The sequence below is a fragment of the Glycomyces mayteni genome (assembly GCF_042428885.1).
Classification (GTDB): Bacteria; Actinomycetota; Actinomycetes; order Mycobacteriales; family Micromonosporaceae; genus Glycomyces; species Glycomyces mayteni.
This window is the reverse complement of record NZ_JBHMBP010000006.1, coordinates 1-56,171: the sequence shown is the minus strand read 5'-3', so window position 1 is coordinate 56,171 and position 56,171 is coordinate 1. Positions and strand designations below refer to the sequence as shown.

Annotated in this window: 51 protein-coding genes, 2 tRNA genes and 2 pseudogenes (1 of these 55 running past the window's edge); 26 read left to right on the top strand and 29 right to left on the bottom strand. The window is 67.1% G+C overall.

Annotated elements, in window-relative coordinates; genetic code table 11:
* A protein-coding gene (locus ACFFXY_RS24595) for a hypothetical protein (protein ID WP_382356839.1) crosses the window boundary here: on the bottom strand, window positions 1-219 show its 5' portion. 240 nt of this gene lie to the left of the window's left edge; the window shows 219 of its 459 coding nt (coding positions 1-219); its start codon is at window positions 217-219; its stop codon lies off the left edge, out of view.
* 289 nt (window positions 220-508) lie between these two features.
* Here ACFFXY_RS24595 and ACFFXY_RS24590 point away from each other — a divergent pair, with 289 nt between their 5' ends.
* Window positions 509-1,375 carry a hypothetical protein gene (locus tag ACFFXY_RS24590; protein ID WP_382356837.1) on the top strand — a complete coding sequence of 289 codons (867 nt, stop codon included), beginning with the start codon at window positions 509-511 and terminating at the stop codon, window positions 1,373-1,375.
* Window positions 1,376-1,464: 89 nt separating this feature from the next.
* Window positions 1,465-1,890: an ADP-ribosylation/crystallin J1 gene (locus ACFFXY_RS24585; RefSeq protein ID WP_382356835.1), complete on the top strand. Its 426-nt coding sequence runs from the start codon at window positions 1,465-1,467 to the stop codon at window positions 1,888-1,890.
* A 104-nt stretch (window positions 1,891-1,994) separates the two neighbouring features.
* Here ACFFXY_RS24585 and ACFFXY_RS24580 read toward each other — a convergent pair whose 3' ends face one another.
* Entirely contained in the window at window positions 1,995-2,963 is a 969-nt protein-coding gene (locus ACFFXY_RS24580; RefSeq protein ID WP_382356833.1) for a DUF4268 domain-containing protein, read from the bottom strand.
* A 201-nt stretch (window positions 2,964-3,164) separates the two neighbouring features.
* Between ACFFXY_RS24580 and ACFFXY_RS24575 the strand changes: the two genes are divergently transcribed.
* A complete protein-coding gene (locus ACFFXY_RS24575) occupies window positions 3,165-7,979 on the top strand; it encodes a DEAD/DEAH box helicase (RefSeq protein WP_382356831.1) in 4,815 nt (1,604 codons plus the stop codon).
* A 31-nt stretch (window positions 7,980-8,010) separates the two neighbouring features.
* Here the strand turns inward: ACFFXY_RS24575 and ACFFXY_RS24570 are convergent, their stop codons facing one another.
* The 7 genes from ACFFXY_RS24570 to ACFFXY_RS24540 form a co-directional block, all read right to left on the bottom strand.
* Window positions 8,011-8,436 carry a hypothetical protein gene (locus ACFFXY_RS24570; protein WP_382356829.1) on the bottom strand — a complete coding sequence of 142 codons (426 nt, stop codon included), beginning with the start codon at window positions 8,434-8,436 and terminating at the stop codon, window positions 8,011-8,013.
* Entirely contained in the window at window positions 8,433-8,870 is a 438-nt protein-coding gene (locus ACFFXY_RS24565; protein ID WP_382356827.1) for a hypothetical protein, read from the bottom strand. Before ACFFXY_RS24565 ends, ACFFXY_RS24570 begins: the two co-directional genes overlap by 4 nt.
* Window positions 8,867-9,187 carry a hypothetical protein gene (locus tag ACFFXY_RS24560; RefSeq protein ID WP_382356825.1) on the bottom strand — a complete coding sequence of 107 codons (321 nt, stop codon included), beginning with the start codon at window positions 9,185-9,187 and terminating at the stop codon, window positions 8,867-8,869. The genes ACFFXY_RS24565 and ACFFXY_RS24560 overlap by 4 nt, the downstream gene beginning before the upstream one ends.
* A gap of 220 nt (window positions 9,188-9,407) precedes the next feature.
* A complete protein-coding gene (locus tag ACFFXY_RS24555; protein WP_382356823.1) occupies window positions 9,408-9,686 on the bottom strand; it encodes a DUF397 domain-containing protein in 279 nt (92 codons plus the stop codon).
* Between the two features lie 127 nt (window positions 9,687-9,813).
* Window positions 9,814-10,014: a DUF397 domain-containing protein gene (locus tag ACFFXY_RS24550; RefSeq protein WP_382356821.1), complete on the bottom strand. Its 201-nt coding sequence runs from the start codon at window positions 10,012-10,014 to the stop codon at window positions 9,814-9,816.
* Window positions 10,011-10,139 (bottom strand): hypothetical protein, encoded by a 129-nt coding sequence (locus ACFFXY_RS24545; protein ID WP_382356819.1) that lies wholly within the window; start codon window positions 10,137-10,139, stop codon window positions 10,011-10,013. Before ACFFXY_RS24545 ends, ACFFXY_RS24550 begins: the two co-directional genes overlap by 4 nt.
* A 52-nt stretch (window positions 10,140-10,191) precedes the next feature.
* A complete protein-coding gene (locus tag ACFFXY_RS24540; RefSeq protein WP_382356817.1) occupies window positions 10,192-10,857 on the bottom strand; it encodes a Scr1 family TA system antitoxin-like transcriptional regulator in 666 nt (221 codons plus the stop codon).
* 513 nt (window positions 10,858-11,370) lie between these two features.
* Here ACFFXY_RS24540 and ACFFXY_RS24535 point away from each other — a divergent pair.
* From ACFFXY_RS24535 to ACFFXY_RS24525, 3 genes are read left to right on the top strand one after another with little or no spacing between them, the layout of a single operon-like run.
* Complete coding sequence (locus ACFFXY_RS24535) at window positions 11,371-13,116, top strand: N-6 DNA methylase (protein ID WP_382356815.1); 1,746 nt, start codon at window positions 11,371-11,373, stop codon at window positions 13,114-13,116.
* 17 nt (window positions 13,117-13,133) lie between these two features.
* A complete protein-coding gene (locus ACFFXY_RS24530) occupies window positions 13,134-14,306 on the top strand; it encodes a restriction endonuclease subunit S (protein ID WP_382356813.1) in 1,173 nt (390 codons plus the stop codon).
* Window positions 14,306-17,440 carry a type I restriction endonuclease subunit R gene (locus ACFFXY_RS24525; protein WP_382357003.1) on the top strand — a complete coding sequence of 1,045 codons (3,135 nt, stop codon included), beginning with the start codon at window positions 14,306-14,308 and terminating at the stop codon, window positions 17,438-17,440. The genes ACFFXY_RS24530 and ACFFXY_RS24525 overlap by 1 nt, the downstream gene beginning before the upstream one ends.
* A gap of 385 nt (window positions 17,441-17,825) precedes the next feature.
* Here ACFFXY_RS24525 and ACFFXY_RS24520 read toward each other — a convergent pair whose 3' ends face one another.
* Entirely contained in the window at window positions 17,826-18,206 is a 381-nt protein-coding gene (locus tag ACFFXY_RS24520; protein ID WP_382356811.1) for a hypothetical protein, read from the bottom strand.
* A 268-nt stretch (window positions 18,207-18,474) separates the two neighbouring features.
* Complete coding sequence (locus ACFFXY_RS24515; protein WP_382356809.1) at window positions 18,475-19,029, bottom strand: hypothetical protein; 555 nt, start codon at window positions 19,027-19,029, stop codon at window positions 18,475-18,477.
* 810 nt (window positions 19,030-19,839) lie between these two features.
* Between ACFFXY_RS24515 and ACFFXY_RS24510 the strand changes: the two genes are divergently transcribed.
* The 4 genes and pseudogenes from ACFFXY_RS24510 to ACFFXY_RS24495 form a co-directional block, all read left to right on the top strand.
* Window positions 19,840-20,256: a hypothetical protein gene (locus ACFFXY_RS24510; protein ID WP_143034946.1), complete on the top strand. Its 417-nt coding sequence runs from the start codon at window positions 19,840-19,842 to the stop codon at window positions 20,254-20,256.
* A 16-nt stretch (window positions 20,257-20,272) separates the two neighbouring features.
* Window positions 20,273-20,848 carry an HD domain-containing protein gene (locus ACFFXY_RS24505; RefSeq protein WP_382356807.1) on the top strand — a complete coding sequence of 192 codons (576 nt, stop codon included), beginning with the start codon at window positions 20,273-20,275 and terminating at the stop codon, window positions 20,846-20,848.
* Between the two features lie 1,001 nt (window positions 20,849-21,849).
* Window positions 21,850-22,026: a hypothetical protein gene (locus ACFFXY_RS24500; protein ID WP_382356805.1), complete on the top strand. Its 177-nt coding sequence runs from the start codon at window positions 21,850-21,852 to the stop codon at window positions 22,024-22,026.
* Window positions 22,023-23,078: pseudogene (locus ACFFXY_RS24495) on the top strand (recombinase family protein); the annotation flags it as partial. The gene ACFFXY_RS24500 and the pseudogene ACFFXY_RS24495, both read left to right, overlap by 4 nt.
* Window positions 23,079-23,177: 99 nt before the next feature.
* On the opposite strand, the gene ACFFXY_RS24490 reads toward ACFFXY_RS24495, so the two are convergent.
* The 5 genes and pseudogenes from ACFFXY_RS24490 to ACFFXY_RS24470 all read right to left on the bottom strand — a co-directional run.
* Window positions 23,178-23,444 (bottom strand): hypothetical protein, encoded by a 267-nt coding sequence (locus ACFFXY_RS24490; RefSeq protein WP_382356803.1) that lies wholly within the window; start codon window positions 23,442-23,444, stop codon window positions 23,178-23,180.
* Window positions 23,445-23,640: 196 nt separating this feature from the next.
* Window positions 23,641-23,713, bottom strand: a tRNA-Trp gene (locus ACFFXY_RS24485).
* 91 nt (window positions 23,714-23,804) lie between these two features.
* A complete protein-coding gene (locus ACFFXY_RS24480) occupies window positions 23,805-24,641 on the bottom strand; it encodes a MetQ/NlpA family ABC transporter substrate-binding protein (RefSeq protein WP_382356801.1) in 837 nt (278 codons plus the stop codon).
* A gap of 35 nt (window positions 24,642-24,676) precedes the next feature.
* Window positions 24,677-25,333 carry a methionine ABC transporter permease gene (locus tag ACFFXY_RS24475; protein ID WP_382356799.1) on the bottom strand — a complete coding sequence of 219 codons (657 nt, stop codon included), beginning with the start codon at window positions 25,331-25,333 and terminating at the stop codon, window positions 24,677-24,679.
* Between the two features lie 44 nt (window positions 25,334-25,377).
* Window positions 25,378-26,097, bottom strand: a pseudogene (locus tag ACFFXY_RS24470) (methionine ABC transporter ATP-binding protein); the annotation flags it as partial.
* A 238-nt stretch (window positions 26,098-26,335) separates the two neighbouring features.
* On the opposite strand from ACFFXY_RS24470, the gene ACFFXY_RS24465 reads away from it, so the two are divergent.
* The 3 genes from ACFFXY_RS24465 to nudC are packed head-to-tail and all read left to right on the top strand — an operon-like array spanning window position 26,336 to window position 29,870.
* A complete protein-coding gene (locus ACFFXY_RS24465) occupies window positions 26,336-27,637 on the top strand; it encodes a M16 family metallopeptidase (RefSeq protein WP_382356797.1) in 1,302 nt (433 codons plus the stop codon).
* Window positions 27,634-28,956: a M16 family metallopeptidase gene (locus tag ACFFXY_RS24460; protein ID WP_382356795.1), complete on the top strand. Its 1,323-nt coding sequence runs from the start codon at window positions 27,634-27,636 to the stop codon at window positions 28,954-28,956. Before ACFFXY_RS24465 ends, ACFFXY_RS24460 begins: the two co-directional genes overlap by 4 nt.
* Window positions 28,953-29,870 carry an NAD(+) diphosphatase gene (nudC, locus tag ACFFXY_RS24455; RefSeq protein WP_382356793.1) on the top strand — a complete coding sequence of 306 codons (918 nt, stop codon included), beginning with the start codon at window positions 28,953-28,955 and terminating at the stop codon, window positions 29,868-29,870. Before ACFFXY_RS24460 ends, nudC begins: the two co-directional genes overlap by 4 nt.
* Here nudC and ACFFXY_RS24450 read toward each other — a convergent pair.
* Window positions 29,867-30,823 (bottom strand): EamA family transporter, encoded by a 957-nt coding sequence (locus ACFFXY_RS24450; RefSeq protein WP_382356791.1) that lies wholly within the window; start codon window positions 30,821-30,823, stop codon window positions 29,867-29,869. The genes nudC and ACFFXY_RS24450 overlap by 4 nt on opposite strands.
* Window positions 30,824-31,006: 183 nt before the next feature.
* The gene (locus ACFFXY_RS24445) at window positions 31,007-31,240 is read right to left on the bottom strand and encodes a mycoredoxin (protein WP_106366363.1); all 234 of its coding nucleotides are present in this window, start codon (window positions 31,238-31,240) and stop codon (window positions 31,007-31,009) included.
* Window positions 31,241-31,375: 135 nt separating this feature from the next.
* On the opposite strand from ACFFXY_RS24445, the gene ACFFXY_RS24440 reads away from it, so the two are divergent.
* The 4 genes from ACFFXY_RS24440 (at window position 31,376) to ACFFXY_RS24425 (ending at window position 34,769) form a co-directional block, all read left to right on the top strand.
* A complete protein-coding gene (locus ACFFXY_RS24440; RefSeq protein ID WP_382356789.1) occupies window positions 31,376-33,520 on the top strand; it encodes an ATP-dependent DNA helicase UvrD2 in 2,145 nt (714 codons plus the stop codon).
* Window positions 33,521-33,694: 174 nt separating this feature from the next.
* Window positions 33,695-34,114 (top strand): hypothetical protein, encoded by a 420-nt coding sequence (locus ACFFXY_RS24435; protein ID WP_382356787.1) that lies wholly within the window; start codon window positions 33,695-33,697, stop codon window positions 34,112-34,114.
* Window positions 34,115-34,203: 89 nt separating this feature from the next.
* Window positions 34,204-34,563, top strand: a complete 360-nt coding sequence (locus ACFFXY_RS24430) for a WhiB family transcriptional regulator (protein WP_382357001.1) — start codon at window positions 34,204-34,206, stop codon at window positions 34,561-34,563.
* On the top strand, window positions 34,560-34,769 hold the full coding sequence (locus ACFFXY_RS24425) for a hypothetical protein (RefSeq protein ID WP_382356785.1): 210 nt from the start codon (window positions 34,560-34,562) through the stop codon (window positions 34,767-34,769). The genes ACFFXY_RS24430 and ACFFXY_RS24425 overlap by 4 nt, the downstream gene beginning before the upstream one ends.
* A gap of 201 nt (window positions 34,770-34,970) precedes the next feature.
* Here ACFFXY_RS24425 and ACFFXY_RS24420 read toward each other — a convergent pair whose 3' ends face one another.
* Entirely contained in the window at window positions 34,971-36,269 is a 1,299-nt protein-coding gene (locus ACFFXY_RS24420) for an ABC1 kinase family protein (protein ID WP_382356783.1), read from the bottom strand.
* 271 nt (window positions 36,270-36,540) lie between these two features.
* On the opposite strand from ACFFXY_RS24420, the gene ACFFXY_RS24415 reads away from it, so the two are divergent.
* Window positions 36,541-36,705, top strand: a complete 165-nt coding sequence (locus ACFFXY_RS24415) for a DUF5679 domain-containing protein (RefSeq protein ID WP_181245930.1) — start codon at window positions 36,541-36,543, stop codon at window positions 36,703-36,705.
* A 142-nt stretch (window positions 36,706-36,847) separates the two neighbouring features.
* Window positions 36,848-37,378 (top strand): M48 metallopeptidase family protein, encoded by a 531-nt coding sequence (locus tag ACFFXY_RS24410; RefSeq protein WP_382356780.1) that lies wholly within the window; start codon window positions 36,848-36,850, stop codon window positions 37,376-37,378.
* A gap of 51 nt (window positions 37,379-37,429) precedes the next feature.
* Here ACFFXY_RS24410 and ACFFXY_RS24405 read toward each other — a convergent pair whose 3' ends face one another.
* On the bottom strand, window positions 37,430-38,698 hold the full coding sequence (locus tag ACFFXY_RS24405; RefSeq protein ID WP_382356778.1) for a zinc-dependent metalloprotease: 1,269 nt from the start codon (window positions 38,696-38,698) through the stop codon (window positions 37,430-37,432).
* Between the two features lie 113 nt (window positions 38,699-38,811).
* On the opposite strand from ACFFXY_RS24405, the gene ACFFXY_RS24400 reads away from it, so the two are divergent.
* Entirely contained in the window at window positions 38,812-39,789 is a 978-nt protein-coding gene (locus tag ACFFXY_RS24400) for a YlbL family protein (protein ID WP_382356776.1), read from the top strand.
* 121 nt (window positions 39,790-39,910) lie between these two features.
* Window positions 39,911-42,967, top strand: coding sequence for a UPF0182 family membrane protein (locus tag ACFFXY_RS24395; RefSeq protein ID WP_382356774.1), 3,057 nt, complete (start codon window positions 39,911-39,913; stop codon window positions 42,965-42,967).
* On the opposite strand, the gene ACFFXY_RS24390 is transcribed toward ACFFXY_RS24395, so the two are convergent.
* Window positions 42,885-44,660 carry a serine/threonine-protein kinase gene (locus ACFFXY_RS24390; RefSeq protein ID WP_382356772.1) on the bottom strand — a complete coding sequence of 592 codons (1,776 nt, stop codon included), beginning with the start codon at window positions 44,658-44,660 and terminating at the stop codon, window positions 42,885-42,887. The genes ACFFXY_RS24395 and ACFFXY_RS24390 overlap by 83 nt on opposite strands.
* A gap of 180 nt (window positions 44,661-44,840) precedes the next feature.
* Window positions 44,841-45,158: a hypothetical protein gene (locus tag ACFFXY_RS24385; protein WP_382356770.1), complete on the bottom strand. Its 318-nt coding sequence runs from the start codon at window positions 45,156-45,158 to the stop codon at window positions 44,841-44,843.
* Between the two features lie 355 nt (window positions 45,159-45,513).
* On the opposite strand from ACFFXY_RS24385, the gene ACFFXY_RS24380 reads away from it, so the two are divergent.
* Window positions 45,514-46,392: a helix-turn-helix domain-containing protein gene (locus ACFFXY_RS24380; RefSeq protein WP_382356768.1), complete on the top strand. Its 879-nt coding sequence runs from the start codon at window positions 45,514-45,516 to the stop codon at window positions 46,390-46,392.
* Window positions 46,393-46,447: 55 nt separating this feature from the next.
* On the opposite strand, the gene ACFFXY_RS24375 is transcribed toward ACFFXY_RS24380, so the two are convergent.
* Window positions 46,448-46,621, bottom strand: coding sequence for a DUF397 domain-containing protein (locus ACFFXY_RS24375; protein WP_382356766.1), 174 nt, complete (start codon window positions 46,619-46,621; stop codon window positions 46,448-46,450).
* A gap of 448 nt (window positions 46,622-47,069) precedes the next feature.
* Here ACFFXY_RS24375 and ACFFXY_RS24370 point away from each other — a divergent pair, with 448 nt between their 5' ends.
* Window positions 47,070-47,543 (top strand): hypothetical protein, encoded by a 474-nt coding sequence (locus ACFFXY_RS24370; protein WP_382356764.1) that lies wholly within the window; start codon window positions 47,070-47,072, stop codon window positions 47,541-47,543.
* A 55-nt stretch (window positions 47,544-47,598) separates the two neighbouring features.
* On the opposite strand, the gene ACFFXY_RS24365 is transcribed toward ACFFXY_RS24370, so the two are convergent.
* Window positions 47,599-47,988 carry a phage holin family protein gene (locus ACFFXY_RS24365; RefSeq protein WP_382356762.1) on the bottom strand — a complete coding sequence of 130 codons (390 nt, stop codon included), beginning with the start codon at window positions 47,986-47,988 and terminating at the stop codon, window positions 47,599-47,601.
* A 196-nt stretch (window positions 47,989-48,184) separates the two neighbouring features.
* On the opposite strand from ACFFXY_RS24365, the gene pstB reads away from it, so the two are divergent.
* Window positions 48,185-49,072 carry a phosphate ABC transporter ATP-binding protein PstB gene (gene pstB, locus ACFFXY_RS24360; RefSeq protein ID WP_382356759.1) on the top strand — a complete coding sequence of 296 codons (888 nt, stop codon included), beginning with the start codon at window positions 48,185-48,187 and terminating at the stop codon, window positions 49,070-49,072.
* Window positions 49,073-49,148: 76 nt separating this feature from the next.
* On the opposite strand, the gene pstA is transcribed toward pstB, so the two are convergent.
* From pstA to phoU, 4 genes are all read right to left on the bottom strand, one after another.
* Window positions 49,149-50,045 carry a phosphate ABC transporter permease PstA gene (gene pstA, locus ACFFXY_RS24355; RefSeq protein WP_382356757.1) on the bottom strand — a complete coding sequence of 299 codons (897 nt, stop codon included), beginning with the start codon at window positions 50,043-50,045 and terminating at the stop codon, window positions 49,149-49,151.
* Complete coding sequence (gene pstC / locus ACFFXY_RS24350; protein WP_382356755.1) at window positions 50,042-51,025, bottom strand: phosphate ABC transporter permease subunit PstC; 984 nt, start codon at window positions 51,023-51,025, stop codon at window positions 50,042-50,044. Before pstC ends, pstA begins: the two co-directional genes overlap by 4 nt.
* Before the next feature lie 81 nt (window positions 51,026-51,106).
* On the bottom strand, window positions 51,107-52,162 hold the full coding sequence (gene pstS / locus ACFFXY_RS24345) for a phosphate ABC transporter substrate-binding protein PstS (RefSeq protein ID WP_382356999.1): 1,056 nt from the start codon (window positions 52,160-52,162) through the stop codon (window positions 51,107-51,109).
* 217 nt (window positions 52,163-52,379) lie between these two features.
* Window positions 52,380-53,027, bottom strand: a complete 648-nt coding sequence (gene phoU, locus ACFFXY_RS24340) for a phosphate signaling complex protein PhoU (RefSeq protein WP_382356753.1) — start codon at window positions 53,025-53,027, stop codon at window positions 52,380-52,382.
* Between the two features lie 184 nt (window positions 53,028-53,211).
* On the opposite strand from phoU, the gene ACFFXY_RS24335 reads away from it, so the two are divergent.
* The gene (locus tag ACFFXY_RS24335) at window positions 53,212-53,943 is read left to right on the top strand and encodes a hypothetical protein (RefSeq protein ID WP_382356751.1); all 732 of its coding nucleotides are present in this window, start codon (window positions 53,212-53,214) and stop codon (window positions 53,941-53,943) included.
* A gap of 106 nt (window positions 53,944-54,049) precedes the next feature.
* On the opposite strand, the gene ACFFXY_RS24330 is transcribed toward ACFFXY_RS24335, so the two are convergent.
* Window positions 54,050-54,125, bottom strand: a tRNA-Lys gene (locus ACFFXY_RS24330).
* Window positions 54,126-54,239: 114 nt separating this feature from the next.
* Between ACFFXY_RS24330 and obgE the strand changes: the two genes are divergently transcribed.
* The gene (obgE, locus tag ACFFXY_RS24325; RefSeq protein WP_382356749.1) at window positions 54,240-55,703 is read left to right on the top strand and encodes a GTPase ObgE; all 1,464 of its coding nucleotides are present in this window, start codon (window positions 54,240-54,242) and stop codon (window positions 55,701-55,703) included.
* Window positions 55,704-56,171 lie beyond the last annotated feature (468 nt).

Here is a 56,171-nt window from a genome sequence, read left to right as displayed (position 1 = left end):
CATCAATGCTCCGAGTAGACCTGCAATCGTGACACCCGCACCGTACGCCCCCGCATACTCGGAGAACTTGATGAGACTCGAATCCGGAAGAACCGCCACCAGCGCGAACAAGAGCATTATGCTGCGCAGCCCGAGCCCCAGCCGGTAGACGCGCCGCGCTTTGCGCCTGTGTCGCGCAATCTGCGTCCCGATCCACTCGTCGGACGACGCCTCCGGCACGGATCTCCGAGGCTTTCTATCACTGCTCGGGCCAGTCATCGGTGCCACTTTCCAGGGCAGTTGAGAGGAGTCTGCCCTTACGGATATTTTCACAGCTTGCGAACTGTCCTCAAGGTCCCGTACGTGCCGCTCAAGTGTCGGATACGCGACAGTCGCGCGTCCGATCCCACGCGTGCATTTCAGTAACATGACAACTGCCGTAAGTGATATCGCAATGGTATGACACCCCGCATCTCCGCGACACCCCACGAACGACCGAACACGGGGGAGGTGAAATACCCTTTGCGGTATGGCATCACTCACTCCGGGCGACCGGCTGCGGCTGGCCCGGGAGATGGACGAGACTCGCGTACGCATGCAGCGCATGAGCATGCAGCGGGATCGACCCGGCATCACTGAACGTTCCAAGGGAGCGGACGCAGCCGTCGTGAACGGGCTTGAGCGCTCTTATGCGCGGCTTGGCGCTGCGTTCGACGCAGTCGAAGCACCATGGGCTCTGACCGGGAGCCTGGCGGTCTCCGTCCGGGTCGAACCCGCGTACTTGACTCACGCGGGCGTGGTCCTCGCCGTCAGGAACGAGCAGATCGCTCACGGCATCCTTGACGGCTTGGAAGAGCAAGGATTCCGCCTGCTCAGCGTCACCGAACAGATGTCGGTCAAGAACTGGGACCACGAGCACGGCCGCCCGGCCGACCCGAATCACCTCGAGATCGAGCACCACCCCAACGGTCTCGTCGCGGGAGCCCACCTCGTCGACGACACCGGCGAACGTGAACTCGAAGTGGACCTGGTCTTCGCGGCATCCGGCATCGAAGCCGAGATCACCGCCGCTGCCGAGCCGCTGGAAATTCTTCCAGGCCAGGTATTCAGGGTCGCCCGCACCGGCCACCTCATCGCCCTGATGCTCCTGTCGCTCGGCGACACCGGCCGGCAGCCCGAGCCCGGCCAGTTTGCCTCGATGGACGCCTTCTCCTCCGAACAGGCCTACATCGGCATCCGCGACCGAGCCGATCTCACCGCCTTGACGAACGCGGCCGCGGACGACGACTGGCGCCTCGCCTGGGAAGCCGTCGACCTGATGGCGACTCGAAGCGCGACCAGATCCCGAGACCTCCGATCAGAACTGGCGGCATTCCTGGCGGAGTCGCAAGACTGAGACCTCAAGCCCACCCGTAAACCCGGGTGCACCCCGGACCTCGCGCATGTCAGAGTCGTTCCACTTCCTCTAAGAATGGAACCTGCGCGATGACCGACTCCGAGACCATGGTCCTCTGGCGCCCTTGCGGACCGTCCGAGCTTGCGCTGGTTCGAGAGTCCGGCTGGAGCGCCTGGCCCCCGAGGCTCCCCGAGCAGCCGATCTTCTACCCGGTCCTCAACGAGGACTACGCGGCCAAGATCGCCAGAGACTGGAACGCTCCCCGCGACGGCGTCGGCTACGTGACCCGCTTCGAGGTCGACCGTGCCTTCGCCGAGCGCTACCCGGTCCAACAAGCCGGCGGCAGCACCATCCTCGAACTCTGGGTCCCCTCCGAGGAACTCGAGCAGTTCAACCGCCACATCATCGGCCCCATCGAAGTCGTAGCCGAGTACCGCGTCAAAACTCCGAAGGCCGAAACCGGTAAGCCCAGAGACAACGAAATGGCCCGGACTGCCCGATCCGGACACTTCTAGTCCTCCAGGAATAATCGAGGCGTACGGGAACCTATACCCGCAGGTCAGGGCGGTGTCCGACGGACTCAAACCTAGATAAACTGGTGAGGACGGCTCTGCTCGGGTCAATCGCCGGAAGGTGCTGACGCTCTCCCGACGGTCTCGACTGCGGATCGGAGCCGCCTCTGCGCATCGATGAACCAGTCGATGAACTCCGGCCAGGCGTCGGTGTCCTCGATCGAACCCAGTCGGTAGTCGGCGATCCTGCTCGCCTTCCTGCCCTCGAGCGCCTCGAACTTGAGCGAACTACCGTAGGAGGTCTCCAGCGCTGCCCGGCGCTCAAGGAAGCGTTCGAAACTCATTGACGGCTCGATCTGCTCTCGGTTGTGCAGGTAGAGCTCGGAGCGCAGTGAATCCCGGGTGAAACTCATCCCGTATTGCGTCCCGCGAGGCGCCCCGGTCGAGAAGTCGATCCAGTTGACCGAGTTCCTACGACCGGGGCGGCACCATCCATGACCGCGCTGGCTGATCGCATTGGTCAGCTGTTCCCAAAACGCAAGGTAGAGCGGTCGCTTCCCCTCGCCGCGCTGCTGGGCCGCGGCGGTCGACCGGACGCGTTTCCCCCAGTCGTTCGGGGCTGCGACCACGTTGAACTGCAACGCGGGAGCCGAGTCCCCGATGCGCCAGACACGGACGGCGATGCCGAAGAACCGGGTGTCGGAGTCAGTGCGCTCGTTGAGCCAGTCCAGTGCCCTGCGGTGTTCCTCGCGGAAGCTCCATGCGATCCAGACGACGGCCGCCGCATTGGTCCCCGCAGCGTAGGTCAGCAGCTGGCCGAGATGGTTGTGGTCGGTATCGGCGAGCTGGTTCTCGATGATCACGCGGTCACCAGTTGAGAGGTCAGTGCCGATGAGGTCGAGCGAGAAGTCGCCGACCGGGTGCTCTGCCTGCTCGAGTTCCAACTCCATGCCGAGCGCCTCGGCCAGTGCATCGGCGTTGTTCAATAGCCAAGGAGTGAAGTGATGTGCCTCGTGGTGCCAGATTTCGCGCAGATCGACCGCTTCAAGGCGGGCGACGAGGGGATCGCCGTTCATCGTTCCAGATTAGCCTCGCCCACGGAACTCGACATGGTCCGCCAGGGAGGCTGCTCTGGAATCCACACAGCGTCCATCTGCTCAGTCTTGTTCTGAGGGTTGTACAGAGAGTGCGGATACGCTAACGTCCTTCATGTAGTGAGGGCGTTACGCAAAGTGGGGGTAAGTCTGACGCCGTTTCTTCCCAAGGGAGGCAGCGTCATGACCGGAAGCGTTCGGGACATCCTTGACCACATTCGAGTTGCGTCGCAGACCAATGCGGAACGAGGCAGACGTTTCGAGCAGCTTATGCTCGCCTTCTTCCGCACTGATCCGCAATGGCGGCAGCAGTTTTCTGAGGTGTGGATGTGGTCCGACTCCCCTCTCGCCGAGGACAATGCCACCGACATCGGCATCGATCTCGTGGCGCGAGAGGCCGGATCCGAAGAGTTCTGCGCGATTCAGTGCAAGTTCTACGAGCCGGACAAGGTGATCCGCAAAGCCGACATCGACTCCTTCTTCACCGCCTCGGGCAAGAAGGGCATCAACCGACGGATCATCGTGTCCAGCACCGACAAATGGGGCCCGAACGCCGAGGCCGCCCTCGCGGACCAGCAGGTCGAGGTGACCAGGGTCGGCATGTCCCAGCTCGATACGAGCCCGATCGACTGGAGCAAGGTCGCCTCCGAGCACGCGTGGGCCGCAGGGGAGCGTCTCGGGCCGCGCTATCTGCGCGCCAAGAAGGCGCCCATGCCGCATCAAGATGAGGCTATCGAAGCCGTGCTCGCCGGGTTCGAGACGCACGACCGTGGTCGTTTGACCATGGCCTGCGGCACCGGCAAGACCCTGACCTCGCTCAAGATCGCTGAACGGCTTGCCTCCGCACATGAAGATCCCATCAGTGTGCTGGTCTTGGTGCCGTCGATCGCCCTGCTGTCCCAGACCATGCGCGAATGGGTCACCGAGGCCGAGGCTGCTCTGCGGCCCTTCGCGGTGTGTTCAGACCCGAAGGTCTCGAAGCAGTCCAGACTGTCCGACTCCGGCGACCAAGCGGTGCACGATCTCGCCTTGCCCGCCACCACGAACGCAGCAAAGCTCGCCGATCGGATCCGCAGTGGCGACTACGGGCCTGGAATGACCGCGGTCTTTTGCACATACCAGTCGCTGCCCGTCATCGCCAATGCTCAGGCTTCAGGTCTGGACGCCTTCGACCTCGTCGTCTGCGACGAGGCGCACCGCACCACCGGCGCAATGCTCGCCGGGCGGGACGAGTCCAACTTCACCCGGATCCACGACCCGCAGTACATCGCCGCCGAGCGGCGCCTGTACATGACCGCGACGCCGCGGATCTTCACCGAGCCCGCCAAAGCGGACGCCCAGCGGGCGAGCGTCGAGCTCTGCTCGATGGACGACGAGGCGAGGTTCGGGCCCGAGTTCCATGAGTTGGGCTTCGGGAAGGCGGTCGAGGCCGGTCTGCTCGCGGATTACAAGGTCATGGTGTTGGGCGTCGATGCGAGTTATGCGGCCAGAACCTTGCAGGTGGAACTCGCCGACGACAACATGGAACTCAACGTGGCCGACGCCGCCAAGGTGATCGGAGTCTGGAACGGGCTGTCCAAGCGCCTCGGGCCCTCGATCGCAGAGAGCGGATTTCGCCCCGGCGAGGCGCCCATGCGGCGTGCCGTCGCCTTCGCGCAGAACATCGCTGCGTCAAAGCACCTGGCCGAAATCTTCTCGCAGGTGACCGAGCGACTCGGCGGAACCGCCGAGGAGAGTCTGCGCTGCGAGGTCGAGCACGTCGACGGAACGATGAACGCCCTGGAGCGCGGCAGAGCCCTCGAATGGCTGAAGGCCGAACCCGGTGAACGCACGGCTCGCATCCTTTCCAACGCCCGATGCCTGTCCGAAGGTGTGGACGTGCCGGCGCTCGACGCGGTGCTGTTCCTGCACCCGCGCAACTCGATCATCGACATCATCCAGGCCGTGGGACGTGTAATGCGGCGGGCTCCTGGCAAGGATTACGGCTACATCATCCTCTCCGTCGCCATTCCGGAAGGCGTACCTCCGAACGAGGCCCTCGATGACAACGAGCGCTACAAGGCCGTATGGCAGGTTCTCAATGCCCTTCGCTCGCATGACGATCGATTCAACGCCGAAATCAACCGGATCGGCCTCAACAAGTCCCGCTCTGATCGGATTCTCGCTGGGCACATCGCCGCCGACGACGACCCGAGCGACCTTGGGAACCTCGTGCAGGCCGCCCGCAGCGGTATGGCATCGGTCGAGGACTGGCGCGACGCCATCTACGCACGGATCGTGCAGAAGGTCGGCACACGGGTCTACTGGAAGGAGTGGGCCAAGAAGATAGCGGACATTGCGGGCGACCACATGGCCCGCATTAACACCGCCGTTGAGCTCCCGGGCAAGCGAGTCGTGTTCAACACGTTCGTTGCAGCCTTGCGTTCGAACCTCAACCCCTCCATCTCAGAGCACGATGCTGTCGAGATGCTCGCGCAGCACTTGATCACGAAGCCGGTCTTCGACGCGCTCTTCGAACGGTACGAGTTCGCCGAGTACAACCCGGTCTCGAAAGCATTGGACACGGTGCTCGAAGCACTCGGTGATCAGGCACTAGACACGGAGCGAGACGAACTCAAACGGTTCTACGAGCAGATCCGAGTCCGCATCGAGGGCATCGACAACCCTGCGGGGCGGCAGAAGATCCTTCTAGAGCTGTACGAGCAGTTCTTCAAGAACGCCATGCCCCAGGTCTCAGACAGGCTCGGCATCGTCTACACACCGGTCGAAGTCGTCGACTTCGCCCTTCATCTCACCGATCAAGCGCTGCGGAAGTACCTCGGTGCCTCGCTGAGCGATGAAGGGGTGCAGGTGATCGACCCGTTCGTGGGCACTGGATCCTTCCTCGTCCGGCTCCTGCAATCGGACCTCATCCGCCCCGAGGATCTCGAAAGGAAGTACGGCAGTGAGCTCCACGCGAACGAGATCGTCCCGCTCGCCTATTACATCGCCGCCGTCAACATCGAGGAGGCGTTCCACAGCAGGTCCGAGGAGGCTGCGTACCAGCCGTTCGATGGCATCGTCCTGACCGACACGTTCCAACTCTACGAGGGAGCTACTGAAGCCGCGGACGATGTGCTCGGAGGCAACACCAAGCGCGCGGTGCGCCAGCAGAGTTCGCGGATCATTGCCATCACCGGTAATCCGCCGTACTCGGTCGGACAGAACAGCGAGAACGACGGCAACCAGAACCTGAAGTATGCCAGCCTCGACCGTCGCATTCGCGAGACCTACGCGGCTAAGTCGACCGCTACGAACAAGAACTCGCTCTACGACACGTATGTGCGAGCACTCCGCTGGGCGAGTGACCGTATCGAGGACGATGGCGTGATCTGCCTCGTCGTGAACAACGGGTTCATCGACGGGAACACCGCAGCTGGCCTGCGCCGCGCCCTCACCGAGGAATTCGACGCGATCTACTGCCTCAATCTTCGAGGCAACCAGCGGACCGCCGGCGAACTCTCGAAGAAGGAGGGCGGCAAGATCTTCGGTTCCAACAGCCGGGCAGGGGTTGCCGTGCTCCTGCTTGTCAAGGGCGGCAGCGCGGCGGGAGGGGAAGCGTGCCATCTCTACTATCGGGACATCGGCGACTACCACGACCGGAAGCGCAAACTGGAGATCGTGGCGAATGGGACCGACCTCATCCGAGCACAGGGTCTGGATGCTTTCGGGTGGCAGCAGCTTGACGCGGAAGCGGACGGAGATTGGATCAACGTAAGGGACAAACGATTTCAAAGCTTCCGTGCTCTGGGCGACAAGACCGCGAAGACCATGTCGATGCCGATCTTCGAGACGCATACCTGCGGACTCAAGACGGGGCGAGACGCATGGGTGTACAGCTTCACCGACCCATCGCTGAGACATAGCGTGCAAACGATGATCGACTTCTACAACGATCGAGTGGAGCGACTGGAATCCTTCAAGGGAGACGCCGCGGTGGGCGGTCAGCTCTTCGCCGCTACCGGGAGTCAATTCAGTTGGAACAGGGCGGATCGGAGAAGACTGCTAAGAGGTGTGCGGCTACGGTTCAACGAGCATAGGGTCTTTGAAGCGACCTACCGCCCATTTATGAAACAGCATGTCTACCTCACGACAGAGACCAGCGACTGTGTCTACCAGCTGGAACGAGTGTTCCCCGAACCCGACCTCGGCAATATGGGTTTCTATACGACTGGCACCGGTTCTGAAGAGCCGTTCTCCGTGCTTGCGATCGACAGTGTCCCGGACCTGCACGCCGTAGGAACCATGAGCGTCGGACCGCTCTTCGCTCGCTACGCCTATCACCGTGTCGGTCCCGATTCTCTGGCCTTTGGCAATGCAATCGGGGGTTACGAACGATCGGACAACATCACGGACACCGCCCTCAGTGACTACCGGGAGACCTACCGAGACGACTCGATTTCGAAGGACGACATCTTCCACTACGTCTACGGCATTCTGCACTCGCCGGAGTACCGGTCGGAGTTCGAAGCGGATCTGAAGAAGTCGCTACCGCGAATCCCCAAAGTCGCACAGTTCCATGAATTTGCCCGTTCGGGCGACCGCCTCATGCGGCTGCACCTCGCCTACGAATCGGTCGAGCCGTATTCCGGCATCCGAGAGATCGTTGGCGAAGCTAAGCTGGCCGATCCCGCGGACCTCTACCGCGTCGACCGCAAGATGCGATTCGCATCCCGACAGGACCGCACCCGGATCGTCTACAACTCCCACGTCACGCTCACGGACATCCCGGAAGCCGCCTATCGCTACCAGATCGGCTCCCGTTCGGCCATCGAGTGGATCATGGACCGCTACTACGTCCGCACCGACAAGGCCAGCGGTATCGTCAACGACCCTAACGACTGGTCTGACGACCCGCGCTACATCATCGACCTGCTCAAGCGCATCGTGACCGTCAGCCTGGAGACCACGGCGATCGTGGACGCCCTCCCGCCGCTGGAGATACTGCCGGATCAATGACGCCGAAGCCGCATGCGTCCAGCGGCGGATGTTACGGCGCCGGTAATTCGCCTTGGCCAATGTTCGTCGCGGAGGAGGCCCGCCGCGACCACGACGGGTCGGACGCCTCCTGACGGCCGAAGCCTCCCCGGTACAGCGCTACCGCGAACTCGAGGATTCGAGCCGCCCGGTCCTGGTATCCCAACCAGTCGAGATGGTCGGGCTGCGCCACGAACACCGGCTCGTCCCTGTGCCCGATTACGGCGGTCCCGATCCGACGCGACTCACCTTCGCGGAAGTCAGCCAGCACGGTGTCCGACCAGCGCGACCACGCCAGCTCCACCGCCAGGCCGTCGACATCGACGCACCCCAGCGCGACCAGCCAGGAGGAACGGGCCGGCCGCCGCACCGGGTCAGCGATGCGCGCGGCGGCCGGCCCCGCCGGGAGGCGATCAGGTCGATCGTGTCGAGCGTTCAATCGACGGCCTTCCCGGCGTTCGGGCGGCAATCGGGACACCAGGCGCGTTCGTGGAGGTGAAGCCCTGGCGAGTAGTGCCACCCGGCTGCCTCGACCCGGCGCGCCATTTCCCCGTAGCCCGAGGCGGGGAAACGGAACACGCTGGGGCAGAGGCAGCATGACACCGTGACGCGGCGCCTGGACCCCACCAAGTCCAGGCCGTTGACGGTGTCGGGTCGAAGCTGATGGAAGACGACGGCCCGATAGCCGCCCGCTCGTAGGTCCGGCGCGGCCGCGGCATCGGGAGGAACCGCATCGGCCGCGGCCGCGCCGGTGGAAGCAGGCGACGCGCCGCCGCTTCCGGGACCGCCGTCCCCACCATCGACGGCGGCGTCTGAAAGATCGAGCCGCAGCGTGAAGACGCTGCGCGCGAGGAGATCGGAGAAGCCCGTCACCGCTGGACCTCGTCCTCGGGCCGCTCCTGGATGCCGCCGAGCATCGCATCGACGGCCGCGAAGGCCAGATGCTTGACCTCCTGCCTCCATTCGGCCGGACTCGACGACCACAGCAGCCCCTGCCAGCGGATGAGCCGGGTGGACGGGTCGAACGGCAGGCGCACGATCGCGATCTCCGGTCCTTCGCCGTGATGCAGGCGGACCCCGATCCGGTGCCCGCCCGCGCTGGCGCGCAGCACGAAGGTCGTCCCGGAGGAATTGACGAACTGGCCCAGGACCCGGCCGGGTTCCAGCGGTGGTCGCTGCCCTCGTGTCATCGCGTCGCTCCCGAATGCCCTAGATGAGTCGCTTGTGGACCTCAGTAGTTCTCGACTGGGTCTGGCGACAAGCCTAAGAGCAGGGGAAACGATGGCACAACGATGGAAACTGGCCGGCGGGTCGGTCAGTCGTGCCGGATCGACAGCTGGAACGGCCAAGCGGTGAGGGACAGAATGTCCATGCGAATTGTCCCGAGGGCCGTTCGGAAGAGGACGCGCGTTACTTCGGGCCTGCGGCGTTCCGGGCGTCCTCGGCGAGGACGCTCAGGTCCAGCTCGCCGTCGCGGACGCCGCCGACGAACGCCTCCCACTCGTCGGGCGTGTAGATCAGGATCGTGCCTTCGGGGTCGTCGGTCCGGCGCATCGCGACGAGTCCGTTCGTGGCGAACCCGATCTCAAGCTCGCCGGGAGTGCCGTCATCGGCATCGGGACGCACCCAGCGCGCGGCGGCGGTGTCGAACTGCCCCTTGAGGGGGTGTTCGCGGACCGGCTCGTTCATGGCGCTCCTCGGGGTGCTGGGGGAGAAGCGACAGGCGGCGGGCTCTCGGGCTCCGCCGCCGTCGCGATCAGTGGTGCTGTGTCGGGTGAGTCCTCGGCCCGCTGGCCTCCACGCCGGGCCGGTGGACTCACGACTGCGCGGGGGAGGCCTTCACCCAGGCGAGCAGGCCGTTGTAGCTGCTCGCGCTGACGGTGAGAATGGGGCGGTCGTCGGCCAGCTTGCTGTCGGACACCTGCGGGGTCTCGCCGTTGAGGCGCACCTCGACGCAGTTGTCATTCTGGTTGTTGGGGCTACGACTGGACTTGCGCCACGGCCCGATTTCAATCATTTCAGGAAGTCCTCCAGTTCGATTGAGTGACCTGATGCCACCTTGAGGCCACCGGTGAAGAACTTACCTCGCGTCGAGTCCGTCGAGACGAACCCTGAGCCCTGTGGCGACTCGACGTAGATCACGGTCTCCTCGCCACCGTCGTACTCCAGCAGCTTGAGTGTCCACGGTTGCAGGTCATAGAGACTGGCAGAGAAAGGGATGAACTCGGATGTCTGCGAACGGCAAGGCTGCGATCTTGCGCAGATCGGCCAGGATCTCGTTTCGCTCCGGACCGAGGTCGACTGCCAAGGCGGCCTCGCTCATGACGGTGAGCGCGGGGCGCTCGGACGCGATCCATCGTTCTCGTCGCTCCATGCGGAACTCGAGCCCGCTATCCCAGTCGGGATCTTCACCGAAGTTGACCTTCGTGGTGCCTCTGATCAGCCGGTAGTAGGCGGGGCCTTGGATGAGCGAAGGAAGCAGAGAATATGAGTGAAACGCCAGGTAAGAGGCGTTGTCCTCGCACTGCTGATAGAACCAGCCGTTGTCGTCCAAGGTTGCGTACTCTCGGCACCAGTCGTTCGCTCTGGCCGCTTTCACGAGGTTCGCCATGTGATCGGTGAGCGCGGGTGGAGTCCGGTAAAAGTTCGCCAGCGCGAGCACCGTACCGAGTTTGAGTCCGCGGTACCGGCCTGACTCCAGGCGGCCCAGGGTCTTCGGTGAGCAGATATCGCGCGGAATCTCGGTTCGCTCGTACCCTCGCGGGTAGTAGTCCCTCGGCCGGGTCCGCTCTGAGATGAGCTGACGAGCCAGTTCCATGAGCGGGGGCGTGCCGGGAGTCGCATCGTCGCTTTCCGTCATGGACAGAAATTGTAGAGATCGTGATCAGTCGATTACAAGATCATCCGGGGCATCGTACGCGTGTCGGATAGTGTCGGAAATCCGACTGGCGCTGAGTTCGGTTGCGCGGCTTCGGCTCTCGATGGTGGGTCTCAGATCATATGAACGCCCCTCGGTCACGTCGACTTCGACCGGCTGGCGGCGCTCGGTACCTGCGCGTATTGCGGTCCGTCAAGGCGGGGCACAGGCGACGTGGATGAAAGATGCCTGCGATGATCGCCAGTAAGGCTCGCCTCTTCCAGATCCGCTCCGCCGCGGGTAATGGGTCGACGGCAGTCCGGAAGACCCCAGGATGGTTCGGATTGAGCCGGTCACGGTCGCAAGCCGGTCGCACGCGAGGCGCGGCGATGCGCGAGGATGTCTCTTTACGCACCTGTCGCCGACGCTCGAGCGCCGGTGTCGGTCCGGCCGACGGGCATGGGCTTACGCTGGAAGGCCAGTCTTTGTCGTCGAGTGAACCTTGTAAGGAGCAATGTGAGCGCCCTCGGTAGCTTCATCTGGTCGATCGCCGATCAACTTCGGGGCCCATACCGCCCGAACCAGTACGGCAACGTGATCCTCCCGCTCACGATCCTGCGACGCCTCGACTGCATCCTCGAGCCCGACCGCGAGACGGTACGCGAGCTGGCGGCGAAGCACGACAACCCCAACCGCCTCAAAATCGAGGTCAAGAAGGCGACCGCCAGGCCCTTCTACAACACCTCGAACTACTCCTTCGCGAACCTGCTGGCCGACGCCGACGGGCTGGCGGACAACCTCGCCGACTACATCGACCGATTCTCGCCCGATGTCGACGTGTTCGAGTACTTCGACTTCAAGAAGCAGATCCTCGCCCTGGAGAAGGCGGAACTCCTGCGCGAGGTCATCACGTCCTTCAAGGCCGTTGACTTGCACCCGGACGTCGTCTCCAACGCCGACATGGGCGACGCGTTCGAGTACATCATTCGCAAGTTCAACGAGGCCGCGAACGAGACCTCCGGTGACCACTACACCCCACGCGATGCGATCCGGCTACTGGTCGATTTGCTCTTCGCAGACAAGGACGCCGACCTGACGGAGGCAGGCATCGTCCGCACGCTGTACGACCCCACTGCTGGCACCGGCGGCATGCTTACCGTGGCCGAGGAGCACCTGCTTGCGGGCAATCCCGACGCGAGATTGAGCCTGTACGGCCAGGAGTACAATCCGCAGTCGTATGCGATTTGCAAGTCCGACCTACTGGCCAAGGGCCACGACGCGACCAATATCGCCTTCGGTAACACGCTGACGGATGATGAGTTCAAGGGCCGCCAGTTCGACTTCTGCATGTCCAACCCGCCCTACGGCGTCGACTGGAAGCAGTACGCCAAGGCGGTCACGGCCGAGCGGGACCAGGCCGGTCCTTATGGCCGGTTCGCTCCCGGCCTCCCGTCCACCTCGGACGGGCAGATGCTGTTCCTGCTCCACCTGGCCCACAAGATGCGGGCACCGGAGGACGGCGGCGGCCGAGCCGGCATCGTGATGAACGGCTCGCCGCTCTTCAATGGCGCCGCCGAGTCCGGACCCTCCAACATTCGCAGGTGGCTACTGGAGAACGACCTGGTCGACGCCATCGTCGCGCTGCCGACGAACATGTTCTTCAACACGGGCATCGCCACTTACATCTGGATCCTCGACAACGCCAAGCGGCCCGAACGCAAGGGCGTGGTCCAGCTTATCGACGGCACCTCATTCTGGACCAAGATGCGCAAGAACCTCGGCTCCAAGGGCCGCGAGATCAGCGACGCCGACCGCGCCAAGGTTGTCAAGCTGTACGACGACTTCACCGCCGCTGACCAGGATTTCTCGAAGGTGCTGCGTCCCGACGAGTTCGGCTACTGGACCATCACCGTCGAGCGCCCCCTCTTCGACGAGAACGGCAAGCCGGTCGTGGACCGCAAGGGCAAACCCAAGCCGGACACGAAGAAGCGCGACACCGAGAACGTCCCGTTCACCTATGGCGGCTCGACCGCGGGAGCTACCGGCCAGGACGAGGTTATCCAGGCGTACTTCGACGCCGAGGTGAAGCCGCATGTCCCTGATGCCTGGATCGACTCGGCCAAGGTCAAGATCGGCTACGAGATCCCCTTCACTCGCCACTTCTACAAGTACGTCCCGCCCCGCCCCCTCGCTGAGATCGATGCCGATCTGGAGAAACAGGTCGTCACGATCCTCGATCTGCTGCGGGAGGTGGAGCAGTGACGCGCTTTGGACACGCAATGGAGAAGATCGACGAGCGATTTCCCGGCATAAACCTTCCGCTCATGTCGGTGTCCCAGACACGGGGCGTCATCCGACGGAGTGAGTTGACGGACGCTCCATCACGGGCGGAGTCCCTCGACAACTACAAGCTATGTCGGGCTAACGACATTGTCTTTAACAAGATGAGCATCCGGGCTGGGGCCATGGGCGTCGCAGCTGAGGACGGCCTGGTGACCTACCACTATGAGGTCATGCGACCGCGCCAAGGAATAGACCCACATTTCATCACTTACCTGATGAAGTCGTCGTGGTTTACCGAGGAACTCGTCAAGCGCGAGCGGGGGATTGGAGCAGGCGACCAGGTCAACGTTCGGACCACTGAGGTGCCATTCTCGGTGTTGAAGACGATCGACGCCTACATTCCAGGCTACGACGAGCAGCGCTCCATTGCTGAATTCCTCGACGGTGAGACCGCCCGCATTGCCACGCTCATTGAGGAGCAGCTACGCCTAATCGAGCTGCTCCGCGAGCGGCGGATTGTGATGATCTCGGAGGCGTTGGAAGGCCACGAAATGACGCGCCTTAGACGGCTCGTCGACCATGAGAGACCCATGAGTTACGGGATTCTTCAGTGCGGCGACCCGGTCGATGGAGGGATTCCCTATATTGGCCCCTCAGATATCACTGGTGAGGGCGTATCCCTTGAGCGAAATGCCCTACGAACGACAGCTCCTGAGATTGCAAGTGCCTATCAACGGACAGTTCTCTCTGGTGGGGATGTTGTCGTTTCGATTGGGCCAGCGTACGGGAAGGTCGCCGTTGTGGCGGATGAGCTGACAGGCGCGAACTTGACACGCGACATGGTGCGCGTAGCGCTACGGCCAGACTTGGTAGATACACGGTTCGTCGTGTGGGCACTGCTGTCACGGCACACCTCTGAATACTGGGACCACCAAATTATGGGGGCAACGTTCCGCCGTTTGAATCTCGGTACCTTGGCACGGACGCCAATTCCGTTCCCGCCGATAGATGTGCAGCGTCGCATCGCTCAATTTCTAGATGAGCGGACTTCGAAGATCGACACGCTGATCGAAGAGACTGAGCGGTTTGTCGGGCTGTCTCGTGAGCGGTGCTCGGCCCTGATCACAGCGGCGGTGACAGGCCAAATCGACGTACGAGAGATGGCGTGATGGCCGATCACCATGAGGTCGTTCTCGAGTCCGAGATCTGCGAGTACTTGGCCGCTCACGGGTGGCTGTACTCGGTGAACGACACTGACTATGACCAAGAGCGTGCCCTGTTCCCCGAGGATCTCTTCGCGTGGCTGGAGGAGACCCAGCCGACGGCCCATGCGAAGGCGCTGAGAGCCGCAGGATCGCGGGCGAAGTTCCTCGACGTGCTGACCACGGCGCTCGACAAGCCCTTCGAACACGGCGGCGGAACACTGAACATCCTCCGCAACGGCGTGCAGTACATCGGCGGCGGCCGCCTGAAAATGGCGCAGTTCCAGCCCGAGACCAGCATGAACGCGACCACCGTCGCTCAATATGCGGCGATGCGACTACGTGTGATGCGGCAGGTGCACTTCTCCACCGCCGACAAGCGCAGCATCGACCTGGTCTTCTTCGTCAACGGACTCCCTGTCGCCACCGTCGAGTTGAAGACCGATTTCACCCAGTCCCTCGATGCGGCGATCAACCAGTACCGCAAAGACCGGCACCCGATGACCAACGGCCGGTCGGAGCCGCTGTTGTCGTTTGGGCACCGGGCGCTGGTGCACTTCGCTGTCTCCAACAACCTCGCCGCGATGACCACCCGCCTGGAGGGCGAGAAGACGCACTTCCTGCCGTTCAACACCGGTCACGACAACGGAGCGGGGAACCCGCCCGGCACGGACGGACGCTCCTCGACGGCGTACCTGTGGGAGCGGGTCTGGGAGAAGCACGCTTGGCTCAACATCATCGGCCGACTGATGATTGTCGAGACAAAGGAGGAGTGGGACGTCGCAACCGGCACCTCCGTACGCCGCACGAGCATGCTCTTCCCGCGGTTCCATCAGTGGGAGGCCGTGACGAACCTCGAAGGCGCAGTACGCGAGGAAGGGGTGGGGCACCGCTACCTGATCGAGCACTCCGCGGGCTCGGGGAAGACCAACACCATCGCCTGGACCGCGCACCGGATGGCGCGGCTGCACGTGGACGACGAGAAGGTTTTCGACTCGGTGATCGTGGTCGTGGACCGCACCGTGCTCGACGGGCAGCTTCAGGACGCGATCCGGCAGATCGACGGGTCGGGGAACATCGTGGCCACGATCAGCCCGGAGGACGTCCGCAAAGCGGGCGCGAAGTCGAAGTCCGGGCTGCTGGCGACCGCGTTGAAGAACGGCGAGCTGATCATCGCGGTGACGGTGCAGACCTTTCCGTTCGCCCTCGACGAGATCCGGGCCGACAAGGGCTTGAAAGGCAAGCGGTTCGCGGTGATCGCCGACGAGGCCCACTCGTCGCAGTCCGGGCAGATCTCATCCAAGCTCAAGGCCGTGCTGACCGCCGAGCAGGTCGAGGAGATCGAAGAAAGTGGTGAGATTGACGTTGAGACGATCCTGGCCGCGGAGATGACCGAGCGGGCCGAGTCGAAGAACATCTCCTACTTCGCATTCACCGCGACGCCGAAGAACAAGACCCTGGAGCTGTTCGGTCGCGAAGGCCCTGACGGCAAGAAGGTCGAGTTCCACCTGTACTCGATGCGGCAGGCCGTCGAGGAGGGCTACATCCTCGACGTGCTCAGGGGCTACCAGACCTACGACACCGCGCTGAAGATCGCCGGCCGGGCCCAGAGCGGCGACGGCGGCCTGGTCGAGGAAGCCACGGCGAAGAAGGGCCTGATGAAATGGGTGCAGCTGCACCCGACCAACATCAGCCAGAAGGTGCAGATCATCGTCGAGCACTTCCACGCCAACGTCGCCGACTTGCTGGAGGGCAAGGCGAAGGCAATGGTCGTGACCGGCTCTCGCAAGGCCGCGGTGAAGTACAAGAGGTCGATCGACGCCTACATCGCCAAGCGGGCCGCCCAGGACAGCTCGTACAACTACCGCACCCTTGTCGCCTTCTCCGGCTCGGTGACGATGGCCGAGGACGAGGAGTGGGGCTCGGATTGGGGGCCGCGGCCCAGCAGGGACGACGAGTTCACGGAAGCCAACATGAACCCCGGTGCCGGATCGGACCTGGGCGCCGCCTTCAAAGGCACCACCTACACGATCATGCTGGTCGCCAACAAGTTCCAGACCGGGTTCGACCAGCCGCTGCTGTCAGCGATGTACGTCGACAAGAAGCTCTCGGGCGTCACCGCCGTGCAGACTCTCTCGCGGCTTAACCGCACGCACCGCACCGCAGGCGGGGAGCAGAAGCGCAAGACGTTCGTCATCGACTTTGTGAACAAGCCCGAGGACATCCAGACGGCCTTCGAGCCGTACTTCACCAACGCCACCCTCGAGACCGAGACCGACCCGTACATCGTCGTTCACCTCTCCACCAAACTCGAACAGGCCGGGATCTACACGCGAGAGCAGGTACGCGAGGTCGCCGAACTGTGGCTCGGCCGCAAGGGCAACAACGCGCTCTCGGCTGCGATCGGCCCGGCCAAGAACGACTTCGCCCGCCGCTACGCCGCCGCGATCGAAGCCGAAGACAAGGTCACCCTCAACACCCTCGACCTGTTCCGCAAGGACATCGCCACCTACGTCCGGCTCTACGACTTCATGAGCCAGATCATCGACTACGGCGACCCGTACATGGAGATGCTCTCGATCTTCCTGCGGCTCCTGGAGAAGGTCATCGCAGACACCTCGTGGGCCGCGGAAGTGGACCTCTCCGACGTCGTCCTCGTCGGCGTCAAGCACAGCAAGCGAGACGCGATCGACATTTCGTGGAAGGGCAACGGCGAGCTGAAGGGCATCGGCGCCGCCGGCACGGGCGCCCGCAAGGAGCCGAAGTACGTCGCGCTCCAAGTCGTCATCGACAAGATGAACGACCTGTTCGGCGCCGAGTCGTTCACCCAGTCCCAGATCAGTGAGTTCGTACTCGGGCTGGTGCAGCGCCTCCTCGACCATCCGGACCTGATCAACCAGGCGAAGGTGAACTCGAAGAAGCAGTTCATGGAGTCCCAGGACTTCCAGGCGGCCGTCACCGAGGTGGTGGTCGAGAACCAGGAGGCTCACAACACGATGGCCGACTACTTCTTCAGCGACGGTCCCGGCATCAGCGCCGTCATCGCCGCACTCGCCGACGCTTTCTACGAAGCCGCGATCGACCAGCAGGCTGATGTGTGAGCAGTGTGAGGGGTGAGCCGCATCGGTGAACGACCACCCGGTCGCACCGCCGCCACCCCCACGAAACGACTGTATGTGCTTGATGAGGTCCCCCGATATGGAGACCGTCCCGTGGCTGAGGTTCAGGATGATGCCAGACGCAAATCATGTACGTGTGGCAATGCGATGCCAGCGCCCGCCCCGACACGATGTCGTCGATAGCCCGGTCAAACTCCGACTTCAAGATCCCAGGGAGGGGTTCGAACTGAGAAAGCGAGAGGTTTGTCCGCCGATTGGCGGAGGCTGCGGTGGCCTTGGTTCACTATCTGCACTTGGGTGATTCGGCGAAGTGTACCAATGGTTAATCGATGAGATTAGAAGCGAATCCCGGCATGCCTGGTCCTCTCTATAAGAGGGTTCCTTGAATAGGCTTCCCCTTCTTATCGCGCTCGACGATTTGCAGGGCTTGGATAATCGCAGCAAAACCGGCAAACGCTAGAAGCATTGATACTGCTGCGAGCACTTGCCACAAACCTCCGCGAACCATAAGCCAAACGGTGATATAGCCGAAAACTAGGGCAAAGAACATTCCGGAGAGTGCTCGCATTGGATCGCGTCGACCGACGGTTTCGAGGCGATCAATCTTTGCGATATGGCTGGCGATCAAGCTCAATGCTGATTCGTATGCTTGTGAGTCCTCCGGGAGGCTTTGGAGGACCTCGGTATAGCCCTGGAGCTTCTTGAGTTCGTGGTCGCGGTTCATCAGTCCGAAGATCGCGACGGCCACGGTCATTACTGGAGGGATGAGTTGAGTAAGCAGGGAACCTATGTCCATGCTTACTTAACGAAATCAGCGCATAGTTGGTTGCGGCCTGGGCCTAGCAAACCTGAAGCTTGATCAGATTTTGAGATATATTGTCATCGAATAACTTGAATGCGTATCTATGGTGAATCGAAGCGCTTGACGGCCTGTGCTACCTGGTAGTGCGGGGCACGCCCCACCTGGCGTGCCCCGCTGGAGGAAAGTCAGAGATTGCCTGTTGTCGTGGCGCGGGTCAGGATGGATTCGGATTCTTGGCGCCAGCGGCGTTTGCGGTCGTTGGGGTGCTCTTCCAGCCGGGACGGGCTGCCATGCCACAGATTCGGCCGTCTTCGTGAAGGAGGTCGGCGACCGGAGTCAGGCCCCCGGTTACGTTGACGACGCTTAGCACCGCGTGTTCTGAAGCTGTGGTGGGTTCGACGGCGAACCGGAAGCCGTCGATGTTGAAGGTGCCGAGGACGGTCTCGGGGAGTTCGGTCTTGAGAGGTCTGGGTTGACCGGCGTGCCAAGCGGCGATGAGAGCGGCGACGTGTTTGCGTTGCTCGGACTTCCAGACGTCGGTCTGCTCGTTCCAAGGCTCTTCCCACCGAACTTCACGCACGACTCCGCCGGCGTGGAGGGCGTGGCCGATTCGTGCGGGCTTGCCGTTCCAGTTCAGCCAGACGGATGCGTATCCCGTCGTTTTGCGGGCCTTGAGCGTGAGTCGGTTCCCGGATGGAGTCTCCCATTCGCCGAGAATCTCGAAGACGGCCTTGGGATCCTGGCCGTTGCTGGGTGTTGACGCGTTCATATACCGGTTCTCCCCTCGGCGGTCGGTCTGTCGATCTGATGAGGGCGTTGACTTGTCTCACCAGGTCGATGACACTTGACGCTACGTAGACCAGGGGTTTTGAAACACTGACTGGCGGTACGGGTTTGAGAGGTGCGGTGGGCCTTGAGACGTGAGACGCGGCCTTATGGGGGCGTCAGTGGATTCCTCCTGCAGGCGGCCCGCTGTTCGATCCCGGTTAGCCAAGAGAGCTTCTCGGAGACTGTGGGTGTTGACCCGACGACGGTCCAGAGTTGGGAATCCGGGCGTAGGCCCTTGGCTTCGGTCGCAGTAGCGCAGCTTCGGCAGATCAGTCAGCAGTTGCTGAAGCTCGGGGCAGATTCGGAACTGGCTGCGCTGCTTCCTGTAGCGGTTGAAGCGGATCTTGTTCTCACGGCTGTGGTCAGTCCTTGCGAGTCAGTCGACGTGGATCGCCATCCGCTTGCCGGCTGCGTCATGGATCTGCGCCTGACGGAGCTGCTTACTTGGGCGTTCTCGGGGGTGGCTCCGACCTTCACCCGAAGGTTGCCGAGCCGTCGGCGGCGAGGTCCAACCCCGGCTGGTCCGGAGCTTGGTCGTGACGACCGGCGACAGATGGAGACGAACCTTCTCGAGCTCACGGAGTACCGCTCACGGGGGATCGAAGGGAATGTTCTTCTACGGCGGCAGGCATGCTTCCTTGCCGGACTTGCAGGTCTCGACGTGTCGGTGGGTCTGTCTTCTCGAGCGTCTCGGTACCTCGTGGGAGGGGAACCGTGGTCGCCTTCTTGGGCTGATGCGAGGTCGTTCGTGGTGTCGCGAGCCTACCGAGGTGATCCGCAGCCGCTTCGCGACTTCATCGCACGCGCCCATCCCAGCGAGGACTGCGAGATAGCGGCCCTGAACTACACGGCCTACTGGGTTGGCGATTTGCGGGATCGCGAAGGTGACGACGCCTTCATGGTGCGCAGCGACCGGCGATGGCACGGCACCCGCATGTACGTGCATCTCGTGGAACGCCTTCACGCTGACCACCCGTTGGTCGACCTCAACATTCACAACCTCTGGTTGCTCCTGCGCTCGCAGCGGGGGCTGCTGGTCGACGACCCGGATACGACGCGGATGCTCGCGGAGCATCTCGAGCCGCTCGCTGACAGCGGTCGAGTTTCTGATCTGTCGCGAGAAGAACTAGGCTCGATAGGCGAGGCTCTCGCCGGCCTCAGGAGTTGAGCTGGAGAGGCAAGCCATGACAGAACTCGCCGGAGCTGCCGGGTATCTACTCGAGGCTGGGCTTCTGAAGCGTGCTCGTCGCTCGGGCTGGTGGATCGCCGGTATCAGGGACCCGGAGAGCATTGCCGAGCACTCCTGGCGAGCAGCTCTGACCGGGATGGTGCTCGCCAGTCTCGAAGGGGCGGATCCTGCGCGCACCGCGATGCTGTGCATCCTCCACGACACCCCGGAGACCCGGATCGGAGACATTCCGAAGATCGGCCACCATTACCTTGACGCGACCGATCCCGAGACGATCGTGGCCGACCAGACCGCGGAGTGTCCTGATCCGGTTGCGGGCACGATCCGGGATGCCATCGCCGAGTTCGAGGCAGGCGAGACTGCCGAAGCGCAGTGCGCGAAAGATGCTGACAAGCTCGAATGCCTCATCCAGGCCGTGGAGTACCGGCATCAGGGAGTCGCCACCGTTGGTCGCTGGATCGACAGCAGTCTGGCGGCGTTGAAGACCGATGCCGCACGTGAACTTGCCCAGGAAGTGCTCGAAGCGAATCCGCTTGCTTGGGAGCAGGTTCGAGCACGGCCGTCTGGCTGAGATTTGAGTTTGCCTCAGGGAAGTTGCTTTCTGGGTGATAGTGCTCAGTCCGGGGACTGAGGGGGCTGTATGGGTAGAGCACGGCGTCGCTACTGATACGGCCCGACAGGCGTCCACTTCACCGGCGGGGGCGCTCGAGCTCAACCTGCCGCTGTTGGAAGCGGAGCATGCAGGTAGGGAATCTGCCTCTTCGCGAAGGTTACTGGCTTGGTTACCGACCACCTACGAATCTCGACATGTGAGCGGTGGTTCAGCGTGCGGAGGCTTGTGACACCGCTAAGAAGATCGGCAGTGTGTCTCCGATTGACCGCCTCGCGGCCGTTCTGCGATCTCGATCCTGCGCCCCTTCCGGACTGGGGCTTCCAGACTGGGGCTTCCAGATCCCCCCTTCCACGGATACTTCCCTGTTGCCATGCCCAATAACCCAGCGTTTCCGCAGGATGAGTGGCAGTTCAAGCCAGTCCTAGAAACCCTGAATATATACATATCCCCGTAAGGCGCTATAGGGGAAACTGCCCAGCGGCACCTTATGCCGGGCCTGAAGCCACGCCTGCGCGCCGAGGTGCTAGCCGCAGCCACCTTGAGACCGGGGCCTCCCCGAGCTCGTCAAGGTTACTGATCCAGCGGGCTTCGGTGAGCTCAGGTGAGCAGGTGACACTGAGAGCTGGCAGTCAGAATGGTCAACGTGTCCCGCTTCGCCTCAAGGGGATGAGATGTAGGTGGTGAGTTTCTGGTCGGGAACTGATGATTGACTCTGTGTGATCATTGGGATACGATTATTGGTCGTCCAGGCTGCATCGCGATGTCGACGAGACACGCCTCTTGTATGACCGCATCTCACCACTGTCTCTCAGGCTGCCTTGCCTTTGCTTTGCCCCGCATCCCATCCGGAGCGCGCAACTTGTTCGAAAGCGCCGATTTCCCGGTCGCTCGACAGGTGTGCGAACCGGGCATACGGTTGCAGCGGCACGTGAAATACCTGGTCAAGTGCGGTGGCTTCCGTGGTTACCGGAGAGCCCAAGGTCCGCGTCGTAGGGGAGCCTCGCGAAGAGATCGACATCGCCTCGATCGCGGCGCTCCTGGTCGACGCCGCCCTTCTGATCGCGGAGGACGAACCTAGGACGGCCAGACCTGCGTGCCAGACCGAGGAGATCGATCGGAAGGCCGACGGCGCATGAGTGAAATGTCAAAGAAGAAGCGAGCGGTGCTGTACCTGCGGGTGTCTTCCCGGAGTCAGGTCGACACCGACTACGACCCCGAAGGGAATTCCATTCCCGCGCAGCGCAAGGCGTGCCTCCAGAAGGCCGAGGATCTCGGGTTCGAGGTCCTCGACGAGTACCTTGAGCCCGGCAAATCGGGGATGACTGTTGATGGCCGGCCGAAGTTCCAGGAGATGATGGCGAGGGTCCGCAACTCCAAGGACGTGGACGCCATCATCGTGTACGCGCGCTCGCGCATGCATCGCGATACGACCGATGCGGCGATTACGCGTCGGGAGCTCCGGAAGCTCGGGGTGCAGCTCGTCTCGATCATGGATTACACCGAGGACAGCTACATCGGTGATCTGGTGGCCGCGATCCTCGACGGTGTGAACGAGTACCAGTCGCGCGCGTCCGGGGCCGATGTGGCCTACAAGCTGGCCGCGAAGGCATCCCGCGGCGGTATCCCGTGCCTCGCGCCGCTCGGGTACCTGAACGTGGGGGAGAAGGTCGACGGCCGCGAAGTCAGGACCATCGCGGTAGACCCCAAGCGGGCACCGTTCGTCGCCATGATGTTCGAGCTCTACGCGACGGGCCGGTACGGATTCAAGGACCTGCAGCGAGCGGTCACGGAGGCGGGGCTTCGCACTCGTCCGAGGAAGGATGTGCCCAGCGGTCGGCCGGTCACGATCGAGACCATCGGGCGGCTGCTCCGCGATCGCAGGTATCTGGGCCGTGTCGTGTTCAAGGGCAAGGAATACGACGGGCGGCACGAACCGCTTATCACCCAGGAGCTGTTCGACAGGGTTCAGAGCGTGCTCGTGAACCAGCGCGGCGCGGGCACCCGCGAACGGGTCTACGACCACCCGTTGAAGGGGCTGCTGTGGTGCGCGAACTGCCGGACGCGGTTCTACCTCGATACAGTCAAGAACCGCCGGGGTCTTGTTTATTCGTACTTCCTTTGCAGCGGTCGGGCGAACAAACACTGCCAGTCTCCGAGGCTGCCGGTCGCGAAGATGGAGGCTGCCGTTGCCGCCCACTACGCGACCTTGAACGTTCCGCCCTCGCTCGCGGGGGAACTGCGAGCGGCCGTCGACAAGGCGTTGCGGGAGAAGGGGCTTCTGACGGCGTCACTTCGGAAGAAGCTGGAGGCCGAGCATCGGCGACTGGTCGAGCAGCAGGACCAGCTCCTCGATCTCGTCGGCAATCCGGCCTGGCCGCAGGATCGGCTGGAGGCCAAGATGTGCCGTCTCCGCGATGAGCTGGTCTCGGTCGAGGAGCGGTTGAACGAAGTCGGGGACGTGAAGGTGGAGCGGGCCGGCGAGGCGATCGGGATGCTGCTGGGCTTGCTGGACGATCCGAGGAGGCTGTTGAAGGCGCTGCCGGAGGATTTCCACAAGCCTTTCCACAGGTCGTACTTCAAGCGGCTGCTGGTGTATGTCGACGAGGGGTCCGGGGAGCCATGTGTTGCTTCGGACGAGATCAGTTCGCCGTTCACTCCGCTGCTGCCTGAGCGGCGTGATCATTTGCGGCCCGAAACGCCGAAAACCGGGCCGCTGCTCGCGACCCGGTTTTCGGATAATGCCGGTCTTGCAGGGGCGACAGGACTCGAACCTGCAACCCTCGGTTTTGGAGACCGATGCGCTACCAATTGCGCCACACCCCTTTGGCCCGTCCGGTTGCCCGGCCTGGCCGCAACTATCTTACGTGGCGGTGAAAGGGCGGTGCAACCGGGTTGGGGCCGGTGTAAGGGCTGGTTAGGAGGCCGGGACGACGGAGCCGTCGGCCCAGGTGTCGAGGATGAACTGCTTGACCTCGTCGGACTGGAGGAGCTCGGCGAGCTTCTGGATGTCGGCGTTGTCGGCGTTGGCGGCAGTGGTCACCAGGTAGTTGGCGTACGGGTTGCCGTCGGGGGACTCGGAGTGGAGGGCGTCCTCGGCGGGGCTGAGGTCGGCTTCCAGGGCGTAGTTGCCGTTGATGACGGCGGCGTCGACGTCCTCCAGGGAGAGGGCGAGCTGGGCCGCTTCGAGCGGGACGAACTCGATGTTCTTCGGGTTGTCCGCGATGTCGTCCTCGGTGGCGAGGGTCGAGTCCACGCCGTCGGCGAGGGTGATCAGGCCCGCATCGGCGAGGAGGGCGAGGGCGCGGCCGCCGTTGGAGCCGTCGCCGGGGATGGCGATCTGGGCGCCGTCGGGGATCTCCTCGACCGAGGCCACGGAGGACGAGTACAGGCCCAGCGGCTCGATGTGCACGGCCGCGACGGTCACCAGGTCGGTGCCGTTGGCGGTGTTGTACTCGTCCAGGTACGGCTCGGTCTGGAAGAAGTTCGCGTCGACGGAGCCGTCGGAGGTCGCGACGTTCGGCTGCACGTAGTCGGTGAACTCCTCCACCTCGACCGTCAGCCCGGCGTCGTCGGCCAGGTTCTCGGCGATGAAGTTCAGGATGTCCGCGTGGGGGACCGGCGTCGCGGCGACGACGACGGTGCCGTTCGTCTCCGTCGCTTCGGACTCACCGGCGTCGTCGCCGCAGGCGGCGAGTGTCAGAGCGGCCGCTGCGGCGACCGAAGTCCCGATCAGGGCACGGCGATTGAACATAGTCTTCTCCTAAAGAAGGTAGGGAAATTACTGAATTACCGGCGGTCGAGGGTGCGGGCGCACCGGTCGCCGAGGATCTGGAAGAGCTGCACGAGCACGACGAGGATGACCAGCGGCCAGATCATGTACTCGGTCTCGAAGCGCTGGTAGCCGTAGCGGTACGCCAGGTCGCCCAGGCCCCCGCCGCCCACGATCCCGGCCATCGCCGAGTACGAGACGACCGCGACGAGCGTCACGGTAAAACCGCGGATCAGGCCGGGAGTCGCCTCAGGCAGCACCACCCGCCACACGAGGCCCCCAGTGGAGGCGCCCATCGACCTCGCCGCCTCGATCAGGCCCGGCTGCACTTCGAGGAGCGCGCCCTCCACAAGGCGCGCGAAGAAAGGAATGGACGCGACGGTGAGCGGGACGATCGCCGCCTCAGTGCCGATGCTCGTGCCCGTGATCAGCCGCGTCAGCGGGACCACCGCCACCATGAGCAGCACGAACGGTGCACTGCGCCCGATGTTCACGATCAGCCCGAGCGGCGCGTTCACCACGGCGATCGGCTTCGGGCCGGTCTTGGACGTCACGTAGAGGACGGTGCCGAGCAGCAGGCCGCCCAGCAGCGTCCACAGGCCCGCGACCGAGACGATGTGGAGCGTCTCCCAGAAGGCCTCGGTCAGCAGCTCGACAAGACGGTCGGAGTTCATCGCGACACCTCCTCGCCGAGCAGGCGGGCCGCGAGGCGCCGGGCCTGCGAGCCCAGGCGCGAGTCGGCGTCCGCGAGGAGCTCGGGGACCGCCCCGATCTCCACGAACCGCCCGGACTCCATCACCGCCGCGCGGTGGCAGATCCGGGTGATGACCTCCAGCTCGTGCGTGATGAGCAGGACCGTCAGGCCCAGGTCGCGGTTGAGCCGCGCGAGCAGGTCGAGGATCTCGTCCGTCGTGTCGGTGTCGAGCGCGCTCGTGGCCTCGTCGGAGAGGAGCACGTCGGGACCGGACGCGAGCGCCCGCGCTATCGCCAGGCGCTGGCGCTGGCCGCCCGAGAGCTGCCCCGGGTAGGCCTTCGCCTTGTCGGACAGGCCGACCAGGTCGAGCAGTTCGAGCGCGCGCTCGCGGCGCGCGGCGCGCTTCTCCCCGCGGAAGCGCAGCGGCAGCGCCACGTTCGACGCCGCGTTGCGGTTCGACAGGAGGTTGAAGTGCTGGAAGATCATCGCGGTCTGCGACCGGGCCTCGCGCAGCTCCCGGCCGCGCAGGGCCGTCAGGTCGCGGCCGGCGACCTCGACGGTGCCCGCGTCGGGGCGGGTGAGGAGGTTCGCGGTGCGCAGCAGGGTCGACTTGCCGGCGCCGGAGCGGCCGAGGATGCCGAAGATCTCGCCGGGCGCGACGTCAAGGGAGACGTCGTCGAGCGCGACGAGGTCGCCGAAGCGCTTCGTCACACCGGACAGGCGGATGCTGGGACTGGAGTCCATGAGAGGGAAAGGTCGCTTTCGCTGTGGGAGATCGCCGCTTCGGGGCGCGGCGGTGCGGGAGCCCTCAGCTGGCGCACATTCGGCAGCACGACGCGGCGGCGCGGTCGGCGTCGCTGAGGCGTTCGAGGTGCTGCGAGTTCATAGCCTAGAAGTCAAGCAGGAATTCGTGCCGAATCCAAGCGGCTGTGACGAACGCCGCGTCAGCCGAACGTCACCGAGCTGAGATAGGGTTCCGACCATGACTGTTGCGACGATTCCGGCTCCGGCGTTCGCGATCGAGCGGTTCCGACTCGCGAACGGACTGCGCGTGGTCCTCGCGCCCGACCCCGGAGCGCCCGTCGTCGGCGTCGCCGTGGTCTACGACGTGGGGATGCGGTCCGAGCCCGAAGGACGCACCGGGTTCGCCCACCTGTTCGAGCACATGATGTTCCAGGGCTCCCACAACGTCGGCAAGGCCGAGCACATGCGCCACGTCCAGTCCGCGGGCGGCACCTTCAACGGCTCGACCCACATCGACTACACCGACTACTTCAACCTCCTCCCCTCCAACGGCCTCGAACTCGCCCTGTTCCTGGAGGCCGACCGCATGCGGGGCCCCGCGATCACCGAGGAGAACCTCGCCAACCAGGTGAGCGTCGTCAAAGAGGAGATCCGGGTCAACGTCCTCAACCGCCCCTACGGCGGCTTCCCGTGGATCAAGCTCCCGCCGGTCATGTTCGACACCTTCGCGAACTCCCACGACGGCTACGGCTCCTTCGTCGACCTCGACGCCGCCACCGTCGAAGACGCCCGCTCGTTCTTCGACGCCTACTACCCGGCCTCGAACGCCGTCCTCTCCGTCGCCGGGGACTTCGACCTCGAAACCGCCCGCGGCCTGGTCGAACGCCACTTCGGCAGCGTCGAGGCCCGCCCCGCGCCCGTCCACCCGTCCTTCGAGGAACCGGACCTGAGCGAGGAGCGCCGCCTCTCCTACACCGACGAGCGCGCCACCCTCCCGGCCGTCGCCGCCGCCTGGCGCGTCCCCGACCCCGTCGCCGACCTCGACGGGTTCCTCCCGTACGTGGTCCTCGGCGAACTGCTCACCGACGGCGACGCGTCCCGCCTGGTCGAGCGCCTCGTCCACGCCGACCGCACCGCGACCGCCGTCGCCGCGCACTGCACGTTCATGGCCGAGCCCTTCGCGTCCCGCGGACCCACGGTCATGCTCGTCCAGGCGTTCCTGCCGCCCGGCACCGCCGTCGACACCGTCCTCGGCACCGTGGACGAGGAGCTCGCCCGCGTCGCCGACGGCGTCGACGAAGCCGAGCTCGACCGCGTCAAGGCCCGCGTCGCCGCCCAGCTCCTGCGCGGCGACGACTCCGTCATGGGACGCTCGCGCCGCTTCGCGACCGCCGAGATCTTCCACGGCGACGCCGCCATGTCCACCCGCTTCGCCGGACTCCTCGGCGAGGTCACCGCCGAGTCCGTCGCCCGCGCCGCCGCCGCGCTGACGCCGAACCGCCGCGCCGTCCTCGAAGTCGTCCCCGGAGGAGCCCAGTGAGCAGCCCAGTGAGCAACGCCGTCCCCGGCCTCGCGCCGGAAGTCCCGCTGACCCTGCCGGTCCCCGTCGAGCGGACCCTCCCGAACGGCCTCCGGGTGCTGCTCACGCGCCGCCCCGGCGTCCCGCTCGCCGAGGTCCGCCTCTCGATCCCGGCCGCGCACACCGACCTCGCCGCCGCCGACCTCCTCGCCTCGACCCTGTTCGCGGGCACCGAGACCGCGTCGATGACCGACATCGCCCGCCGCCTCCAGAGCGTCGGCGGCGCCCTCGGCGCAGGAGCCGACCCCGACCGGATCGCCGTGTCCGGCAACAGCCTCGCCACCGGCCTCCCCGAACTCCTGGAGACCCTCGGCGACGTCCTCAAAGCCGCCGAGTACCCCGAGGCGCCCTTCGAGGTCGAGCGCTCCCGCATCATCGACGGCCTCTCCGTCGCCGAGCAGCAGCCCGACTTCCAGGTCAACCGCGTCCTCGACGCGCGCCTGTGGGACGGCCACCCGTACGGCCACCAGCAGCCGACCGCCGCCGAGGTCGCCGACGTCCAGCGCCAGGCCGTGCTCGCCCTGCACGCCTCCCGCGTCCACCCCGCCGGCGCCCGCCTCGTCATCGTCGGCGACATCGACCCCGACAACGCGTTCGCCGCCGTCGAGAAGGCCCTCGGCGACTGGAACGGCGCGGGCGAGCCCCGCACCATGGAGCCGCTCCCCGGCATCGAACCCGGCCCGCTCGTCCTGGTCGACCGGCCCGGCTCCGTCCAGTCCGCGATCCGCGTCGCCTACCCGGCGGTCGAGCGCACCCACGCCGACAACGCCGCCCAGCACCTCACCAACCTCGTCTTCGGCGGCTACTTCACCTCGCGCCTGGTCATGAACCTGCGCGAGACGAAGGGCTACGGGTACTCGCCGCGCTCGCGCGTCGACCACGCCCCCGCCGGATCGATCCAGCTCGCCGCCGTGGACGTCGCCACCGAGGTCACCGCGCTCGCGCTGGCCGAGGTCCGCGCCGAGCTGCGCGGCATGGCCGAGCGCCCGCCCGCCGCGGAGGAGCTCGACCTGGCCCGCCGGTACGCGCTCGGGTCGATCAAGCTCGCCACCGCCACGCAGGCGGGCGTCGCGAACTACATCTCCGTGCTCGCCGCCGCGGGACTGCCGCTGTCGTGGCTCGCCGAGCACTCCGAGCGGCTGCGGGCCGTCACGCCCGCCGACGTGCAGCGGGTCGCGGCCGAGCGCCTCGACCCCGATCGCGCGGTCACCGTCGTCCTCGGCGACGGCGCCGAGATCCGCGACTCGCTCGCCGAGCTGGGGGAGATCGCCGCGCCATGATGCACCCGCCGCTCGCGGTCGACGAGGTCGACCGGTTCGCCGCCCACCGCGGCGACGACGCCTGGCTCGGCGACGCGTGGGAGAAGGCGCAGATCGTCCTCTGCGACCCCGAGCGCGAGCGCATCGACGCCGACGAGGAGGGCCTGCGGTACTACGACGCGGGCTCGGCCCCCGACGGCCCGCGCGTCTACCTCGGCGGCGAGGACCCGCCGGTGTTCGCGGTCTTCGCGGACCTCCCCGAGGGGCTCCCGGGCCGCTGGATCAAGCCGACGTGGGCGCCGCGCGACCTCGCGATCGCCGTGGAGGCCATCGGGATCGGCCACTGGCACGCCACGTACCGGTTCCACCCGACGACCGGCGAGCCGCTCAGCGCCCGCATGGCCGGGTGGGAGCTGTCGGGCGCGCACGGGCGGCCCGTCTTCCCGCGCACCGACCCGGCCGTGATCGTCCTCATCGACGACGGCGCCGACCGGGTGCTCCTGGCGCAGCACCAGCGGTACGGCGGCCAGCCCAAGCCCGCGGTGGCGCAGAACACGATCGGCGCGTCGGCCCAGTCCACGCGGCAGGGCCGGTACGCGTGCATCGCCGGGTTCGTGGAGCCGGGCGAGTCCGCCGAGGCCGCGGTCCACCGCGAGGTCGCCGAGGAGGTCGGCATCCGCCTCGACCGCCTCGACTACGTCTCCAGCCAGCCGTGGCCCTACCCGCGCTCGCTCATGCTCGCGTACCGGGCCACCGCCGACCCGTCGCAGCCCCTCGCCCTCCAGGCCGAGGAGATCGCCGACGCCCGCTGGTTCACCGCCGACGAGGTCCGCCAGATGTGGCTCGACTCTGCCGACGGCACGCCGAGCGCGGTCCGGATCTCCGTGGCGCGCTTCCTGATCGAGAACTGGCTCGAAGAAGAGGGCGGTCGCTAGACCTTCGTCACGGCCGCTTCTTCGGCCTCTTCCTCCACGGCGCGCTTGGCCGCGACCGCGCGCTGCGCGGTGAAGACGCCGGCGATGACGACGAGGCCGCCGATGACCTGCGGCACCGTCAGGGCCTCGCCGAGGAGCGCCCACGCGGCGAGGGAGGCCACGACGACCTCCGCGTACCCGATGGCCCCGGCCACGGGCGCGGACACGAAGCGCAGGCCGCTCAGGCCCAGGCCGTACGCGACGGCGGTGCACAGCACGAGCGCGGCGATGCTCACCAGGCCCGTCGTCTCGACGCCGCCGAGCGTCACCCGCGAGGACAGGACCGCCCAGTCGAGCGCCCAGGGAGTCGCGAGCGGCGCGAGCGCCACCGCGCCCACGGTGAAGCCGACCGCCAGGAGCACGCGCACATCGACTCGGGCCGTGAGCTTCTCGCCCGACAGGAAGTACGTCGCCTGGCACGCCGCCGCCGCGGAGCCCGCGACGAGGCCGACCGCGTCGAGGCGCAGGCCCGTCCAGACCTCCACGACGATGCACAGGCCCACGAGACTGAGCAGCACCCCGATGACGGCCGAGCGCGGCAGGACCGTGCGCCGCACGAACCGCACCCACGCCACGACCACGATGGGCCCCATGAACTCCAGGAGCAGCGCGATGCCGACCGGCAGCCGCTCGACCGCGATGAAGTAGAACGCCTGCACCGCCGCGATCGCGGTGAGCCCGAACAGCGCCAGGCCGCCCCACGGCAGCCGCGTCCCGCCCCGCAGCGTCCGCACCAGCGGCACGGCCGCGACGGCGAGCGCGAGCAGCCCGACCCCGCAGATGCGCAGCCACGTCACCTGGAGCGGGGTGAGCCCCGCCTGGATGACCACTTTGCCGAAGGGCCCGCAGACCCCGAAGAACAGCGAGGCGGCGAGGACGAGGGAGACGCCGAGGGCGGCGCGGGGTGAGGTCATGGGGGCTCCGCTGGTGGGTGGAGGGGCTGGAGGCAGAGAAAAGGCCCGGGACGGATCCATCCCGGGCCTGAATGCTTAGCGACCACCCCTCGAAGTCGCTAAGCAAGCTTGACGAGTCAACTATAGGGCATCGTACCGGCTTTGTGTCCTAAACGTGACCATAATCTCGGTATATGGCACAGGTCAAGCTGCGATCTTCTCTTTCACCTGCGCCAGAGAGGGATTGGTGAGCGCGGAGCCGTCCGGGAAGCGGACGGTCGGGACCGTGGCGTTCCCGCCGTTGACCCCCATGACGAACTCGGCGGCCGCCGGGTCCTCCTCGATGTTGACCTCTTCGTAGGCCAGGCCCTCCCGGTCGAGCGCGGACTTCAGCCGCCGGCAGTAGCCGCACCAGGTGGTGCTGTACATGGTGATCATCGATCCTCCTTCTCCACCGACGATAACGCGGCACCGCCCCGGGGCATTCCCCCGATCGTGTCGCTCCTCACGTTGGGGCCCAAACGGGTGAGCGGTCCCCGAGTTCTCGTCGGAGGGCTCTGGAACACTGTCGGGATGAGCGCGCGCGACGAGGCCATCCACCTGCTCCTCTCCGGACTCGATCCCGAGCAGCGCGAGGCGGTGACCGCCGAACCCGGCCCGGTCTGCGTCCTCGCGGGCGCAGGGACCGGCAAGACCCGCGCCGTCACCCACCGGATCGCCTGGCGGGTCCTGCGCGGCGACATGCGCGGCCAGCACGTCACGGCCGTGACGTTCACCGCGCGCGCCGCGGGGGAGATGCGCGACCGCCTCCGCGGCCTCGGCGTCTCCGGCGTCAACGCCCGCACCTTCCACTCCGCGGCCCTGCGCCAGCTCCGCTACTTCGGGACCAAGCGCTTCGGCGGTCAGCTCCCCGAGCTCGTCGACTCCACGCTCAAGTTCACCGCGATCGCCGCCGCCCGCGCCGGGCTCCAGACCTCCCGCGCCAAGAACTACGACCTCACCACCGAGATCGAATGGGCCGCATCGTCGCTCATCGGCCCCGACGACTACGTCAGCGCCATCGCCGCGATCGGCCGCGACGCGCCCGCGGCCCCCGAGGACGTCGCGAAGGTCTACGCCGCCTACATCGAGGCCAAGCGCCGCGCCGGGGTCATGGACTTCGCCGACGTCCTCGCGTACACCGCCGACCTCATCACGGAGGTCGACGCCGCCGCCGACCAGATCCGCAACCAGTACCGGTTCTTCGTGGTCGACGAGTACCAGGACGTCACCCCGCTCCAGCAGCGCCTGCTCGACGCGTGGCTCGGCGACCGCGACGACATCACCGTCGTCGGCGACGCCAGCCAGACCATCTACTCCTTCACCGGCGCCACCTCCGAGCACCTCCTCGGCTTCACCCGCAAGCACCCGGGCGCGCAGCTCGTGCGCCTCGTGCGCGACTACCGGTCCACCCCGCAGGTCGTGGGCCTCGCCAACCAGATCATCGGCGAGTCCAAAGGGCGCGAGGCGAAGATGCGCCTCGAACTGGTCGGCCAGCGGCCCGACGGGCCCGCCGTCAGCGCCGAGGTCTTCGCCGACGAGGCTGAAGAGGCCGACATGATCGCGCGCCGCTGCCGCCAGCTCATCGCCGACGGCACCAGCCCCTCCGAGATCGCGGTCCTGTACCGCACCAACGCCCAGTCCCAGGCGTACGAGGAGGCGCTCGCCTCCTACGGCGTGCCCACCGTCGTCACCGGCGCGGCCCGCTTCTTCGACCGGCCCGAGGTCCGCCAGGCCGTCGTCGCGATGCGCTCGGCCGCCAAGACCGACATCGGCGAGATGCCGCTCACCGAGGCCGTCGCCGCCGCGCTCGACGCGGTCGGCTGGCGCGCCGACGCCGCGCCGTCGGGCGGCGCGCAGCGCGAGGCGTGGGAGGCCGTGGCCGCGCTCGCCGCGCTCGCCGAGCAGTTTCTGGACCACCACCGGGCCGACCCCGACAAGGACGGCCCCGATCCGGACCTCGACGCGTTCTGCGCGGAACTGGGGCGGCGGGCCTCGGAGCAGCACGCGCCCGCCGTCGAGGGCGTCACCCTCGCGAGCCTCCATGCCGCCAAGGGCCTCGAATGGGATGCGGTCTTCCTCGTCGGCCTCGCCGACGGCACCCTCCCGACCACGTTCGCGCGCACCGAGACCGCGCTCGAAGAGGAGCGGCGGCTGCTGTACGTCGGCATCACCCGCGCCCGCGAGCGCCTCCAGCTCTCCTACGGCCTCGCCCGCAACTCCGGGGGCCGCGAACGGCGACTGACCCGGTTCCTCGCCCCGCTCGGCCTCGGCGGCTTCCCGAAGACGCCCGAGCCCGCGCCCGGGAAGCCCCGGTCCTCCAAGAAGACCGCGAAGGTCCTCGACTGCTCCGGGTGCGGCAAGCCGCTCACCGACGCCCGCGACCGCAAGCTCGGCCACTGCGCCGACTGCCCGGCCACGATGGACGAGGAGCTGTTCGAGCGCCTCCGCGACTGGCGCGTCACGATTGCCAAGCGCGACGGCAAACCCGCCTTCACCGTCTTCACGGATGTGACGCTGATCGCTATCGCGGAGCGCTGTCCGGGATCCGACAGGGAGCTGGCGGCCCTCCACGGCATCGGCAAGTCGAAGCTCGACAAGTACGGACCGGCAGTGCTCTCCCTGGTCAACGGCGGAACCGTGGACGACGCGGTCGCCATGTGCGAGGAGGCCGGATGACTTCCCCAGGCGACCGCAAAAACTTTCTTTCAAATCCCCGGAAAAATACGTTGCGCTCCCGAACGAGACGGGCGTAGCGTAGCTGAAGCCGGGGAGAGGTGTGCGCCTCAAGCCTCGGCAAGTAGGAGATGAAGACCAATGTCAACCACGGAACCCGGAAAGGAGGGGTAGACGATGTTGCTGCTCAGCGAACCCAAGCAGACGACGACCTTCGGCGCGTCCGCGCATGAGCCGGCCACTGCCGTGTATCGCAGCATCGCGCCCGTCTTCGCCCAGCTCCGTGGCACCACTCTGCCCGCTGCCGTCCTGACGATCACGGCTCCGAGCACCGTCGGCAACACCGACATCAACACCACCGATATGGGCGCCGAGACCCTTCGTGGACGTGGCACTGCTGTCGCAGGCCTCGGTTGGCAGCCGGTCACCGGCTCCGAGAAGCGTCACGGCGTCACCCGCGGGAGACCGCCTCAAGAACATCACTGGTTGGGCTTACAGGAGAAAGCCCAGCTCGGATCTCTTGAGGCCGCGAATCCCGCAACCGGGATCGCGGCCTTTTTGTTTGGCGTGAAACGCCAGGTCGCGGCCCGTCAGTAGAAGAACAGACGAGACAGATTGCGAAGCAATTGAGTCCTCAGACAGCACTGATGCGACCGACCACCGACACGAGAGAGGAGACCGAGCCCATGACCGACACCCTCATCGGGCCTGAGCTGCGAGAGCAGGCCCGCGAGACCGGGAGCGACCTCGCCTGCCGCGAGTACGACGCCGACCTGTGGTTCTCGGAGCAGCCCACCGAGCTGGAGTTCGCCAAGTCCCTGTGCGCCGACTGCCCGGTGCGCCTGGAGTGCCTGACCGGCGCCCTGGAGCGCCACGAGCCCTGGGGCGTGTGGGGCGGCGAGATCTTCGAGAAGGGAAACGTCGTGGCCCGCAAGCGGCCCCGCGGCCGGCCCCGCAAGGACGCCGCGCTCGTCGAGCAGGCCGCCGAGGCGGAGCTCGCCGCGCGCACCCGGGAACTCGCGCTCGCGGGGGTGGCGGTGTCATGACCGTCGACTACCTGAGCCGCCACCTGAAGCGTGACGTCGGCGTCGAAGACCTCGGACCCTCCCTGACGGAGGAGGTCGAGGCGGTCCGGCCGCTGGCGCCGACGACCGAGATGTTCGGACGACTCCGCATGCGGAGCCTCTGGAACGAAGCCGGTTACAAGCGAGTCGGCCTCCGCGGCGGGAAGCACCGTCGCCGCAGGCATTGACCGCGCGATAACCGCGTTGGCTGAAAGGGCCCGTCCCCGGGAGGGGGCGGGCCCTTTCCGTTGCCGCGGAACGGAACGTGAAACCGGTGTGTCGCGGAGCGTCTTCGCAAATCGGACATCCGCAGCGTCCCCCGGATCAACAGTGCCACCGGGGTGTGACAGCGCTTTCGGGAACGACGGCGCCTCCGAGGCGGGGCGGTGTCAGCGGTTCGGGTCGGTGCCCTCGGGGTCGGCGAAGCCCGGGAGCCATTCGACGAGGATCTCGCGCCAGTTCGCGGTCGCGCCGAGCTGGCACAGGACGCCGATCGAGCCCATGGTGACGCGGTGGATGAGCAGGTACGCGGGCGGGAAGCTCAGCTGCTTGTTCAGCTTCGCGGCCTCCGAGCCCTGCCCGGTGAGGCGGGTGCTCTCCTTGCGGAGCCATTCGCGCGAGAACTGGAACTCCTCGCCCGCGATCGGCTCCAGCATCGGCACGAGCAGGTCGAGCATCGCCTTCGCGTCGATGTGGAGCGTCGGCGGCACGAAGCCCTCGCCGCGCAGGCCCGCCACGACGTCGTCGGCCCGCCCGTCGAGTGTCAGCCGCGTGAGGCGGCCCACCTGGACGGGCATCCCGCCGGGCAGGCGCGCGGCCGCGCCGAAGTCGTAGACGACGAGCCGCCCGTCCTCGCCGATCGCGAAGTTCCCCGGGTGCGGGTCGGCGTGCAGGAGCCCGGCGCGCCTGGGCGCCGAGAAGTGCAGCGTGCATAGGCGCAGCCCGGCCGCGTCCCGCTCCTCCTGGGTGCCCTCCCGGATGATCTCCGCGAGCGGGCGCCCCGGAAGCCACTCGGTGACGAGCACCTCGGAGGTGGCGTGGACGACCTCGGGGACCGCGATGAGCGGGTCGCCGCGGAAGGCCTCGGCGAACTGCTGCTGCGTGGACGCCTCCAGCTCGTAGTCGAGCTCTTCGAGGAGCCGCTCGCGCAGCTCCACGGTGATCTTCTTGACGTCGAAGTTCGGTTGCAGCACCTTGAACATCGGGGCGATGCGCGAGAGGTGCCGCAGGTCCGACCGCAGCGCGTCCCCGGCGCCGGGGTACTGGATCTTGACGGCCACGGGCCGCCCGTCCTTCCACACCGCCCGGTGCACCTGGCCGATGCTCGCCGCCGCGGCGGGCGCGTCGTCGAACTCGGCGAACCGGTCGCGCCAGTCCGCGCCGAGCTGGCGCTCCAGCACGCCGTGGACGCTCGCCACCGGCAGCGGCGGGGCCGCGTTCTGGAGCTTCGTCAGCGCCTGCCGGTACGGTGCGGCGAGGTGCTCGGGGAGGGCCGCCTCGAAGATCGACAGCGCCTGCCCGAGCTTCATCGCACCCCCCTTGAGCTGACCGAGCACGCTGAAGACGTGCTCGGCGGTGCGCCGCTGCGCCTGCTCGCTGAGGATCTCGTCGGCCAGCCCGGTCACGCGCTTGCCGAGGCCCACCGTCGCCCGTCCCGCCAGCCCCAGGGGGAGCGAGGCCAGCTTCATGCCCCGCACGATCGCCCGGCGCGGGAGGTCATCACCCGAATGGGCGGGTCCATGCCTGTCGCTCACGTTCCCAATGCTCTCACGGACGGGCCCGGTCGCGGAGGTCGAGCGCGGAGCGGAACCGGTTCGCCGTATCACCCTGTGCCGTGCGCGGCCCACGCGTGTCACCCGCACGGGTGAAGCGGCGCGGCGGGACTTACAGGCGTGAAATCTGTGGCATTCTGAGGCTGAACGGTTGCACAGCGTGACCGTCGCTACATGGGGGGTACCAGTGGCTACTGCTACGGAGACTTACAACGGGTACTGCGTCAAGTGTCGCGAGAAGCGCGACTTCGAGGGCACCGTCGTCGTCTCGGACTCGGGCCGCCGGATGGCCAAGGGGACGTGCCCGGTGTGCGGCACCAAGATGAACCGGATCCTCGGCAAGGCCTCGTGATCGCTGACCGGAAGGTCGACCCCTCGTCTGATCCCACCATGCGGGAGTCTGGCGAGGGGATTTTCATTGCATAGCACCATGCAAGCCGCAATCGAGACATCTGCGTTAGGCGATTGTCACCCCCGCGGATTAGTGTGCGTTCATGGCGCGCAAAGTGCATCCCCCCGTCGAAGTGCGGCGCTCTCCCCGGCGCCGTGCCACCGTAGCGGCCTATGAAGAACGAGGCCGCGTGGTCGTCATGATCCCGGACGCCTTCTCTGAGAAAGAGGAGCGCGAATGGATCGACCACATGCTCGCGAGACTCCAGCGGCGCGAGGCCCGAGACGGCCGCGCGTCCGACGACGCCCTGCGGGACCGGGCCGTCAGGCTCGCCCAGCGCTACTACCCCGAGCACCCCGAATGCGCCCGCCCCGAGAGCGTCCGCTGGGTCGACAACCAGCACCGCCGCTGGGGCTCGTGCACCCCCTCCGACGGCTCGATCCGGCTCTCGCGCCGGCTCACCATGATGCCGTCGTGGGTCATCGACTACGTCCTGCTCCACGAGCTGGCGCACCTGGTCCACCACGACCACTCGCGCCCGTTCTGGGACATGGTCGGGCGCTACACCAAGGCCGAGCGGGCCCGCGGCTACCTCGAAGGCATCGCCGACGCCGAGGCCAGCGACCCCCGCTAGGCGCCGGGCGCACCGCGCCGGCCGCTTCGGCGGCCGGTCGCTGCACCGCGCCTACTTCTCCTCGGGCTCGTCCCCGTCGTCGTCCTTCGGGTCGTTCACCGCGAGCTGGTCGAACATCGACAGGTCCAGGTCCTCCAGGGCCTCGGAGACCGCCGCGAACGACTCGGGCCGCTCCAGGTCGGCGGCGCTCGGCATCAGGTCCGGGTGCGCCCACACCGCCTCGCGCCCCTCGGTCCCGCGGGCCTCGGCCAGCGACTGCCACAGCCGCTCCGCCGCCCGCACCTTCGCCTGGTCGAGCTGGAGCCCGACGAGCGCCTCGAACGTCTGCTCGACCGGCCCGCCGGAGGCGCGGCGCCGCCGCGTCGACTCCATGAGCCGGTCCATGGTCGGCAGCCGCTCGCCGACCGCCTCGGCCACGACCGTGTTGATCCACCCGGCGATGAGCGCCAGGGTCGTCGCCAGCCGCGCCAGCGCGGCCTTCTGCTGCTCGGTGTCCTCGGGCTTGAACACCTCGCTGAGGTCGAGCGTCGCCGCCGCCTCCTGGTCGGTCAGGTCCATCTCCGACATGGCCTCCTCGATGGCGGCCTCGTCGATGCGGATCTCCCGCGCGTACGCCTCCAGGGCGCCGAGCAGGTGGGCGCGCAGCCACGACGCGTGCGTGAACAGGCGGTGGGCGGCCGCCTCGCGCAGCGCCACGAACAGGCGCACCTCCTCCACCGGGAGCTCCAGGCCCTCGGCGTAGGCGGCGATGTTGCCGGGCAGGAGCGCCGCGACGCCGGTCTTCCCCAGGGGCAGGCCGACCTCCGTGGAGGACAGCACCTCCCCGGCGAGCTTCGCGAGGGCCTGGCCCATCTGCGCACCGAACAGCGCCGAGCCGACCCCCTTCATGAGGTCGGCCATCGGGCCGAGCATCCCGGCCATCTCATCGGGGACGAGGGTCTGCATCGCCTCGCCCATCTGGGCCGCGAGGGGTTCGGCGAGCTGCTTCCAGGAGTCCTCGGTGCGCGCGATCCACTGCTTGCGGGTCCACGCGTCGGTGGCCGTGACCCCGGAGGGCCAGTTGACGACCGAGTCGAGCCACAGGTCGGCGAGGCGCACGGCCTCGGCGACGTGCGCCTGGTCGGCGGGGCCGACGGTGTTCTCGGCCTCCAGCTCGGACTCGGCGAGCTGGCGGGCGAGCTGCCAGTTGACCGGTCCGGAGGTCAGCGACTGCGACATCATCTGTTGCAGTTGCTGCATCATCTGCTGCACACGCGGATCGTTCGGGTCGGGCAGGTCGCCGCCCAAGTTCCCGAAGCCGAATGGAATATCGGAGCCCATGCGCCAACCGTACGTCAGAGGAGGGGGGCCGGGCCACGGCTGGCCGATCTGGAGGGCCCCCGTTCGCTGCGGGCCGAAAGCACGCGTGAGCTTGCGCATGTAGGCTTCCCGGCATGCGAAGGCGTGGAATCACCGTCCTGTTGGGCGCCGTGCTCGTGGCGCTGCTGACATGGCAGGCGCTCTCGATGGACGTCGCCTACGTGGTGTTCAGTCCCGGCCCCACCGAGGACGTCCTCGGCTCCGAGGAGATCGAAGGCGTCGATCACCCCATCATCACCGCCTCGACCGAGTACCCCTCGGAGGGGCAGCTGCGCCTCACCACCGTGCGCGTCAAGCAGTCCGTGACGCTCGCCCAGGCGCTGCGCTACTGGGTGTCCAATGAGAACAAGTACGCGATCATCCCGCGCGACCTGATCTACCCGCCCGGCGAGTCCGAGGAGGAGATCGCCGAGGAGCAGGAGGCCGACTGGGTCGAGTCCCAGTCGAACGCCGAGCAGGCGGCCCTCGCGTACCTCGGCGAGCCCGCCGTCATCTCCGTCGTCGCCGACTCCGCGGGGCTCCTCGAAGGGGACGTCGTCACCGCCGTGGACGGCGCCGCCGTCACCTCCCTGTCGGCCCTGGCCGATTACGCCGACAGCGAAACCACGGTGACCGTGACGCGCGGCGGCGCGGCCGTCGAGGTGCCCGGCGTGGTCCTCGGCGAGGCCGACCTCCAGTCCGTCCACGACGACCCGTACGGCATCGAGATCGACACCGAGGCCCTCGACATCGGCGGCCCCTCCGCGGGCCTGATCTTCGCGCTCGGCATCGTCGACCGGGTCACCGAGGGCGATCTCACCGACGGCATGGTCGTCGCCGGGACCGGCGAGATCGATCCAGAAGGGAACGTCGGCGGCATCGGCGGCATCCAGCAGAAGATCGCCGGATCGGCCGACGCGGGCGCGGAGGTCTTCCTCGCCCCGGCTTCGAACTGTTCGGACGCCGTCACCGGAGCCCCCGAAGACATGACTATTGTCAGAGTCGAGACGCTCGAAGACGCGGTCTCGGCGCTCGAAACCCTAGCGGCCGGCGGGCAAGTCACCACCTGCTGACCCCGCCGACCCACGGCCCGCAGGCACCGCCGGGGCCGCCCGCACCGACCGACCCTAAGGAGTTGCACCAGTGGCGAACCGGACGCCCGCCCCACCAAGGATGAGCCGACGAGGACGCTACGTGCTGATACTCCTCGTGGGCGCGATCGTCCTGCTCTCGGTCCTCGGCTGGCTCGTCAGCCTCCGGACCGACTACCTCTGGTACGACTCGGTCGGGTACACCACGGTGTTCTCGACGATGATGTGGACGCGCCTGGCGATGTTCGGCGTGTTCACCCTCGCGATGGCCGCCTGGTGCGGCCTCAACCTCTACCTCGCCTACCGCTTCCGGCCCGACACGTGGCCCGCGACGAGCGAGCAGGAGGGCCTGGAGCGGTACCGCGAGCTCATCTCCCCGAAGGCCGGCTGGTGGATCGGCGGCGTCGCGATCGTCGTCGGCGTCTTCGCGGGCATGTCCGCGCAGAGCCGCTGGGAGACCTGGCTGCTGTTCCGCGAGGGCGGCCAGTTCGAGTGGACCGACCCGGTCCTGAACATGAACGCCGGCTTCTACGTGTTCCGGCTCCCGTTCTGGCAGTTCCTCATCGGCTTCGGCTTCGCCGCGGTCGTCGTCGGCATCCTCGCCTCCCTGAGCGCCTACTACCTCTACGGCGCGCTGCGCTTCTCCGGCCAGGGCGACCGCATGACGAACGTCGCGCGCATCCACCTGTCGGTCCTCGTCGCGCTCTTCCTGGGGCTCAAGGCCGTCGCGTACTACTTCGACCGCTTCGACTTCACCACGCAGGAGAACCCGGTCACCGACATCGTCGGCGGCGGGTACACCGAGATGACCGCCCTCATGAACGCCAAGAACGCGCTCATCTGGGTCTCCGTCATCGCCGCGATCGTCATCCTCGTCTTCTCGTGGGGCTTCACCCGCTCGCTCGCGCTGCCCGCCGCGGCCCTCGGCCTCGTCGTGGTCACCGCGATCGCCGCGGGCGGCATCTACCCGGCCGTGGTCCGCAACTTCCAGGTCGAGCCGAACCGCCCCCAGCGCGAGGGCGAGTACGCCCAGCACACGATGGACGGCACCAGGTTCGCCTACGGCATGGAGGACCTGGAGACCATCACGTACGGCGTCGCCTCGCAGCCGAACGCCACCGCGATGTCCGAGGACCAGTCCACGGTCCCGTTCGTGCGCCTCATCGACCCGTTCGTGGTCTCCGACGCGTTCACCCAGGCGCAGCAGCCGCGCAGCTTCTACGACTTCAACGAGAAGCTCGACATCGACCGCTACACCTACACTGAGGACGACGGCACCGAGGTCACGCAGGACTTCGTCGTCGGCCTGCGCGAACTGAACCCGGGCCAGCTCACCGACGAGCAGCAGGACTGGACCGTCGCCCACACCGTGTACACCCACGGCTGGGGCTTCGTGTCCGCCTCGACCACCGAGAGCGACAACGGCGCCCCCTGCTTCACCTCGGGCGTGCTCTCCGACGACCCGGGCAACTGCCAGATCGGCAACGACATCATCGACGTCGAGAAGCCGCAGATCTACTACGGCCTCCTCAACAACGAGTACGCGATCGTCGGCGTCCCCGAGGGCGACACGCCCCGCGAGTACGACCGGCCCACCGACGTGGCCGTGGTCGACGAGGACTCCGAGGAAGACCCGGCCGAGGAGATCGGCGACGACCGCTACACCACCTACGAGGGCGAGGGCGGCGTCGAGGTCGGCTCGGTCGCGCGGCGCCTGCTGTACGCGTGGGAGTTCCAGGAGCCGCGGTTCCTGCTCTCCGACCAGATCAACGACGAGTCGCAGCTGCTCTACAACCGCAACGTGCGCGAGCGCGTCCAGATGGTCGCCCCGTTCCTGACCGTCGAGGCCGACCCGTACCCGGCGGTCGTCGACGGCGAGATCGTGTGGATCGTGGACGGCTACACGACCACCAACGAGTTCCCCTACTCCGACCGGGTCAACCTCGCCGACGCGACGAACGACACCTACTCGGGCCAGGGCGTCGCCAACCAGGCGTCCGAGGAGATCAACTACATCCGCTCCTCGGTGAAGGCCGTCGTGAACGCCTACGACGGCTCGGTGAAGCTGTACGAGTTCGACGAGGAGGACCCGATCCTCCAGGCGTGGAACGCGATCTACGGCGGCGACCTGATCATCCCGAAGGAGGAGACCCCCGAGGCCCTCGTGGACCACTTCCGGTACCCGCAGGACATGTTCAAGATCCAGCGGAGCCTCCTCCAGCGCTACCACGTGGACGAGTCCCGGACCTTCATCGAGGGCGGCGAGGCGTGGGCGACCACGAACGACCCGTCCCAGGCCCAGTCGGTCACCCAGCCCGCCTACTACGTGTACGCGACCTACCCGGAGCAGGAGCAGCCGTACTTCCAGCTGACCAGCACCTTCACGCCGAGGAACCGGGAGAACGCGCTCGCGTCGCTCATGTCGGGCTACTACGACGAGAACGGCGATCCGAGGCTGACGGTCTACGACGTCGTCGGCGGCGACGACCAGTCCGTCAGGCAGATACACCAGATCATCACCTCCACGCCGGAAGTGGTGACGACGCTCCGCGACGCCACCCAGGCGGGCACGACGGTCGAGTGGGGCAACCTGCTCGCGCTGCCGGTCGGGGACGGCATCCTCTACCTCGAACCGATGTACCTGCGCAGGCAGGCGGGCGGCCAGGGCGAGGACCTGCCCCGGTTGACGAACGTCGCGATCAGCTACGGCGGCTACGTCGGCTTCGCGCCGACGTTCGAGGAGGCCGTGGCGATGGTGGTCGAGAAGTACGTCTCGGGCGCGCCGAGCGAGGCCGAGCAGACCGAGGGCGAGGACGGCGGCACCGAGACCCCGTCCGAGACGCCCTCGGAGACGCCGACCACCGAGGCCCCGACGACCGAGGCGCCCGGCACCACCGAGCCGCCCGAGGTCGAGGCCGCGATCGACGCCGTCATCGCCGCCCAGCAGGCGTACGAGGAGGCCCAGGCCTCGGGCACGAACGAGGAGGAGGGCCGCGCCCTCGACGCGCTCCTCGCCGCGCTCGACCAGCTCGAAGCCGCCCGGGGCCGATCGGCCCCGGGCGCTTCCTCGTCTTCCGCTACTGCCCTTCGCCCCCGGGCCCCGGGGTCTCTTCGGACTCGCTCTTGCACGCCTCGGCGTCGGCGGCCCGGCGGACCGTGATCTGCACCGTCGAGCCCTGGTCCGCTTCGCTGCCGCCGCCGGGGGACTGGCGCACGACGCTGCACTTCGCGTCGCCCTCGCCCTCGTACTCGACCGCCGGGGTCAGCCCCGACTCCTCGATGCGCGAGCGCGCATCGGCCTCGGACTGGCCGACCACGCCGGGCACCGTGGCCTTCGCGGGCGGCGCGGGGGACGAGCTGCTCTCGGTGGGGCTCGCCGACCCGGACGGGTTCAGCGACGGTCCCGGCGACACGGGCGCGGACGGGTCGGTCCCGCCTGTGGCGGAAGCGGAGTCGCTCGGGTCGGGCGTGGTCGCGCCCTCCTCGTCGCCCCCGTCGTCCACCCAGTAGCCGTCGTCGCCGTTCTGGCCCTGCACGTCGCTGTCCGCGGTCCCGGACCGGTTCACCAGTGGGCCGTCGCCCCCGTCGCCGTCGCCCCACGGCAGCGTCGTGGCGAGCGCGCTGACCGCCGCGATGCCCGCGAGGGTCCCGGCGAGCGAGATCCACAGGCCGCGCCGCCGCGGCCGCTGCCGCGAAGGCTCCTGCGGCGGGACGACGCCGGCGGGAGGCGCGATGCCGGTCGGCGGCGTGGTGACGCGGTGCGACCCGGTGACCGGCGGCAGCGAGTGGCCGTCGGTGCGGTACACGGCGTGCTGGCCGGTGCCCGCGGGCCGCCGGTGCGCGCCCGTGCGCGGCCCGGTCTGCGGCGACTGCACCTGCGGGGACTGCACTTGGGGCGACTGGACCTGCGGCGATTGCGGCGGCGCGGGCGGCTGCGCGGGGGACGGCTCGTTCACGTCCCGCTGGTCCATGACCCGCGTGCGCGCAGGCGCATTGCGCCGCTGCGTCAGGAGCGCGGTCCGCACCTCCCGGCACGCGACCGCGAGCGCGGCCGCGTCGGGCCAGCGCGCGGACGGGTCCTTCTGGAGCGAGCGCCGCACGATCTCGGTGACCTCGTAGGGCACCTCGGCGGGCAGCGGCGGCGGGGCGTTGCGCAGGTGCGCCGAGAGCACCCCGAGCGGGGTGTCGGCGCGGAACGGCGGGGCCCCGGCGAGGCACTGGTGGGCGACGACGCCCAGCGAGTACAGGTCCGACGCGGGCGTGAGGTTCTCACCGGCGGCCTGCTCGGGGGACATGTACGTGACGGTGCCGAGGACCACGCCGGTGGTGGTGAGCGTGAGGTTGTGGTTGGCGCGGGCGATCCCGAAGTCCACCAGGACGACCGAGCCGTCGCCGCGGACGAGGATGTTGCCGGGCTTGATGTCGCGGTGGACGATCCCGGCGGCGTGCGCGACTTGGAGCGCCTCGGCGACGCCGCCGACGACCTGGAGGGTCTCGGCGGTGCCGAGCTTGCCCCAGAGGCCGAGGAGCCGCGAGAGCGGCTTCCCGTCGACGAACTCCATGATGAGGTACGCGAGCTGCGCGTCCTCGTCCTCGATCTCGCCGTAGTCGTAGACCTCGACGACGCCCGGTCCCTGCATGACGGCGATGGCGCGGGCCTCGCGGCGGAACCGCTCGCGGAAGCCGCGGTCGTCGACGAGGTCGGCGAGGAGCACCTTCACGGCGACGGTGCGCCACAGGATCGTGTCGGTGCCTTCCCAGACGTCGCCCATGCCGCCGCCGCCGACGCGGCGTTCGAGCCGGTAGCGCCCGTCCAGGACATCGCCGGCCTTGAGGTTGCGCGTGCTCAGCATCGGGCGGCTTTCCCCTTCTCGGCGAAGCCCTGCCAACTGCTGCTCCGCCTTGAGTCGGATATCTCTCCCGGGTCTAACGACCGGAGGCCGCTGAGGCTACGCGCTGGATCGGGCGATCTTCGGAACCGTCGCGTTTGCGGGGAGTGCCGCCGCGGCGCCGCTGCCGTGCGGCGCCGCGGTTCAGTGCTCGGGGGTGCCGGTGAGCGCCAGGGGCCGGGACGGGGCGCTCACGCCGGCCCCGTCGTCGGCGGCCGGGGCCTGCGCGGGGGCGTCGGACTGGTGCACGGCCTGGCCGAGCTGGCCGTCCCAGCAGGCCCACGAGTGGCAGGGCCAGGACTGGCCGCAGTGCCCGCACACGGGGTGCTTCGCGCCCTGCTGGTCGAGGGCGGGCGTGTGGCGCTTCCACCAGCGCGCCTGGACGCGCCAGAGGCTCGGCACCAGCACTTCGCTGGGCGGCTCGTCCGGCGGCGGATTGTCGAGTGTGTACGGACTGCGCAACGCAGGCTGCCTTTCAGGTCATCGTGACGGACTGGATCCCTTGTGGCCCTGCGTGATCGGGCCACGGAACCGCAGTGTGCCCTGGTCGTCGCCGAGGTGCGGTGTCGAATCGGTACAGTCGGGGGAGGCGGGTAGCCCCTCCGTACAGTAGAATTGCACATGCAGATTTTGGATGCAAGAGGTATAACCGGATCGGGTGGCGATTCCTCCTCCCGACAGGCGCGACCGGACGAGCGGCCAGAAGTCCTCCCCAACCGGTGCGTCCTCACCGAATCCGGAGAGATCAGGGTGTCAAATGGGAACATCGAACGACAACGCTGACAGCGATCTGCCGAAGAAGTTGGGAGGCAAGGCGATGCCTTCGAGCGGCAGCCCCACCGTCCGCCGCCGCCGCGCCGGGAGGATCCTGCGGGACCTGCGGGAGAAGTCCGGGAAGGGCGCCGACGACGCCGCCGCGGCCCTGGAGGTCACCAGCTCCACGATCTACCGCATGGAGCTCGGCCGCGTCGGGATCAAGCCCCGCGACGTCCAGGCCCTCGTCGAGGTCTACGGCGTCGAGGACGCCGAGCTCGTCGACGAGCTGGTGCGCCTGGCCCGCGACGGCCGCAAGCGCGGCTGGTGGGCCCGCTACTCCGACACCATCTCCCCGCCGTACGCGACCTATGTGGGCCTCGAACAGGACGCCTCCAGCCTGAACGTCTACGACGGCCTCATCATCAACGGCCTCCTCCAGACCCGCGAGTACGCCCGGCACACGTTCAGCATGGTCCCTGAACGCTCTCTGCGGTACATGGACCAGCGGATCGACCTGCGCATGGAGCGCCAGCAGCGGCTGCGCGGGGACCTGAAGATCTGGAACGTCATCGACGAGGCGGCGATCCGCCGCGTCCTGGGCGGCCCGAAGGTCATGATCGACCAGCTCCAGAACCTCCTGGAGCTCGGCTCGCTCCCGAACGTGCACCTCCAGGTGCTGCCCTTCGAGGGCGGGGCCTACCCGGGGATGCTGTCCTCGTTCACGATCCTCGGCTTCGGGGAGCTCGACGGCGAGGTCGACCCCGGCTACCGCCACCCCGACGTGGTCTACATCGAGGGCCACAACGGCGACGTCTACGAGGAGGGCGAGGACGTGGAGCCGTTCCACGAGATCTTCGGCTTCCTCCGCTCGGCCGCGCTCGACCCCGGTCGCAGCCTTGAGTTCATCGAGCGCCAGGCCCACCACCTGAAGTCGCTCTAGGAGTCGATGCGAGGGGGCCGCCACCGCGGTAGGCGGCGGCCCCCTCGCTCCGTCCCTACCTGCCGGATGTCCGCAGCAGCGAGGCCCAATCGGCCCGACCAGCGCGCAGGACAGGGCTCACCGTCAGCTTGGTGTCCCTGATCTCCACGCCCTCATCGGCGAGCCTGGCCTCAACGCAGGCGCCGTTCGGGCCTGACCTGCTGCTCTTCCTCCATGTGTGGGTCAACATGGATCTCCTCCTTCCAAGGAGCCTTTCGAGTCCCCAGGACGGCTCTTACCATAGCCGCCGCATGGCAAGCGAAACGTCGACTATCCGTCACTATCAGGTTTTGGACAGAGGCGTGTCGGCGTTCTCTAAAACGGTGCGGCGCATGCGGCCTCGGAGTTTTCCGCGAATCACCCTCGCGGAAGTCGCGAGCGGCTTTCACTCCAACGGGTCGGACGTCCGGCGCGTCCGATCAATCATCTCGACATGCGCATGTCTGCATGTGTACTGCGAGGGCGGTTCTCCGGGTTGGCCGGTCCCCCTCCTGGGAAACCCTCGATCAGATCATGGTTCCGCGGCTTTTTCCCGAGAATTCACGGAATCGCCGAACCAGGGGGACTTTCACAATTGCAGGGCCCGAATGGAATAATATTCAGACCGACATCGACAACACTGGTCACGGGGGGTGACGATGAAAGACGCCATTGAAACCTCTACCATCGCGTTCGCCGCAATCGTCGCGATCGTCCTCATCTTCGCAGCGGTCCTCGGACTGCGGTCCTTCATCGAAGGGCGGCGCCGCCGAAAAGCCCGGGCCAAGACCGACGCCGAAGCCTGGACCGAGCTCCTCGGGAAGCAGCTCCAGATCGCTCCGGCCTCCGTCGGCGACACCGAGGCCGCAGCGGCACTGGACCGCGCCCGCAAGCTCCACTACGGCGCCGTCGAGAAGCTGAAGACCGCGAAGAAGCGAAAGCAGTTCGAGCGCATCCGAACCTATGCGCTCGCCGGACTGCACAACCTCAACATCATGCGCCGCCGCCTCGGCAAGGCACCCGGACCGCAAGGCCCGATCCCGTTCAACGCGGGGGCCAACGCCAAGGCGTCCAAGCGCGACGACAACATCCGCGACGTCGCGACCGGGCCGTCCACCGGACTGCCCTTCTAGGACCGAGCAGCGCGGAAGGGGGCGGCCGACCGGCCGCCCCCTTCCCCGTGCCGTCCTACTGCTCGACTTCCTGCCGCCGCGGGGTCAGCAGGTCCATGACCCACATGGCGATCCACACGATGATCGCGCCCCAGAACGCCGGCCAGAAGCCGTCCACGGTGAACCCCAGCGAGAGCTTCTCCGAGACCCAGCCGGTGAGCCAGAACATGAGCGCGTTGACGACCAGGCCGAACAGGCCCAGCGTCAGCACGTACAGCGCGCACCCGACCATCATCACGATCGGCTTCACCAGCGAGTTCACCAGCGTGAAGATCAACGCCACCAACAGGAGCGAGACGAACTTCCCGCCCGTGGAGTCGCCGTACAGGGTGATACCGCCGACGATCGCCGTCGCGAGCCACAGGGCCAGCGCCGTGAGCACCAGCCGCACCAAGAATCTGAACATGGCGCCAAGTATCGCCGCCGCCACCCTCCGCCGTCCAGTTTCCGCCGATTCCAAGGGGAACGGAGGCGAGACCGAGCCGGGCCCGCGCGTTCACCCCCGGTTCACCGGAGAGTGAGACCGCCGCTACCGGCCCGGCCTATCCTCGGCGCAGCCCTGCTTGACATCCCGACCTGCGTCCCATGCAGAAGGAGCGATCATGAGCGACCCGGCACTGCCCGCGGCCCGCCCCACCGTCGATTCGCGGCGCCTCACCGCGGCCCCCCAGCCGGCGCACCAGCGGGCCCCCGGCGGCGGCGCCGACACCGCCACCGTCTTCGACATCGCGAACGTCGACGTCTTCTACGGCTCGTTCCACGCGGTCAAGAACGTCAACTTCACCGTCGCCAAGAACGAGATCACCGCGCTCATCGGCCCGTCCGGCTGCGGCAAGTCCACGCTGCTGCGCTCGCTCAACCGCATGAACGACCTCGTCCCCGGCGCCCGCGTCGCCGGCACCGTCGCCTACCGCGGCAAGAACATCTACGACCAGGGCGTCGACGCCGTCGAGGTCCGCCGCCGCATCGGCATGGTCTTCCAGAAGGCCAACCCGTTCCCCAAGTCCATCTTCGACAACGTCGCGTACGGCCCCCGCATCCACGGCGTCAAGCGCTCCGAGCTGGCCGACATCGTCGAGGACTCCCTGAAGAAGGCCGCCCTCTGGGACGAGGTCAAGGACAAGCTCAAGCAGAGCGCCCTGGCCCTCTCCGGCGGGCAGCAGCAGCGCCTGTGCATCGCCCGCACCATCGCGCTCGCCCCCGAGGTCGTCCTCATGGACGAGCCCTGCTCGGCGCTCGACCCGATCGCGACGGCCCGCATCGAGGAGCTCATGGTCGACCTGGCCAAGCAGTTCACGATCGTCATCGTCACGCACAACATGCAGCAGGCCGCCCGCGTCTCCGACAAGACCGCGTTCTTCTCGACCGAGGTCAACGAGCTCAGCGACACCCGCACCGGCGTCCTCGTCGAGTTCGACGACACCCAGCGGATCTTCACCACCCCCTCCGACGAGCGCACCGAGAACTACGTGACCGGCCGCTTCGGCTAGACCCCCCCTGGAACGCATGAAGGGCCCCGCCGGACGGCGGGGCCCTTCGTCTTTGCGAGACCAGGCTCGCGGGGCGCTAGCGCTTGTCGATGGCGAAGCGCGCCGCGATGATCCGGGACAGGATGGTGAACACGAAGACGATGGCGATCAGAGTCAGGGCCGCGCCCCAGGCGCGCTCCTGCGAGGCGGCGAACGGCTGGCTCGCGTTGCGGAAGATCTGCGCCGCGAGCGTGGTGTTCTGGCCGTCGAACAGGTCGGGCTTGTAGATGTACGTCAGGCCCACCGTGACGATGATCGGCGCGGTCTCACCCGCGGCGCGGGCGACGGCCAGGAGCGACCCCGAGGTGATGCCCGACGAGGCCGCCGGGAGCACCACGCCGAGGGTCGTGCGCCACTTGCGCGCGCCCAGGCCCGACGAGGCCTGCCGCAGCTCGTCGGGGACGAGCCGCAGCATCTCCTCGGTCGAGCGGATCACGATCGGCAGCATCAGGCACGCCAGGGCCAAGGCCCCGCCGAAGCCGGTCTTGTCGCCGATGACGATCACGTACCCGACGTAGATGAACAGGCCCATCATGATCGACGGAACGCCGGTCATGACGTCGGCCATGGTGCGGATGAACCGCGCCAGCGGCTTGTTCTTGCCGTACTCGTTCAGGTAGACCGCGCCGAGCACGCCGATCGGGATCGACATCAGCGCGGCCATGCCGGTGATCGTGAGCGTGCCCAGGATCGCCGGGCCCATGCCCGGGCCCTCGGTCCGGTAGTTGCGCGGGATCTCCTCGACGAACCACGCCAGGCTCCACGCCGACGCGCCCTTCGAGACGACCTCCCACGCCACGAGCGCCAGCGGCAGGGCCGCGACGAGCACGCACAAGGCGATGAGCGAGGTGGCGGCCCGGTTCGCGAAGGCCCGCCGGAACGACAGGTTGCGGCCCGACAGGTCGGGCGGGGTCTGCCCTTGCAGGGTCGTCATGAGTGGGCACCCTTCATCTTGATCTCCGCGCGCCGGACCACGGTGCGGGCGAGGAAGTTGATCAGGACCGTGATCGCGAACAGCACGACGCCGATCCCGATGAGGGCCTCGGTGTGCATGCCGCTCGACTCGCCGAACTGCTGGGCGATGACCGCGGCCATGGTGTTGCCGGGCTCGAACAGGTTGGTGCCGATGGTGAGCGAACCGCCGATGACCAGGGCCACCGCGATCGTCTCGCCCATCGCCCGGCCCAGGCCGAGCATCGAGGCGCCCACGAGGCCGCCGAACGAGTGGGGGAGGATCGCGCCCTTGATCATCTCCCAGCGGGTCGCGCCGAGCGCGTACGCGCCCTGCTTGTCGATGTCGGGCACGGTCGCGAAGACCTCCCGTGAGATCGAGGTGATGATCGGGATGCACATGACCGCGAGGATCAGCCCGGCCGTGAAGTAGTTGCGGCCGGTGTTCGTCTCGTCGAAGATCGCGTTCAGGCCCGGGATCGGGGCCACGACGCCGGCCCACCACTGGTAGACCGGGGTGACCCACGGGATCAGCACGATGCTGCCGACCAGGCCGAAGACCACCGACGGGACGGTGGCGAGCAGGTCCACGATCGTGACGATGTACTTGCGCGAGCGTCGGTGCGCGACCTCCGTGATGAACAGCGCGATCCCGATCGACACCGGCACCGCGACGACCATCGCGATCACCGAGGTCACCAGGGTGCCGTACAGGAACGGGAGCGTTCCGAAGATCTCGTCGCCGGGGACCCAGTCGGTCCCGGTGAGGAACTCGATCGGGTCGTGGGCGATCGCGGGCCACGCCTGCACCGACGTGGTGACCAGGATCAGGCCCAGCACGATGAGCACGGTGAGGCCGGCGAAGGTCACCAGACCGGTGAAGCCCTTGTCGGTCCGGCGGGAGCGAGCCTCCCCGCCGAGGTCCACCTGCGGGGGCGATTCGGGGGATGCCGTAGTGGTCAAGAGAGTCTCTCCGTTTTCGTGAGCGGAGCGGCCGAAAACCCCAGCGGCGCTGCGGCCGTTGGGGTCGTCGGTTCCGTGGTCCTAGGCAATCGTCTCGTTCAGGGCGTCGACGGCCTGCTGGCGCAGCGCGTCGGGGAGCGGGGCGAAGCTGTTGTCCGCGGCGATGTCCTGGCCGTCCGTGAGCAGGTAGTTCACGAACTCCTTGACGCCGGCGGCGACGTTCTCGTCCTCGTACTCGGTGTGGAGCAGGATGTACGTCGGCGCGACGATCGGGTAGGTCTCGGCGCCGGCCGCGTTCAGCGGGTTGTACGACAGGTCCTCGGCGACCTCGGCGCCCTCAAGGGCGGCGGTGGTCGCGTCGAGCGTCGGCTGGATGAAGGCGCCGTCGGCGTTCTCGATCGAAGCGGTGACCAGGCCGGTCTCGGTCGCGTCCGCGAGGTCGACGTAGCCGATCGCACCCTCGGTCTGGGTGATGACGGTGGCGACACCGGTGTTCTTCTCGCCGCCGATGGAGCCCTCGGGCCAGGTGATCTCGTCGCCCGCGCCGAGCGTCCACGCGTCGGTGGCCTCGTCGAGGAACTTGGTGAAGTTCGAGGTGGTGCCCGAGCCGTCCGAGCGGTGCGCGATCGTGATCGCGGTGTCGGGGAGCTCGACGCCCTCGTTGGTGGCGGCGATCGCCGGGTCGTTCCAGGTGGTGATCGCGCCCTGGAAGATGTTCGCCAGGGTCTCCTGGTCGATCTGGAGGCCGTCCACACCGGGCAGGTTGTAGGAGATGGTGATCGGGGCCGCCACGGTCGGGATGTACTGGAACGAGCCCTCCGCGGGTCCGTCGCCGTCCTTCACCAGGGAGTCGGAGCCCGCGAAGTCGTTCAGGCCCTCGCCGAACTCGGACTTGCCGGTGCCGGAGCCCACGGCGTTGTAGGTGACGATCAGTTCGGGGTTGACCTCGGCGTAAGCCTCGATCGCCGCCGCGTAGAAGGCGTCCGGGAAAGAAGCGCCCGAGCCGGTGATCTCACCGGAGACGAGCTCGCCGTCGCCGGCCGCATCGTCGTCGCTGCCGCCGCCGCAGGCCGCCATGCTCATGGCCAGGGCACCCGCGGTGATCGTGCCGAAAATGGTCCGGCGGTTCAGTTTCATGTTCACAGCTGGTCTCTACTCCGTCTCCCGGTACGGGACCGGGTCGCTTATTCACTGTCCGCAGCCATCAAACCCAGACCCGGTGTTCACCCGCTGACTTGGAGTTGAACTCAAGGTGAACGACTGAGCGCGATTCGCAACGGCGTCGTAGAAACCGAAAAAGCGGGCCTCTGACCTGGGACTTTAACCCGGTCTCGGCCCGCTCGTGACCAGACCGTTATGAACGGTCGAGGTGGACGTCCCCTGTGACGGCGTAGACCACCTGGTGCGAGATGCGCACCGCGTGGTCCCCGAACCGCTCGAAGAACCGCGCCAGCAGCGCCACGTCCCCCGCCGTCTGCGGCCCGTACCCCAGGCCCGGGAGCTGCGCGTGGATCCGCTCCTGGATCGCGTCCAGCTCGTCGTCGTCCAGACCCATCTGCGTCGCCTGCAAGTGGTCCTGGTCCTCCAGCACCACCACCAGCTTCTCCGCGACCCGCACCGCCGCCGCCCCCATCGCCGCGAAGTCCGGCCGCAGCGAATCCGGGACCACCGCCGCCGGCGTGCGCAGCAGCACCGACTTCGCCACGTGCTTCGCCAGGTCCCCCATCCGCTCCAGGTCCACCGAGATCCGCACCGCGCCCAGCACGAACCGCAGGTCCGACGCCACCGCGTCGTACTGCGTCATGAGCTCGATGATCCGGTCGTCCACGCGGAACTGGAGCGCGTTGACGTGCTGGTCCTCCGCCACGACCGCCTCCGCGGCCGCCGTGTCCCCCTCCAGGAGGGCGGCGCTGGCCCGCTCGATCGCGACGGCGACGCGGCGGGCCATGTCGACGAGGAGCTCGTTGAGCTCGTCCAGGTGCTGGTGGAACGGGTTCTGCATGATCGGCCAATCGCGGTTCGGGAAGGGCTGACGCGAGCCGCGTCGCGGGCACCTCCGAGTCTAGAGGCCCGCCGCCGCGCCCGCACCGAGCGCGCCCCCGGCAAGCGCCGGGCGAACCTCCTTGGACGCACGGCGTTACAGTGAGGGGCGCGATGCACGAACGATCCCCCAGGGAGTGGACCAGATGACCTACCCCTCGCAGCCGGGCTACCCGAGCCCGTACGGCCAGCAGCAGCCTCCCGGCCGCCAGCAGAACACGCTGTGGCTCATCGGCGGCACCGTCGTCATCGTGCTCGCCGTCATCTTCACCGTGATCCTCGTCGTGGTCCAGGGGAACAAGGACGACAACTCCGCGGACGGCGGCGGCACCGAGACCACCGACGGCGGGAACGACGGCGGCGACAACGGCGGAGACGACGGAGGCGACGACGGCGGGAACCAGGCGGGCGTCGAGCTGAACGCCGACGCGTGCGCCGCCTTCAGCCTCGACTCCTTCGAGAGCTCCTACGGCGCCGTCGACGAGGGCTCCACCTACAGCTCCGCGTCCTCCTCCGGCGGCCTCAACTCCCTTACCTGCACGTTCTACAACGAGGACTTCACCTCGGTGACCATCTACCTCAGCGACTACGACAACGCGGGCGACGTCACCGACCGGGTCACCAGTGACGCCGACTACTACAACGAGGCCAACGGCTACACGTACTCCGAGTGGAGCGACTACGGCGACGCCGGCAGCTTCTACACCTACGACTACGGCGACAGCGTCGCCACGACCCTGCACGTCGCCCTCGGCAGCCTCGACGTCTCGATCTCCTCGACCCTCTACGACAACGAGGACGTGACCTCGGACGCGGCGCTGGCCACCATGGCCGACTTCGTCCAGCAGAGCGACTCGCTCTTCTCGGACTACACCTAGACAGCGGAAAGGCCCGGCCGCCGGTGGGAGACCACCGGCGGCCGGGCCCTTTCGCGTTCCCGTTCCGCACAAACCAAAAGAGGCCCTGTGACCAGGACCTCTTGTGTGGTGCGCCGCCAGGGACTCGAACCCCGAACCCGCTGATTAAGAGTCAGCTGCTCTGCCAGTTGAGCTAGCGGCGCTTGATGATTGAGTCGACATGGCGCTTTGCGCCGGTGTCCCTCGCACGAGGAGAAACTTTAGCATGTGCTTCGGCCTCCGTCTCCAGGGGTCCCCGGGGTGGCTACCCTTGAGCGGTGACAAGTTTCGTAGACCGCGTGAATCTCCAGGTCATTGCCGGTAAAGGTGGCAACGGCTGCGTGTCGGTCCACCGTGAGAAGTTCAAGCCGCTCGGCGGCCCCGACGGCGGCAACGGCGGCCACGGGGGTGATGTGGTCTTCGTCGTAGACCCGAACGTGCACACGCTGCTCGACTTCCACTTCCAGACCCGCCTCCAGGGCGGCAACGGCAAGCACGGCCAGGGCTCCAACCGCGACGGCGCCACGGGCGAGTCCATCAAGGTGTCCGTCCCCAACGGCACCGTCATCTACTCCGGCGGCGAGATCCTCGCCGACCTGACCGGTGACGGCACCGAGTTGACCGTGGCCCAGGGCGGCCGCGGCGGCCGCGGCAACCGCGCCCTCGTCAGCTCCAAGAGGAAGGTCCCCGGCTTCGCCGAGCTCGGCGAGCCCGGCGACGAGCTCGAAGTGGTCCTCGAACTCAAGAGCGTCGCCGACGTCGGCCTGGTCGGCTTCCCCTCTGCGGGCAAGTCCTCCCTCATCGCCGCCATGTCCGCCGCCCGGCCCAAGATCGCCGACTACCCCTTCACCACGCTCACGCCGAACCTCGGCGTCGTGTCCGCGGGGGAGACGACCTACACGATCGCCGACGTCCCGGGCCTCATCCCGGGCGCCGCCGCCGGCAAGGGCCTCGGCCTGGAGTTCCTGCGGCACATCGAGCGCTGCGCGGTCCTCGCCCACGTGGTCGACACCGCCAACCTCGAAAGCGACCGCGACCCGGTCTCCGACATCGACGCCCTGGAGCACGAGCTCGCCGAGTACGGCGGCCTCGCCGACCGGCCGCGCATCGTCGTCCTCAACAAGACCGACCTCCCCGACGGCCGCGAGCTCGCCGAGTACGTCCGCGGCGACCTTGAGAAGTACGGGTGGCCGGTGTACCTCGTCAGCGCCGTCAGCCGCGAGGGCCTGAAGGAGCTGAACTTCGCCTTCGCGAAGCTCGTGCAGGACTACCGCGCCGCGCAGCCCCCGGTCGAGGCGACCCGCACCGTCATCCGCCCGCTCGCCGTCGACGACTCCGGCTTCTCCATCAAGAAGGTCGTGCCGGCCTACGAAGGCGACGTCGAGTTCGTCGTCTCCGGCGCCAAGCCCGAGCGCTGGATCGGCCAGACCAACTTCGAGAACGAAGAGGCGGTCGGCTACCTCGCCGACCGACTCGCCAACCTCGGCGTGGAGGACGCCCTCGTGAAGCAGGGCGCGATCCCGGGCTCGATCGTCCGCATCGCCGACCACGAGTTCGAGTGGCAGCCGACCGACCCGAGCATCATCGCGACCGTCGGCCCCCGCGGCACCGACGCCCGCTTCGAGATCAGCGACCGCAAGGGCGCCGACGAGCGCCTCGCCGAGCGCAAGGAGCGCCGCTCCGAAACGCTCGAACGGGTCGCCAAAGAGAAGGAATCCAGGGGCAAGAGCCGCCGCGGCTAAGCCCGATTGCGGACTGACCAGCGAAAACGCGGGGTTCGCAAGAGTGTGGCGCCGAGCACGCACCCCCCTTGCGAACCCCGGTTATCCGTCGCGTAAATTTGTCTTTGCCCGCGGGGGAAACGGACAGGAAAACCGAAAGGACCTGGACGAAGACCTAAAGGGCAAATCTCCGAATGAATCGATCGGGGGGCCAAAACGGCCCGAAAACCGGTCTGATAAGTTACTGGAGCCGCTCCGGTCGGAGAGGAACTTCCAAGAAGTTTCAGATCTGATTAGTGCGTGTTGTTTGAGAACTCAACAGGGTGTTTGGATGGTCAGCGTGTGGGCTGGCTGGACTGCTTCGGACTAGGTTCCGGGGTGTGTTTGGCTGGTACTGTTTTTGACTGTCTTTTCCTTGGGGCACTTAGCTTGAGTGCCTCGTGAAAATCGGTCAGGACATGCTTCGACACATACTGTGAGTCACCATGG

What these genes read in the sequence shown, in the direction of transcription:
- ACFFXY_RS24390 (WP_382356772.1), bottom strand. Translation starts at nt 44,660, where the DNA reads ATGCTGAGCACGCGCAACCTCAAGGCCGGCGATGTCCTGGACGGGCGC.
- ACFFXY_RS24585 (WP_382356835.1), top strand. Translation starts at nt 1,465, where the DNA reads ATGACCGACTCCGAGACCATGGTCCTCTGGCGCCCTTGCGGACCGTCC.
- ACFFXY_RS24505 (WP_382356807.1), top strand. Translation starts at nt 20,273, where the DNA reads ATGACAGAACTCGCCGGAGCTGCCGGGTATCTACTCGAGGCTGGGCTT.
- ACFFXY_RS24580 (WP_382356833.1), bottom strand. Translation starts at nt 2,963, where the DNA reads ATGAACGGCGATCCCCTCGTCGCCCGCCTTGAAGCGGTCGATCTGCGC.
- ACFFXY_RS24560 (WP_382356825.1), bottom strand. Translation starts at nt 9,187, where the DNA reads ATGACACGAGGGCAGCGACCACCGCTGGAACCCGGCCGGGTCCTGGGC.
- pstS (WP_382356999.1), bottom strand. Translation starts at nt 52,162, where the DNA reads ATGAAACTGAACCGCCGGACCATTTTCGGCACGATCACCGCGGGTGCC.
- ACFFXY_RS24410 (WP_382356780.1), top strand. Translation starts at nt 36,848, where the DNA reads ATGGCGCGCAAAGTGCATCCCCCCGTCGAAGTGCGGCGCTCTCCCCGG.
- ACFFXY_RS24480 (WP_382356801.1), bottom strand. Translation starts at nt 24,641, where the DNA reads ATGTTCAATCGCCGTGCCCTGATCGGGACTTCGGTCGCCGCAGCGGCC.
- ACFFXY_RS24445 (WP_106366363.1), bottom strand. Translation starts at nt 31,240, where the DNA reads ATGATCACCATGTACAGCACCACCTGGTGCGGCTACTGCCGGCGGCTG.
- ACFFXY_RS24440 (WP_382356789.1), top strand. Translation starts at nt 31,376, where the DNA reads ATGAGCGCGCGCGACGAGGCCATCCACCTGCTCCTCTCCGGACTCGAT.
- ACFFXY_RS24530 (WP_382356813.1), top strand. Translation starts at nt 13,134, where the DNA reads ATGGAGAAGATCGACGAGCGATTTCCCGGCATAAACCTTCCGCTCATG.
- ACFFXY_RS24550 (WP_382356821.1), bottom strand. Translation starts at nt 10,014, where the DNA reads ATGATTGAAATCGGGCCGTGGCGCAAGTCCAGTCGTAGCCCCAACAAC.
- ACFFXY_RS24365 (WP_382356762.1), bottom strand. Translation starts at nt 47,988, where the DNA reads ATGTTCAGATTCTTGGTGCGGCTGGTGCTCACGGCGCTGGCCCTGTGG.
- ACFFXY_RS24370 (WP_382356764.1), top strand. Translation starts at nt 47,070, where the DNA reads ATGAAAGACGCCATTGAAACCTCTACCATCGCGTTCGCCGCAATCGTC.
- ACFFXY_RS24425 (WP_382356785.1), top strand. Translation starts at nt 34,560, where the DNA reads ATGACCGTCGACTACCTGAGCCGCCACCTGAAGCGTGACGTCGGCGTC.
- nudC (WP_382356793.1), top strand. Translation starts at nt 28,953, where the DNA reads ATGATGCACCCGCCGCTCGCGGTCGACGAGGTCGACCGGTTCGCCGCC.
- ACFFXY_RS24450 (WP_382356791.1), bottom strand. Translation starts at nt 30,823, where the DNA reads ATGACCTCACCCCGCGCCGCCCTCGGCGTCTCCCTCGTCCTCGCCGCC.
- ACFFXY_RS24515 (WP_382356809.1), bottom strand. Translation starts at nt 19,029, where the DNA reads ATGAACGCGTCAACACCCAGCAACGGCCAGGATCCCAAGGCCGTCTTC.
- phoU (WP_382356753.1), bottom strand. Translation starts at nt 53,027, where the DNA reads ATGCAGAACCCGTTCCACCAGCACCTGGACGAGCTCAACGAGCTCCTC.
- ACFFXY_RS24430 (WP_382357001.1), top strand. Translation starts at nt 34,204, where the DNA reads ATGACCGACACCCTCATCGGGCCTGAGCTGCGAGAGCAGGCCCGCGAG.
- pstA (WP_382356757.1), bottom strand. Translation starts at nt 50,045, where the DNA reads ATGACGACCCTGCAAGGGCAGACCCCGCCCGACCTGTCGGGCCGCAAC.
- ACFFXY_RS24525 (WP_382357003.1), top strand. Translation starts at nt 14,306, where the DNA reads ATGGCCGATCACCATGAGGTCGTTCTCGAGTCCGAGATCTGCGAGTAC.
- ACFFXY_RS24375 (WP_382356766.1), bottom strand. Translation starts at nt 46,621, where the DNA reads ATGTTGACCCACACATGGAGGAAGAGCAGCAGGTCAGGCCCGAACGGC.
- ACFFXY_RS24590 (WP_382356837.1), top strand. Translation starts at nt 509, where the DNA reads ATGGCATCACTCACTCCGGGCGACCGGCTGCGGCTGGCCCGGGAGATG.
- pstB (WP_382356759.1), top strand. Translation starts at nt 48,185, where the DNA reads ATGAGCGACCCGGCACTGCCCGCGGCCCGCCCCACCGTCGATTCGCGG.
- ACFFXY_RS24405 (WP_382356778.1), bottom strand. Translation starts at nt 38,698, where the DNA reads ATGGGCTCCGATATTCCATTCGGCTTCGGGAACTTGGGCGGCGACCTG.
- ACFFXY_RS24400 (WP_382356776.1), top strand. Translation starts at nt 38,812, where the DNA reads ATGCGAAGGCGTGGAATCACCGTCCTGTTGGGCGCCGTGCTCGTGGCG.
- ACFFXY_RS24420 (WP_382356783.1), bottom strand. Translation starts at nt 36,269, where the DNA reads ATGAAGCTGGCCTCGCTCCCCCTGGGGCTGGCGGGACGGGCGACGGTG.
- ACFFXY_RS24475 (WP_382356799.1), bottom strand. Translation starts at nt 25,333, where the DNA reads ATGAACTCCGACCGTCTTGTCGAGCTGCTGACCGAGGCCTTCTGGGAG.
- ACFFXY_RS24335 (WP_382356751.1), top strand. Translation starts at nt 53,212, where the DNA reads ATGACCTACCCCTCGCAGCCGGGCTACCCGAGCCCGTACGGCCAGCAG.
- ACFFXY_RS24465 (WP_382356797.1), top strand. Translation starts at nt 26,336, where the DNA reads ATGACTGTTGCGACGATTCCGGCTCCGGCGTTCGCGATCGAGCGGTTC.
- ACFFXY_RS24435 (WP_382356787.1), top strand. Translation starts at nt 33,695, where the DNA reads ATGTTGCTGCTCAGCGAACCCAAGCAGACGACGACCTTCGGCGCGTCC.
- ACFFXY_RS24380 (WP_382356768.1), top strand. Translation starts at nt 45,514, where the DNA reads ATGCCTTCGAGCGGCAGCCCCACCGTCCGCCGCCGCCGCGCCGGGAGG.
- ACFFXY_RS24555 (WP_382356823.1), bottom strand. Translation starts at nt 9,686, where the DNA reads ATGAACGAGCCGGTCCGCGAACACCCCCTCAAGGGGCAGTTCGACACC.
- ACFFXY_RS24540 (WP_382356817.1), bottom strand. Translation starts at nt 10,857, where the DNA reads ATGACGGAAAGCGACGATGCGACTCCCGGCACGCCCCCGCTCATGGAA.
- ACFFXY_RS24575 (WP_382356831.1), top strand. Translation starts at nt 3,165, where the DNA reads ATGACCGGAAGCGTTCGGGACATCCTTGACCACATTCGAGTTGCGTCG.